We start from the raw sequence: 56,313 nt of genomic DNA, 5'->3' as shown, positions 1-56,313 counted from the left end.
CAAACAGGATCGCGGCATAGATCGACGCGCCATCGCCGCGCTGGATCTGCCCGGTCAGGATCAGCTCGCTCGTCCGCTCGCCGGTATAGACGGCGAGCACGTCCTTCGCCACGCGGGTCATGGCGATCCGGCAGCAGGCGAGCGCCAGCGCGGGCATGACGCCTTCGAAACCGGCAAGCTGGCTCTCCGTAAAGCCGCCCAGCTGATCGGTGGCGATCGAGAAGCTGGCGCCTGCCAGAGCGGTATCACCAGGAAAGGGCGTGATCTTGATGACGAAATCGGTGGCACCGAGATCGCTGAGATCTGTCAGAACCGGAAATGGCGGGGTCTCGGCATTGGCCGGAAGGCTCCAGCGCATGAATTCCAGCTGGTTCTGCAGCAGATAGGAAATCGGCGAGCGCCGGAACAGCGCCTCACCCTCTTCGCCATGCTCCTGCGCCTCCTTGGAGATCCCCGTGTCCCGGTACCAGGCAACCGAGAGGCCGCGATGCTTCGGATCGATGGACGGCATGGCGATCGAGGCGCGCAGCAGCGGAAATCCCTGTTCAGTCAGGCGCAGCGAAAGGCCTTCGAGCAAGGCATCGATATCATCGGCGGCAAGTCCCTGCGCGATAATCCAGGCAATCAGGTCGGCCAAACCGTTCATCGAATCCCTCCGTCGTCACGCGATGATATCGCATAATTGCCATCCGCCCGAAACCAGACGCCGCCGCCCTGCCTTGCATAAGCAGGGTGCCTGCATTAGCTCAACGGGAAAGGGAGAACGGCCGATGATCTTGCTGATAGTCGCGATAGCGATTTTTGTGGTGTTCTTCTTCCTCTTCCCCCGGCCCGCGCTCGTGGCACTCGCCATCATCATCGCCACCGTGGCCTGCATCGGAGCCTATCTCTACTACCAGCAGTCCGGCCGCAACACCTCTGCGAGCCTGGTGACCGCCACCAGCACCGGAACCCAAGGCTGCACCGATCCCGCCAAGCCGGTCTACGTCGAAATCGCCAACGGCTCCGACCGCCAGGTGGACGCCGTCCGCTTCCGCCTCATCGCCAAACGCCCCGGCTACAGCGTCGAGGCCTATGCCGACTACCTGACGAGCTACAAGATCATCGAGCCCAAGGCCGTCTACGGCGCCTGCTTCGCGCTCAACCACTATCGCGGCCTCGACACACTCAACCTGTCGCCTGCCGACCTCGACTGGTCGGTGGAGATCTCATCGGTGGATTTTGCCGGGGATAACAGGTGACGGCGATCTTGCCTCGCCTCATTTTCCGGTAGCGCCACGCTTCGACCGTGAGTGCCGCGGCACCATGCGCCGCAAGAGCGATTTCGACTTCCGCTTTCGCGGGATGAGATCGATATCGCTGACGAGCTTTGCTCCGCCGTCGCGGCGTTCCAGGGTGATTTTGCGGCTGTGGAACGCTTCGAGCTCGGCCCGGTGGGCGACGCTGACGATGGTGACCTTCGGCAGTTCGCGGATGATCGTCTGCATCATCTGGTCCTGGCTTTTCTCATCGAGCGCCGAGGTTGCCTCGTCGAGCACGATGATATCGGGATCGTGGAGAAGCAGGCGGGCGAAGGCGAGGCGCTGTTTCTCGCCGCCGGAGAGGGTCTGATCCCAGGGCGCCTCCTCCTCGATCCTGGCGCTCAGATAATCCAGCCCGACGGCTTTCAGCGCGCCCTTGATCTCCTCTTCGCTCCAGTCGTCCGCGGCACGCGGATAGGCCGTTGCCCGGCGCAGCGTGCCCGAGGGGATGTAGGGGCGCTGCGGCAGCATGAAGAGCCGGCTGCCGGCCCGGAAGTTGACACTGCCCTGGCCCCAGGGCCAGAGACCGGCAATGGCGCGCACCAGTGTGCTCTTGCCCGTGCCGGATTCGCCGGAGACGAGGACGCGCTCGCCGGGTTCGATATCGACCTGCGTTTCCTTGACGACCGAAGTGCCGTCATCGAGCGACACCGAGAGATCGTTGAGGCTGAGCATCGCCTCGCCTTCCGTCTCGCCGTGCTGGATACGGCCGAGGGAATCATTGTGTTCGGCGCGCTCGAGCCCGTCGAGCGACATCATCAGCGAAGCGATACGGCGCGCGCTGGCGTTCCAGTCGGCAAGGCGCGGATAATTGTCGACCAGCCAGCCGAAGGCGGCCTGGACAATGGTGAAGGCCGATGCCGCCTGCATGACCTCGCCCAGCGTCATGGCGCCTTCGAGGAATTTCGGGGCGCAGAGCAGGATCGGCACGACGGGCGCGATCAGGCTCGATCCCTGCGAGACCAGCGTCGTGCGCATATGCTGGCCGGCCAGCAGCGCCCATTGCCGGATAACCTTGCCAAATGTCCGGTCGACGTCGTTGCGCTCCTCCTCCTCGCCGCCGAGCAGCGCAATGCTCTCGCCGTTTTCGCGCACATGCGTCAGCGTATAGCGGAACTCGGCCTCGGTCTGGTTCTTGACCTCGGAGACCGCGACGAAGTTGCGGCCGATGAAAGCGATCGAGGTCGAGGTAATCCCGGCATAGAGAACGGCGGCAACCACCAGAAAACCCGGAATTGTGATCATCGAGCCGCCGACCGGCAAGGTCAGAGCGCCGCCGATCGTCCAGAGGACAACGATGAAGGTGGAGGCAGACAGGAAGGCGACGATGACACCGGCGATGAAATCGACCGGCGATTCCGTGGCGATCCGGAGGTCTTCGGAGATACGGGCCTCGGGGTTGGCGTGGTCGCCGCCGATCAGGTTCAGCTGATAATAGCGGCCATTCGCCAGCCAGCGCTGGATGACCGCCTTCGTCAGCCACGAGCGCCAGCGCCGCTGGATCATCATCCTGACCAGCACCTGTGCGGTGACGAGCGCCACGCTTCCGAGCACCAGCGGCAAGAACACTGCGCTCAGATAATAGACGGTGCCGGCATCATGGCGCTCGATCGCGTCGAAGATCTTCCGGTTCCAGAGATTGATGCCGTATTGGAAGCCGACATTGAGGACGATCATCGCCAGCAGCCCGAGCGTGCAGGGCCAGGCGAAGCTGTCGCCATGACGGCTCCAATAGCCGCGCGCGCTGATCCAGAAGCGCCGCAGCAGATATCGCTTGCGCGCATGCTCGGCTTCTTCCGGCGTCAGGCCCGGATCGGGTTCGGCAATATCCGGCGGCGGAGGGGCCTCAACAGTCGATCCCTCCCCTTGGTGCGACTTCGCGGCACCTTCCGGTTTGGTGCCATCGACCGATTTCGGTTTCAATTGAGCTTCGGCCATGAGCCGACAACGGCGCAAAAATCAAAAGGTTTCATGGACGCCTTGCGGCGCGTTGCGGCAAGACGTCCAATGCGCGTGGCGATCCCCTCAACCGAAGGTGAAGGCGTAGGCCTGCACGCCGGGATCGAGGAAATGGATCTCGAACGTGTGGTCGCCGACCGGGCCGGCCTCGCGCACCAGCTGGTAGAGCCTTTGGCCGGTCACCGTGCCGTTGCCGTCGGCATCGGTATCGACGCCGTGGCTATCCCCCGGAGGCTTGCCATCGACCCTGACCTTGAAGCGGATCGGCTTTCCGTCCGCATTCGGACCGAGAACGAGATGCAGGTCGCGGGCATGGAAGCGGTAATAGATGCTGCCATCCTTGTCGTTGAGCCCGGCATTTTCAGGCCCGACCGTCCAGTTGCCCGTCAGCCCCCATTCGTTGAGCTTCGGCTCCGCCGCGCTATAGACATGCGGCGCGTCGTTGACGGTACCCTTGGTATCGACGAAATTCTCCGAGCGCTGCCAGCCGACATAGGTTTCCGGCGACTGCACGTCGTTCTGGTTCGATGCCGCTTCCGCGCCAGTCGCCTTCACATCGACGATGCCGCCCGCGACATTCTGCTTTCCGGCCTCGGCGAGCAGCTCTTGGATCACCCGCTCGGACTGATCATATTCACCCTCGCCGAAATGGTGATGGCGAATGCGGCCTTCGGCATCGATGAAGTAATGCGCCGGCCAGTATTGATTGTCGAAGGCGCGCCAGATGGCATAGTCGTTATCGATGGCAACGGGGTAGGTAATGCCGAGGTCGCCGATCGCCTTCTTGACGTTATCGACGTTCTTCTCGAAGGCGAATTCCGGCGCATGGACGCCGATCACGACAAGCCCCTGCTCCTTGTATTTCTCCGCCCAGGCTTTGACATAGGGAATGGCCCGGATGCAGTTGATGCAGGAATAGGTCCAGAAATCGACGAGCACCACCTTGCCCTTCAGCGCTTCGGCTGAAAGCGGCGGCGAGTTCAGCCATTGGATGGCACCGTCGAGCGGCGGCATCTTGCCTTCGACCGGCAATGTGTCCGCGGCTGCTTGCGGCTTTGCCTGCATCATCGTGTTGGCGCCGCTCATCATCTGGTTGCTGCCCCCACTCATCATCATCGCGCCGCCATCATTGCCGTTCATCACGACGGAAGACGGTTTCTGCGGCTGCAACTTGTCGATCAGTCCCTGCTCCAGCGATGCGGTGCTGGCGACCGACGCCTGTGTCAGGAAGCCGGTATCGAGGCCGAGGCCGATTGCGGCGACGGCAACGAGAACCGCCACACCGACCCCGCGGCGCAGCCATTCGCCGACGCCGAGCGACCGCTTCATCGTCTGATAGACCTTGCCGCCGACAAGGAGCGCCAGCGCAAGCGAGGTCGCCGCGCCGAGCGCATAGGCAAGCAGCAGAAGCGTGGTGCCGACGCTGGCACCCTGAAGTGCCGCCCCGGTCAGGATGAGGCCGAGAACCGGTCCCGCACAGGGCGCCCAGAGCAGGCCTGTGGCAACGCCGAGAAGCAGCGAGGCGACGACGCTGGAGCCGCCGGCGCGGGCTCCCTTGTCGGCAGACTGCGACAGACGCGCGCCGAGCGAAACCAGCGGCCGCGTCAGATGATCCGACAAAGCGGGAAACAACAGGATGATGCCGAAGACGGCAAGCAGGGCCAGCGCCGCATAGCGGCCATACTCGTTCGCCTGCACCGCCCAGCCGCCTCCGAGGGCGGCAAGTGTGGCGACCGCCGCGAAGGTAGCCGCCATGCCGATGAGCATCGGCAGGGTGCTGCGCATGAAGGGCTGCCCGGCGCGGGCGAAGACGAAGGGGAGCACGGGCAGAATGCAGGGGCTGACGATCGTCAGCACGCCGCCGAGATAGGCAAGGACGAAAAGGATCATGGAACTGTCTCTGGTCGATCAGGCCGAAGCCCTATGGAATGTCATGGCGACGCCATTCATGCAGTAGCGCAGCCCGGTCGGCTTCGGTCCGTCTTCGAAGACATGGCCGAGATGGCCGCCGCAACGGCTGCAGTGAACCTCGGTGCGGATCATGCCCATCGAGCTGTCTCTCGTCGTGCCGACCGCGCCGTCGAGCGGCGCCCAGAAGCTCGGCCAGCCGGTTCCGCTCTCGAATTTCGTATCCGACGAGAACGCATCCTGATCACAGCCGGCACAGGCGAACTTGCCTTTCCCATGCTCGTTGAGAAGCGGGCTGGTGAACGGATATTCCGTCCCCTCCTTGCGGAGGACCTGATACTGGTCGGCAGTGAGCAGCTTCCGCCACTCGGCATCCGTATGGGTCAGCGGAAAATCTTGGGCGGCTTCGGCCGGCCGGGCCGAAAAGCCGAAGCGGAGCGCAAGGGCACCAAGCCCGGCGCCAAAAAGAACATGACGTCTTCTGACCATGGTTTCAGTCTCCTCACCTGGTCTGCCAAACGAGACATAAGACACGCTGGAGGGCGTCCTTATTCCATCACGCTATATTTTTCTGAATATAGCGCCGCCTGCATCTACGTGAGAAGCCTGCCGTTTGTTACACACGTCGCGGTGATCACACCAAAATGTGAACCAACGGCGCCTGCGCATGTTTTTCGAAGCGCGAGCAGTCGCGCGGCCGCGCCCTTTTGTCCCTTGCGAGACGGAAAAGCGCGTCGTAGGGGAAATCACCAGACCCCGTGTTGGACCCGATCCGCCGATGATTGTTCGTGACAAGCCAAGTTTCCTCGTCCTGTTCTTCATCTTCCGGGGATCGGTGATCGAGCGCATCTATCCGCAGGTCCTGGCAGTCATGCTGCTGTCGGCGGTGATCGTCTGGGGACACAACAACGACCCGGGCATCATTCCCTCCGTGATCGGCGCCCCCTTCGCGCTGATCGGCATTTCGCTGTCGGTGTTTCTCGGCTTTCGCAACAGCGCCTGCTACGACCGCTGGTGGGAGGCCCGCAAGCTCTGGGGCCACCTCCTTGCCGTCAGCCGCGATTTCGCCAGGCAGAGTCTGCTGCTCGCCGGGAGCAAGGGCGGCAGCAAGCTGCGCCAGCATCTTCTCAATCTGAATATCGAATTCGCCGCAGAGCTCGTGCGCCACCTGCGTACCAGCGCGGAACCGGCCGGCTCGACAAGGCTGACCACCGACGAGGCCGCAGAACTTAGCAAGCAGCGAAACAAGCCGGATTATCTGCTGCGGCTGATGGGCGGCCTGCTCGCCGCCGAGCACCATGCCGGGCGGATCAGCGATATCGAATTCACGCTGCTCGACCGCACCGTCAGCGAAATGAACGGCGTGCTGACCGCCTGCGAGCGGCTGCGCAACACGCCGGTGCCCTTCGGCTACATGCTGCTGCTCCACCGCACAGCCTATCTCTTCTGCTTCATGCTGCCCTTCGGCTTCGCCGACGTGCTCGGTTACGTCACACCCCTCGCCGCCGGCGTCGTCGCCTACACGTTCTTTGGCTTGGATGCGCTGAGCGAAGAGCTCGAAGAACCCTTCGGCACCCTGCCGAACGACCTGCCGATCGCCGCAATCGCCAAGGCCATCGAGCTTTCGCTGCGCGAAGCACTCGGCGAAAAGGACCTGCCAGAACTGCCGAAGCCGGTAAACTCGATCCTGCTTTGAAGGCTGGGGCCCCGCGCAATCTGCCGCCGGTTGCCGGCAGGCAGCCCGCAGAGCCGATCACAGGTGAGTTTGGTCCCAGCCGTCCTTGACGGTTTCCATGGCCGGGTTGGTCGATGTGCTCGCGACATGCGGCAGCGTCGAGATCTTTTCGCCGAGGACACGGCGGTATTTGGCGATGTCGCGGGTGCGGACCTTCAGCAGATAGTCGAAGCGGCCTGCGATCATGTGGCACTGCTCGACCTCCTTGATCTTCTTGACCGCATCGTTGAAGCTCTTCAGCGCGCCTTCGGTGGTATTCGAGAGTTTGACCTCGACAAAGGCAACGTGATCGAGTTCCATCTTGGCAGGATTGAGCACCGCCCTGAAACCTTCGATATAGCCTTCCGCCAGCAAGCGCTTGAAGCGAATCTGGCAGGGTGTATTCGACAGGCCGACGCGGGCAGCAAGGTCCGTGATGGACATTCGGCCGTCTTCCGAGAGGGCCTCCAGTATCTTCTTGTCGAACTGGTCAAGTTCACTAAAATTTGCCGCTTCTCTAGTCATGACGCCTTCTCGAATGGAACTAGAATAGACGATTGCCACTGGATGATGCCGAAAGCAAGTTAGATCGACCGGAAGCGGTCATGTTATGCTGCGCTTGCTGGTGACAGAGGGCTTTGGAGAAGCCCGAAGGCGCCGGCTTTTGGACGTTCAACAACCTTCGCCGCTAGGACCTTCCATGCTCAAAGACGTCGCCGACAACGCCTCCGGATCGAACCCGAATTCGCCCTTTGCCCAGTTTGCCCCGCCGATCCGCGAGCAGTCGGAGCTTCGCGAGGCGATCACCGCGGCCTACCGGCGACCGGAGACCGAATGCCTGCCGCCGCTGGTCGCGGCCGCCAAGGTTCCCGACGATCTGAAGACGACGATCCGCGGCACGGCACGCAAGCTGATCGAGGCGCTGCGCGCCAAGCATAAGGGCACGGGCGTCGAAGGACTGGTTCAGGAATATTCGCTGTCGAGCCAGGAGGGCGTCGCCCTCATGTGCCTTGCGGAAGCGCTGCTGCGCATTCCCGATACCGCGACCCGCGATGCGCTGATCCGCGACAAGATTTCCGAAGGCGACTGGAAGTCCCACGTCGGCGGCGGTCGCTCGCTGTTCGTCAATGCCGCGACCTGGGGCCTCGTCGTCACCGGCAAGCTGACTTCCACGGTCAACGACCGCAGCCTGGCGGCGGCGCTCACCCGTCTGATCGCCCGCTGCGGCGAACCGGTAATCCGCCGCGGCGTCGATATGGCAATGCGCATGATGGGTGAGCAGTTCGTCACCGGCGAGACCATCGACGAGGCGCTGAAGCGCGCCCGCCCGCTGGAGGCCCGCGGCTTCCGCTATTCCTACGACATGCTGGGCGAAGCCGCGACCACGGCGAAGGATGCCGAGCGCTACTATCGCGACTATGAGAACGCCATCAACGCCATCGGCAAGGCCGCCGCCGGCCGCGGCATCTATGAAGGCCCCGGCATCTCCATCAAGCTCTCGGCGCTGCATCCGCGCTATGTGCGCGCACAGTCGAAGCGTGTCATGGAAGAACTGCTTCCCCGCGTCCAGAAGCTGGCGCTGCTCGCCCGCACATATGATATCGGCCTCAACATCGACGCCGAGGAAGCGGACCGCCTGGAGCTCTCGCTCGACCTCCTGGAAGAGCTCAGCTTCGATCCGGCGCTGAAGGGCTGGAACGGCCTTGGCTTCGTCGTCCAGGGATATGGCAAGCGCTGCCCCTTCGTGATCGACTATATCATCGACCTGTCGCGCCGCTCCGGCCGCCGGATGATGGTGCGTCTGGTGAAGGGCGCCTATTGGGATGCCGAGATCAAGCGCTCACAGCTCGATGGCCTCTCGGATTTCCCGGTCTATACGCGCAAGATCCACACCGACGTCGCCTATGTCGCCTGCGCCCGCAAGCTGCTTGCGGCCACCGATGCGGTCTTCCCGCAATTTGCGACGCATAACGCCCAGACGCTGGCAACGATCTATCATCTGGCCGGCAATGACTTCCAGGTCGGCAAATACGAGTTCCAGTGCCTGCATGGCATGGGCGAACCGCTGTATGACGAAGTCGTCGGCAAGGACAAGCTCGACCGCCCCTGCCGCATCTATGCACCTGTCGGCACGCATGAAACGCTGCTCGCCTATCTGGTCCGCCGCCTTCTCGAAAACGGCGCAAACTCCTCCTTCGTCAACCGCATTTCCGACCCGAAGGTCTCGGTCGACGACCTGACGGCGGATCCGGTCGACCTCGTCGAGGCGATGACGCCGCCCGGCAAGCCGCATGATCTGATCTCCCTGCCCGACGATCTCTACGGCGCGGAACGTCGTAATTCCGCCGGTATCGATCTGGCGAATGAGGCGGAACTGGCGCGCCTGGGCGGCAACCTGTCGAAGACCGTCGGGATGACCTGGCATGCCTTGCCGCTTCTGGCGGACGGCGACACGCAGGGTGTGACGCGCCCGATCCTGAACCCTGCCGATCACGGCGATGCCGTCGGCGAGGTGACCGAGGTCGAACCGGCGGCCGTTGCGAAGATCGCCAAGCTTGCGGCGATCGGCGCCACCGAATGGGCCCAGGTCTCTCCGGCCGATCGCGCAGCCTGCCTCGATCGCGCAGCCGATATCATGCAGTCGCGCATCGAAACGCTGATGGGCGTGATCATGCGGGAAGCCGGCAAGTCGGCGGCGAATTCGATCGGCGAAGTGCGTGAAGCGATCGACTTCCTTCGCTATTACGCCGAGCAGGCCCGTCGCACGCTCGGCCCCTCGCACGCCCCGCTCGGCCCGATCGTCTGCATCAGCCCGTGGAACTTCCCGCTGGCGATCTTCACCGGGCAGGTCGCCGCGGCCCTCGTCGCGGGTAACTCGGTCATCGCAAAGCCGGCCGGCGTCACGCCGATCGTCGCTTTCGAAAGCGTCAAGATCCTGCACGAAGCAGGTATCCCCCGTCATGCCCTGCAGTTCACGCCCGGCGACGGCCCGCTCGGTGCCGCACTGATCGACGCACCGGAAACGGCTGGTGTCATGTTCACAGGCTCTACCGGCGTTGCCCGCCTCATCCAGGCGCAGCTCGCAAACCGGCTTTCGAACTCGGGCAAGCCGATCCCGCTGATTGCCGAAACCGGTGGCCAGAACGGCATGATCGTCGATTCCTCGGCTCTCGCCGAGCAGGTCGTCGGCGACGTTATCGCCTCGGCCTTCGACAGCGCCGGACAGCGCTGCTCGGCGCTTCGCGTCCTCTGCCTGCAGGACGATATTGCCGACCGCACGCTGACCATGCTGAAGGGCGCATTGCAGGAGCTGTCGATCGGCCGCACCGACCGGTTGAGCGTCGATGTTGGCCCAGTCATCACAGCGACGGCGAAGGCCGGTATCGACGGCCATATCGAGAAGATGAAGGCGCTCGGCTGCAAGGTCGAGCAGCTGCCGCTTCCCGAGACGGCCAACCTCGGCACCTTCGTGCCGCCGACGATCATCGAACTGAAGAAGCTCTCCGATCTCGAGAAGGAAGTGTTCGGACCGGTGCTTCACATCATCCGCTATCGCCGCGCCGATCTCGACCGTCTCATCGACGATATCAACGGCTCCGGCTATGGCCTGACCTTCGGCCTGCACACGCGCCTCGACGAGACGATCGCGCATGTGACGAGCCGGGTGCAGGCAGGCAATCTCTATGTGAACCGCAACATCATCGGCGCCGTCGTCGGCGTCCAGCCCTTCGGCGGGCGCGGCCTTTCAGGCACAGGTCCGAAGGCGGGCGGTCCGCTTTATATCGGCCGCCTCGTGCAGAAGGCACCGGTGCCGCCGCAGCACAGCTCGGTCCACACCGATCCGGCGCTTGCCGATTTCGCCGTCTGGCTTTCGGGCAAGGGCAAGGCGGACGATGCCGAAGCTGCGCGCGAGCTCGGCAGCCTCTCGGCCGTCGGCCTGCAGAAGGAGCTCGTCGGCCCGGTCGGCGAGCGCAATCTCTACGCCCTCCATCCGCGCGGCCGCGTGCTTCTCGCCCCGTCCAGCGAACGCGGGCTTTACCGGCAGATCGCCGCGGGTCTCGCGACCGGCAACCAACTCGTCATCGACGAAGTTTCGGGCCTTCGCCAAACGCTGAAAGACCTGCCGGCCAGCGTCGCGCATCGTATCAGCTGGACCTCGGACTGGAACAAGGATGGCCCCTTCGCCTCGGCTCTCGTCGAAGGCGATGCCGAGCGGATTCTCACGGTCAACAAAGCGATCGCCGCGCTCGACGGCCCTCTGGTTCTGGTGCAGTCGGCAACGACGGCGGAGATCGAGAGCGATATCGAGGCCTATTGCCTGAACTGGCTGGTCGAGGAAGTCTCGACATCGATCAACACGGCTGCGGCCGGCGGCAATGCCAGCCTGATGACGATCGGCTGATCGTCAGCACAATGGCGCCGGGGCGGCTAGCCGCCCCGGCGCAATCCATATTGAAAGCTACCCGGCAACCGCCCAGGAAGCGGCGATCTGCGCCCGGTCCATCGAGCGGGCAATACGCCCGGCATCCATGACGACGGCGCGGTCGCACATATGCGCGACAACGCCGGGATCGTGGCTGACGAGGACGAATGTCATGCCCTCGGATGCCTTGAGATCGTTCAGCAGATTGAGAATTCCGGCCTGTACGGAAACGTCGAGCGCCGAAGTTGGCTCGTCGAGCAGCAGCAGCTTCGGCTTCAGGAGCAGCGCCCGGGCGATTGCCACGCGCTGGCGCTGACCGCCGGAAAGCTGATGCGGATAGCGGCCTGCGACGGCTGCCGGAAGACCGACCCGCTCAAGCGCGATCCGCACCTGACCCTCCACATCGCGTTCGCCACGCAGCGACAGCGGCTCACCGAGAATGCGGGCGATGCGATGGCGCGGATGGAGCGAGGAATAGGGATCCTGAAACACCATCTGGATGCTGGCGCGTAGCGCTCCGGTGATCTTCCGTCCTGGCTGTAGCGGCTCACCGGAAACGGCAATCGAGCCCTGCCAGTTGGTGTTGAGACCGGCGATGGCGCGAAGCACTGTCGTCTTGCCGCAACCCGATGGCCCGATCAGCCCGAAGGTCTCGCCCGCGCCGACATCGAAGCTGACATCCCGCACCGCGGTGAAGCCCTTGTCGCGCCCCTGAAAGGTTACGGAGAGATTGGTGACGGACAGCGCGCTCATGGCTGCTCTCCATAGACCGGCAATCTCGTTCCGTAAGTCGCGGCCGACGGACGGGCAGCCCAGAGGGCACGCGTATAGTCCGACTTGGCATTTGCGAGATCGGCCGACACCATCTGTTCGTCGATCTTCCCGCGGCGCATCACCATCACACGATCGGCGTAGCGCGACACCTGCTGCAGGTCGTGGCTGATCAGCAGCAGGCCCATGCCAAGCTCCTCGCTCAGCGAGCGCAGCAGCGTGAGAATCTGATCCTGCAGCCCGCGATCGAGCGCGGAGGTCGGCTCGTCGGCGATCAGGAGCTTCGGGCGGTTGATCAGCATCGCGGCAATCATCACGCGCTGCCCCATGCCACCGGACAGCGCCGCCGGATAGCTGGAATAGATGCGGCTGACATCCGGCAGGCCGACCTTGTCGAGCATGTCGAGCGCCCGCTCCCGGCGCTCGGCGGCCGAGAGCTTGGTGTGAAGAAGCAGGGCTTCCTCCACCTGGCGGCCGATCCTGTGTGCCGGGTTCAGCGAGTATTTCGGGTCCTGCAGGATCAGCCCCATGCCGCTGCCGCGCAGGCTGTCCCATCCCTTTTCGGGGAGGGCCGTCAGATCCTGCCTGTCGAAGGAGAGGCGCACGGCCGCGACCTTTGCCCGTGAGGGCAGCAGGCCCATGATGGCGCGGCCGGTCATCGATTTGCCGGAGCCGGATTCTCCGACGAGCGCCACGACCTCGCGGCCTACCGAGAAGGATACGCCGTCGACGATCCGCACCGGTCCGTTTGCCGATGGAAAGGAGATCGACAGATCCTCGACCTGAAGCAAGGGATCAGTCATGGCGGGGATCCAGAATGTCGCGCAGGCCGTCGGCCAGCAGATTGAAGGCGAAGGACGTGATCAGGATGGCAATGCCGGGAACGGCGGCCACCCACCACTGGTCGAAGATCACCTGCGTGCCCTCCGAAACCATCGAGCCCCATTCCGCCGTCGGCGGACGCACGCCGAGGCCAAGGAAGCCGAGGCCCGCGGCGGCAAGGATGATGCCCGAAAGATCGAGCGCCAGGCGGATGATCGCCGAAGGCAACACGAGCGGCAGGATATGCCCCCAGAGCAGCCTGATGCCGCGAATGCCGACCATTTCGGCGGCGGCCAGATAGTCGCTGCGTCTCAGCGCTGCCGTCTCGACCCGAGCCTGCCGCGCATAGGCGGGCCAGCTCGTCAGCGCCAGAGCCAGCGCCCCGTTGATCAGCCCGGGCCCCATGATCGCGACGAAGGCAAAGGCAAGCAGCAGGCGCGGGAAGGACATGACGATATCGGTCAGCCGCATCAGCACGCGCTCGGTGATGCCGCCGAAGAAGCCCGCGAGAATGCCGACGAGTATCCCAAGCGGCGCCATCAGCAGCACGACGACGAGGACGAGCAGCAGCGTCGGGCGCGCGCCGTAGATGATGCGTGAGAGAATATCCCGGCCGAAACCGTCGGTGCCCAGCCAATGGGCCGCATCCGGCGGCATCAGCCGATTGGCCGTTTCCTGCAAGTTCGGATCGTAGGGCGCGATCCAGGGCGCGAAGAGCGCCAGCGCGAGGATGACGGTAACGACCACGCATCCCACGGCAGCGGCAGGCGAGCGCAGGAGAAGTTGCAGAAAGACGGATCCGCCGAGCGGCGGCTGAACGGCCTCGCTCATCGTCTCTTCCCTGCTTCCAGCCGTGCGACGCCGAGATCGGTCAGCGCGTTGAGCAGCACGAAGGAGGCGCCGACGATCAGCGTGGCGCCGAGAATAGCCGGCATGTCGCCGGAAAACATCGCCGTCGTCAGATAGCGGCCGATACCGGGCCAGGCAAAGACGGTTTCGGTCAGCACCGCGCCTTCGAGAAGGCTGGCATAGGAAAGCGCGATCACCGTCAGCAGCGTCCCTGAAATATTGGGAAGGATATGGACGAAGACGATGCGGCGCAGGCTCGCGCCCTTGGCACGCGCCGTCGTCGCATATTCCTGCCCGAGTTCGGTGAGCACGGCCGCGCGCGTCAGGCGCGAAATGGCGGCAAGCGCATGGAAGGCAAGCACGGTCGCAGGCAGCACGAGATGCGCCAGCGCATCGCGGAAGGCGCCCGCCTTGCCCGACATCCAGCTATCGACCAGCGCAAAGCCGGTAACCGGCTTGACCGTGAATTGAAAGACGACGTCGGCCCGGCCGGGTCCCGGCGCCCAATGCAGCCGGGCATAGAACAGGAGCAGCATCAGCAGCCCGAGCCAGAAAATCGGCACGGAATAGCCGAAGAGCGAAACGAAGCGCGCCAGACTGTCCACCCATGTCCTCTGCCGCATCGCGGCGGCGATGCCGAGCGACAGACCGACGATCGCGCCGATAACGATCGCTGCGGTGGCGAGCTCGATGGTTGCGGGAAAAGTGCGGGCGATATCCTTGGCGACGGGTTGGCCCGTGGAGATCGACTGCCCGAAATTGCCCGATAGCGCCGTCTCGACATAGCGCAGGAACTGCAACGGCAATGGCTGATCGAGCCCGAGCTCGACGCGCGCCTGCTCGTAGGTGGACTTGCTTGCGTGATCGCCGACGAGCTGCAGCGCCGGGTCGATCGGCGAAAGCCGCGTCATCGCGAACGTCACCAGCGCCAGGCCGAACAGGGTCAGCGCGAATGACCAGAACCACTTGAAAAGAGGCCAGATGAAAGACAACTCCCGCCAGCTGTTTCGCTGACGGGAGTCGGTCATGCCGGCATTATTGTTCGTTGCCGTTTGCGGCACTTATTTTTCTACCTTGTCGTAATAGACCTGGTCTGCGTTCAGACCCTGCGCATAGTTCTTCACCTTGTCGCTTAGCACGACCGGATCGTTGCCTTGAAGCGTAAAGATGAAGGGCGAGCTCGCCTGGATCTTCTTCTGCAGATCCTGATAGAGCGCGATGCGCTTGGCCGGATCCTGTTCCTTGACGGCAGAGAGCGTCTCGTCCGTCAGGTCCGGGATAACCCAGCCGGCATATTTCGCCGCCGTGTTGGTCGAGTTGTCCTTGTTGATCGCGAAGGCGCTGGCGTTGGAATGCGGATCGAAATAATCCGGGATCCAGTAGCGCAACGTCATCTCGAACTTGCCGGAGCGGCCACGGGCATAGATGTCGCTCGCCACGCCCGGCTGGATGTCGAGCGTGATACCGGCTTGCGCAAAGGTCGACTGAAGCGACTGCGCGATCGAGAGATAGGGCTGATCGTTGAAGACGATGAATTCGATCTTGAACGGCGTCTTGATGCCGGCGTCGGCCAGGATCTTCTTCGCCTTCTCAGGGTCGAGCTTGAACGGCGTATCCGTCAGGGCGCCCGGAAAGCCGACCGGAAGGAAGGACTGGTGGACGCTGCTCTGGCCGCGCAGGAGGTTCTTGGCGATACCGTCATAATCGACGAGATAGCGTGCCGCCTCCCAGAAGGCCGGATTGCCGAGCGTCGGGTTCGCCTTGGTGTTGAGCAGGATATAATCGGTGCGGGCCGAAGGAACCGAGAGAACCTTGATGCCGCTCTTGTCCTTCAGCGCTTCGATCTGGTCCGCAGAGAGACCACGGGCGATATCGGCATCACCCTGCTCGACGAGCAGACGGCGGGCGCCGACGTCAGGCACGTTGCGGATGATGACGTTTTCGAGCTTCGGCTTGTCCGACGAATTGGCATTCGCCTGCAGCACGAGGGCTTCATGCGGCGTGTAGGCAGCGATCGAGAAGGCGCCGCTGCCGGCCGAGTTGGTCTTCAGCCAGCCATTACCGAAGTCGTTGTCCTTGGCATTGGCCGAAACCGTCTGCTCGTCGACGACGGAGGCGATCGGGGCGGTCAGCAGCGAGAGCGCAAAACCGGCACCGACATCGGCGCTCCAGGTTAGCTTCACATGCTTGTCGTCCACCTTGGTCACGGCGCTGTCGACGGTCTCGGGCTTCCAGCCGAGTTCGTTGAGGATGAAGGCCGGAGACTTGTTGAGCTTGACGGCGCGCGTCAGCGAGAAGACCACATCTTCAGGACGAACCGGATTGCCGGAGGCGAATTTTGCATCGGCGAGCGCAAAGGTCAGGCTCTTGCCATCGCTGCCGGCTTCCCAGGAGGCGGCGAGCGCCGGCTCGATCTTCGTGCCATCGTCGCGGTTGGACTGCACGAGGCGCTGGTAGAGGTTGTTGAAGGACTGCACCGTCGTCAGCTCGAAACCTTCGGCCGGATCGAAGCTCGTCGCGTCATCGATCGACTGGGCAACGACGAGCGTGTCGTTCGGGGTTTCGGCGTGGGCGGCAAGCGGGCCGAGCGCAAGGCTGAATGCGGCGCCAAGAAGCGCTCCCCGCCAAGATTGCAGCAACATTTTCGTCTCCTGATTATATTTATATGCGCGTTGGACCCGGCAGAGCGCCGCACGCTAACAAGTGCAACTTACTGCGCAGCCTCACCTTTCATCAGGCCCGATCGTTGCGATTATCACGGTGAAGTGAGAAAAAAATTCCCTGAGAAAGCCGAAATCCGGCGCTCCACAGAAACAGCCGAACGGGTTCTGCAACTGAAAGCTGGTTGAAAGCTTCGACCGGATACCTACAAGGCCGCATCGTGGAGGAGGCACAATGTTCGTGGCGAAATGCGATGCGCCCATTTTATCCCGGAGGAGACCTTCATGCGTTTCACACGCAATCTATTCAATGGAATCGCCCTTTCTGCCGTCGTCACCGCCGCATCGCTTGGCGCATCCGCCGCACATGCTGCCGATAAGATCACCATCATGGTCGGTGGCTACGAAAAGCAGATCTATCTGCCCGCCAAGCTTGCCGAGAGCCTCGGCTACTTCAAGGATGAAGGCCTCGATGTCGAGCTTCTGAACGAAGCCGCAGGCGTCGATGCCGAAAACCAGCTGCTGGCCGGCGCCGTTCAGGGCGTCGTCGGCTTCTACGATCACTGTGTCGACCTGCAGGCCAAGGGCAAGTTCGTCGAATCCATCGTGCAGTTCAGCCAGGCGCCGGGCGAAGTGGAACTCGTTTCCACCAAGCATCCCGAGATCAAGTCGCCGGCCGACTTCAAGGGCAAGAGCCTCGGCGTCACCGGCCTCGGCTCCTCGACCAATTTCCTCACCCTCTTCATGGCATCCAAGGCCGGCCTGCAGCCGGGCGACGTCGTGACGGTTCCGGTCGGTGCCGGCGGCACCTTCATCGCCGCCATGCAGCAGGATCAGATCCAGGCCGGCATGACCACCGAGCCCACCATCTCGCGCATGCTGAAGACCGGCGAAGCCAAGGTTCTCGTCGACATGCGTACGGTCGATGCGACCCGCCAGGCGCTCGGCGGCACCTATCCGGCAGCCTCGCTCTATCTCGAAAGCTCCTGGGTGGACGAGCACAAGGAAGAAACCCAGAAGCTCGCCAACGCCTTCGTGAAGACGCTGAAATTCATCAACACGCATTCTGCGGCCGAAATCGCCGACAAGATGCCGAAGGATTTCTACGTCGGCGACAAGGATGGGTACATCAAGGCGCTTGAAGAAGGCAAAGGCATGTTCACGCCGGATGGCGTGATGCCGGAAGATGGTCCGAAGACGGTTCTGGCCGTGCTGTCCGAGTTCTCGAAGAACGTAAAGGGCAAGCAGATCGACCTCTCCAAGACCTACACGACCGAGTTCGTCAAGAACGCGAAGTAACTTCTGTCGCGACGGCTCCCGCCGGATGGCGGGAGCGCAGCGCGCTATGGGCACTGCGTGCACGCCCGCAGAGGCACGCATAGGTATCGCCATGCAGCAGGAAAACATGAAGACGCCTGCGGTGGAGCTGATCAATGTCAGCCGCCGCTTTGTCTCGCCGACCGGCAAGTCCCTCACCGCTCTCCGCGACTTCAACATGACCGTCGAACGCGGCGAGTTCGTTGCCGTCGTCGGCCCGACGGGATGCGGCAAGTCGACGACGCTCAACCTCGTGACCGGGCTTGCCCGGCCGAGCGCCGGCGAGGTTCGCCTGATGGGCGGCCCGATCACCGGCATCGACCGCCGCGTCGGCTTTGCATTCCAGACCGATGCGCTCTTCCCCTGGAAGAACGTCATCGACAACGTGATGGCCGGGCCGCTGTTTCGCGGCAAGTCGAAGGCGGAAGCCGAAAAGAGCGCCAAGGACTGGCTGGCCCGCGTCGGCCTGTCGAAATTCCTGCATCACTATCCGCACCAGCTTTCGGGCGGCATGCGCAAGCGCGTCTCGCTGGCGCAGACCTTCATCAACGAACCGGAAATCCTGCTGATGGACGAGCCCTTCTCGGCGCTCGACGTCCAGACCCGCACCGTCATGCATGAAGAGCTGCTGAAGCTCTGGGCCGAGCGCAAGGCTTCGGTGATCTTCGTCACCCACGACCTCGAGGAAGCCGTGGCTCTCGCCGACAAGGTCTATGTGCTGACGGCGGGCCCGGCGACGGTGAAGTCGGTCTACACGATCGATCTGCCGCGGCCGCGCGTGGTGTCCGAGATCCGCTACGAGCAGAACTTCATCGACTATTGCAAGACCATCTGGGACGACCTGCGCGAAGAGGTGGAAACCAGCTACCGCCGCGCAAGCGAAGCGGCCTGAGGGAGGGGACAATGACTGATACGACAATGGGCGCGGGCTCCGCTGCGCTGTTTCGCCCGGGAACTTCGGATGCGGAAATCGAGGCATCCGCGATGAAGGCGATGAAGCGGCGCACCGCGCTTGTCCGCTTCTGGCAGATCGCCATCCTCGTCTTCGTCATCGGCATGTGGGAGCTGTCCTCCAACATGCAGTGGATCGATCCGTTCTTCTACTCGAGCCCGAGCGGCGTCATCGAGCGCCTCTACGAATGGGCGACCGAGGGCACGACCGAAGGCTCGCTCTGGTACAATCTGTGGGTCACCATGGAAGAGGCGCTGATCGGCTTCTTCGCCGGCTCGATCACCGGCGTCTTCGTCGGCATCGGCCTTGGCCGCAATCGTTTCCTCTCGGATATCTTCTCGGTCTATATCAAGGCGATCAACTCGATCCCGCGCGTCGTTCTCGCGCCGATCTTCATCATGATCATGGGTCTCGGCCTTCCCTCCAAGGTAGCGCTCGCCTTCATCATGGTGTTCTTCGTGGTCTTCGCCAACGCCTTCCAGGGTGTGCGCGAAGCCGACCGCAACATGATCGCCAATGCCCGCATTCTCGGCGCCTCCGACTGGCAGGTGACCCGCACCGTCGTCATTCCCTCGGCGATGAGCTGGATCTTCGCCAGCCTTCACGTGTCGTTCGGCTTTGCGATCATCGGCGCCATCGTCGGCGAGTTCGTCGGCGCCCGCTTCGGCATCGGTCAGCTGATCTCGATTGCCAAGGGCACCTTCGATGCTGCCGGCATGTTCGCAGCGATCCTGCTGGTCATGGTGGTGACGCTCGTTGCCGAATACATCATGACAATCATCGAGAACCGCCTCGCCAAGTGGCGGCCGCAGCAGCAGATGGACGTACAATAAAAGAGGCCATCCTCCCAAGGCTTCGGAAGGCCGGATCGCAAGATCCGGCCTTTTTTTCATGCCGATCCCGCAGCCACGATCGGAAGCCGGACGCTGACGACGAGACCGCCGCCATCGGCCTGAGAAAGGTCAACCGTGCCGCCGGCACCGTCGACAACCTCGCGGACGATTGCCAGTCCCAGGCCGCTGCCTTCGCCTTCGGTGCCGAGCACCCGGTAGAAGCGCTCGAACACCTGTTCGCGCTCATCGGCCGGAATGCCGGGACCGTTGTCCTCGACATCGAGAACGGCAAGATCCCCTGCCCTGCTCACCGAAACCGTCACCCGGCCGCCGCGGCGGGTATAGCGGATCGCATTGTCGACGAGATTGACGAGCATTTCCCGCAGCATCGTGCCGTCGCCTTCCACCGGCACGGGGCCTGAAACCTCCAGGCCGAGATCGATATCGCGCTGCAGGGCCTGCTCCGCATGGGCTGCGACGATATCGCGGGCAGCAGTGGAAAGATCGATCGTATCGCTGCGCGGCCTCCGGCTTCCGGGCTCGGCACGCGACAGCGTCAGAAGCTGACTTGCCAGGCGGGACATATGACGCGTGCTGCTGCGCAACGCCTGCAGCGCCTCGTCGCGCTTCATCTCATCCGTCTCGCGCGCTGCCACGCTCGCCTGCGTCGACATCAGCGCCAGCGGCGTCCTGAGCTGATGCGCAGCATTCGACACGAAGCGCCGCTGCGCCGCCATCTGGTTCTGGACGCGCTCCATGTGATCGTTCAGCGCCCGCACGAGCGGCTGGAACTCTGTCTGGACCATGGCCGGCGACAACGGATCGAGCCGCTCGCGCCCGCGGGCGCGCACGGCATCGCGCAGGCGCAGTGCCGGTGCCAGTCCCCGCTGAAGGCCAATGATGGTGACCGCGCCTGCGAGCAGCACGAGAATGAACTGCTTGCTAAAATCGTCGAGCCACAGCCGCCGGCGCAGCGCATATTGGCTGTTGTGGGTGATCGCCACGGTGACCGAGATATCGCCATCGTCAGGCAGGCCGACGACCGGGTGATTGAGCGTCAGCGCCCGAACCGTCGAGTTGCGGAACGTCACGTCCTGGCCGGTGCGATCGACGGTCGGCAGCGGCAGATCGGGAAAGCCGCTGACCAGGTTTCCCCAGGCGGTGATCACCTGATAGAAGACCTGATCGCCATAGCCGGTATCGAACATCTCGAGCGCCGCAGGCGGAATATCCGCTTCGATATTGCCGCCCTCATCGACCCGCACCGCTTCGGCGATCACCCGCGCCGAACTCAGCAGCGTACGGTCGGAGACCAGCTTCGCGGTCTGGTCGGCCGTCCGGTAGCTGTCATAGAGATTGAAGCAGATTGCCCCGACGAGCGTCAGCACCACCCAGGCCAGAAGCTGGGCGCGCAGGCTTTGCCGCAAGCTCCACACACCCGTCAGCGCATTCCGCAGACGGCTCATCCTAGGACGCGTCCCGCAGCAGATATCCAAGCCCGCGCAGCGTCGCGATCTGGGCAGAGCTCGTCTCAAGTTTCTTCCGCAGCCGGTGGACGTAGATCTCGATGGCGCTCGGGTCCGCCTCGTCATCGAAACCGAAGACGCTTTCCGACAGCGCCGCCTTCGACACCGTCGTTCCTACCCGGGTGATCAGATGCTCGAGAACAGCATGTTCCCTGGGCGTCAGGGCGAGCGGCTCGCCATTGATAGAAAATTGCCGCGTCGCGCCTGCAAAGGTGAGATCGCCGACCACCACCTCGGGCGCCGCACGATCCTGCCCGCGCCGGACGATCGCCCTGATGCGCGCCTCCAGCTCGGCAATCTCGAAGGGCTTGGCGAGATAATCGTCGGCACCGCCATCCAGGCCGGCGACGCGGCCGTCGAGGCTGGCATTGGCCGTCAGGATGATAACTGGAACCCGCTCGCCGCTCTGCCGGAGCCGCTTCAGAAGCGTCATACCATCGACTTTCGGGATCGAGAGATCGAGGATCACCGCCGAATAGCTCGCCACCTTGAGCATCAATTCGGCATCCTCGCCATCGAAGGCTATGTCGACTGCATATTGCGCCTGGCGGAGAGCCTTTGCGAGCCAGTCGGCCAGCTCTCTGTTGTCTTCGACGATGAGGATTTTCATGCGCTAGCTATATCATTTCCGGGAGCCGGAAAGAAAGCGTCCGGCCTTGCTGCGCGGGAGAAAAGCTCGCGTTTTCGCAGGGGACGCGGGCTCCCGGAAGGAGCCCGCTGACCTCGCTACCCGCTCAGGACTTTGTGGTGCTCGCGGTATAGATCTCGTCGATCGTCTTGCCGAGGCTGGTGTCGAATTCAGCATCCGCCATCGTCACCCGCAGGTCTTCGGTCAGCGCGCGTGAGAAGCTGGCGATCATGCCGTGGTTATGGCTGAGCTTGTCGCAGGCATCGGCGCGCGTGTAGCCGCCGGAGAGCGCCACAACGCGGATGACCGACTTGTGGTCGCTGAGCGGCTTGTAGAAATCGGCGACACTCGGAAGCGTAAGCTTCAGCATCACCTTCTTGCCTGCCGGCAGCGCATCGAGCTCGCGCAGGATTTCCTCGCGCAGGATTACCTCCGCCTCGCGCTTGGTCGGGCTCTTGATGGAGACTTCAGGCTCGATGATCGGCACGAGACCGTGCTCGAGGATGCGCTGACCGACCGTGAACTGCTGATGCACGACGGCGGCAATGCCCGCCCGGTTCGCCTCGGCGATGACCGAGCGCATCTTGGTGCCGAAGATGCCCTTCTTGACCGCCCGCTCCAGCAGCCCGTCGAGCTCCGGCATCGGCTTCAGCACCTGGACGCCATTGACCTCGGCCGCCAGCCCCTTGTCGACCTTGAGGAACGGCACGACACCGCGCTCTTCCCAGAGGAATGTCGGCACCGGCTTACCTTTAGCCTCGCCATCCATAGTCTTTTCGAAGAGGATCGCGCCGATCACCTTGTCGCCGGAAAATGCCGGCGCCGTCATGATGCGCACGCGCATCTCGTGCATCAGCCGGAACATTTCGTCTTCGCCGCTGTAATCGCTATCGGCGATGCCATAGAGGCGCAAAGCCCCCGGCGTCGAGCCGCCGCTCTGGTCGAGCGCTGCGATGAAACCCGCTTTGTCAGCCATCTGAGACATCATTTTTGCATCAGCCATTATTTTCCCCATTGCGCTGCAACTCGCGCGTTTCAGAAGACGGCATCGAACCGGGCAGCCGCCCGGCGCAAAAGCAACGTCTCACATTCCTGCACAAACGGCCACCTTCTTGCGAAGGCGGCCGGAGCTAAAAATGGAGCAGGCTGAGCCCGGCTCAAGACGGGCGTATGGAGCAAATTATTGTGTCAGGCGCGGCAGACCTGTTGCGGCCACCTGGCCGATGGTTTTGAAGGCCGCCGTTAGGTCGGTAGCGTTCTCGGCGTAGAAGAAAGTCGCCGCAGATGTCGCGCATTTCGACAGCAGGTTCTTACCCTGGTCGGAGGCGCTGAAGGCAACCGTATAGACGGTGATCCCCTTGCTCTTTGCCGTGGCGCAGTGGGTCAGCGTCGTCGTGTCGTCGGACGACGAGGAGTTTTCGCCGTCGGTCATGAAGACGATCGCCTTGTTCGGCGTCAGGCCGTTCTTGTTCTTGTGGATCGTGTCTTCACTGGTCGAGTTCAGCGCATCGAGCGCCACCTTGAAGGCACCAGTCGAGCTCGTGCCTCCGGTCGGGGTCAGCGCGTCGATATAATTGTCGGTTGCCGACCAGCCCCAGGCGAGCGGCGTCTCGGTCTGCTTTGCGGAATTGTAGGACACGGCTCCGGTGCGGATCAGGCCGGCGCTCGGGTCGGCGGTCGCAAAGGTGCTGAACAGCGTGTCTGCCGCCAGCTTCAGCGCCTCGATGCGCTGATAGTAGCAGGGCGTCTTGCTGCCGCCGTCTTTGATCGTGCTGGCATTCGGCATGTAGTAATAGTGGCAGGGCTGCGTCGTCGACTTGATCGAGGTCGTGCTCGTCTGCATCGAGCCCGAGCGGTCGAGCACCAGATACATCGACAGCGAATTGCTTGCGCCGCGCGACGAGGTGGACCGGCTGCTGATGGAGATCTTCGCAGTCTGCTGGTTGAAGACACTCATCATCGGCGACAGCGCCATGGAAAGATCGAAGGCAAGATCGACGGTATAGGTTTTGCTGTTGTTGACGCCGGTGACCGTCGAGACGGTGATCTGCGGCGAGACAGCCAGGCCCTCGCCTGTCATCTGGCCCTTCAAATAGTCCGTCGCCAGCGATTTCGCCTGCGCCTCGGTGATGCCGTTCGAGGCCAGCGCCGAAGAGGCCGCGAGGGCCGCGCCATCGGCGTAGTTCTGCAGGTTTTGCTTCGTCAGCAGCATATTGGAGAAATCGACGGCGACGCCCGCCGATCCGATCAGAACCGGCATCAGCACCGCCGTCATGATCCCGAAATTACCGCCGATATCACTGACGAATGCACGAATTCTACGCTTGAACATCCTGGCCCCCGCCGCTTTTGTTTCGGCCAGCATCTCCCGCCGCTAATTAAGATCGGCCTTCAATTGACGGGAGACGGACGGAGATTTCGGAAATATCCTTAAGAATTACAATGCTTTCCAGTTGGTAAAGGCAGTGCGGACCGTCCAGAGGGCGCCACGCCGCCTAGACGAGAAACGCATCATCGATGGGAATCTGCATGGCCGTCAGCAGGTGGTTGTTCTGCCCCGCAAGCGCGATCACCGAGAGCAGTTCGGCATGCTGGGCCTCGGTCATCCCCCGCGCCTTTGCCGCTGCGGTATGCGAGTGGACGCAGTAGGAGCAGCTGTTTGCCGCCGAGACGGCGATGTAGATCATCTCACGCGTCAGCGGGTCGAGCGCGCCTTCGGCCGACATTACCGTCTTCACCCCTTCCCAGGTCCGCTTCAGAAGGGCGGGATCGTTGGCGAGGCCGCGCCAGAAGTTGTTGACGAAATCTGACTTGCGGGTGGCTCTGATGTCGTCGAACACCGCCTTGGCAGCGGGATTTGCTTCGACTTCGGCATCGGTGAGGAGCTTGACGGTGGCCATTGCGGTTCCTTTCGTGATCAAGAACCGTGAGCCTACATGATTTTCCGCGGCATGCAGCCGGGCGGCGCGAATTCTTCGCCTGCCCCGGGGCCCACCTGACGGACCGGCCATCCCGAAATCTTGCGATACCTCTATCGGTGTGCATATGACACTGAAAATCAGAACGAATCTAATTTAGAGAGCGCAAATGTCCCTCGCCCAAAGCGGATCAGCGGATATCGGTTCTGCCGCCGATTTGGCGGAGGCTGGCGTCTTCACCTGGGATCTCGGCACCGACACCGTCTATGCCGATACGACATTGGCAGCCCTGTTCGGTTTCGATGCCGAGGTCGCCCAGTCGGGACAGCCGATCATTCACTTCCTCGACCGCATCGATGCGGCCGACAAGCCGCGCATCGCGCAGGCAATCCACGAGGCGATCGTTACCGGCGCGGCCTATCAGCAGGACTACGACATCCTGCGCCCCGACGGCACGCGCGCAAGTGTCTCGGCCTTCGGCCGCTGCTTCCGTGACGCCGCCGGTACGCCGTCGCATTATGCCGGTATCGTCTGCCCGAAGGCGGATGAGCGCGCGCCGCAGGACAGCCTCTTCTGGCACTGCCTGCAGGCCTATCACCTCGCCCGCCAATGCGGCCAATGGGATATGGTGCGCCATCTGGAGCTGGCGCTGAGAGAATTCGGCCACCCGCTGCGGGCGACGGAAGCCATGCACTGAGGCGGCGCTGGAGCTGATCGCGCGACAGGCGAAAAATACCACTTCCCTTCGATGGCAATCGGATGCATCTCTTCGGCCCTGCGTCGGCGGGTGTCGCCGGCGGTTCGAATGAGAATGGATAAGCATCATGATGCAGCAGGGATGGAACCACCCGGTCGCCGCCATTACCGAAACCGAGCGCGCCGAGCGCCTTGAAAGCCTGCGCCGCCGCATGCGCGAACAGGGCATCGCCGCCACCCTGCTTGGCCCGACCGAGAGCCTGCGCTATTTCACCGGCCTTGTCTGGCACCTGAGCGAGCGCCTGCTCGGCGCCGTCGTCACGGACGACAAGCTCACCTATATCGTTCCAGGCTTCGAACTCAGCCGCGTCGAGACCCTGCCGCACCTGCCGGGCGAGATCGCCGTATGGCAGGAAGAGGAAAGCCCGTCGGCGCTGGTCGCATCGCTCGCCGGTGCCAAAGGCCTGCTTGCACTCGACGATGCGCTGCCGCTTGCCTTCTACCACGCCTGCTCGAAGGTCATGGATCCGGCGCGGCTGGTGGATGGCGGCCCGCTCATCAACGGCCTTCGGCTGATCAAGTCGGAGACCGAGATTGCGCTCATCAAATACGCAATGGGCCTCACGCTCGACATCCACGCCAAGGTGCGCGGCATGCTGCAGCCGGGCATCGCCGCTTCCGAAGTGATCCGCTATATCGACCAGCAGCATCGCGCCGCCGGAGCCGATAACGGCTCGAGCTTCTGCATCGTCTCCTTCGGCGGTGCCACGGCGCTGCCGCATGGCGCCGATGGCGAGCAGATCCTGCAGAAGGGCGATGTCATTCTGGTCGATACCGGCTGCCGTCTCGACGGCTATCACTCGGACCTGACCCGCACATATATGCTTGATGGCGGCAATGCCGAATTCGAGCGCGCCTGGACGATCGAGCGCGCCGGGCAGCAGGCCGTTTTCGATGGGGCCAAGCTCGGCGCCGCTTGCGAAACACTCGATGCCGCCGCCCGCGAAACCTTTGGCAGCCACGGCCTCGGCCCGGACTATCGCCTGCCCGGTCTGCCGCATCGCGCCGGCCACGGCCTTGGCCTGGAAATCCACGAGGGTCCGTTTATCGTGCGCGGCAACAAGACGCCGCTTGCAGCGGGCATGTGCTTCTCGAACGAACCGATGGTGGTCTTCCCCGGCCAGTTCGGCGTTCGCCTCGAAGACCATATCTACATGAGCGAAACCGGCGCCAACTGGTTCACGAAGCCGGCGAAGGACCCTGTCTCGGTCTGATCGCTGACGAAGCAGCAAATGCAAAATGGCCTGCACGGGATACCCGCGCAGGCCATTTCATTTTGGCAAAGCCTGTATCAGCCAGCCGGATGCGCTTCTCTTCGGGCAAGCTTGCCCTCTTCGGCCTTGTAGAAATACTGGCTGGCAACCAGCCACCCCTTCAGAGGCCTCAGCGGCGGAATGCAGGTGAGCGCCATGAACGGGCCGGTGACCAGGAACTGAACCCAGAGCGGCGCCGAGAAGGCGACTTCGAGCCAGACACCGAGCAGCACGCTCGGCACGCAGGCAAAGCAGATGACGAAGAAGGCCGGGCCATCCGCCGGGTCGGCGAAGGAGTAGTCCAGGCCGCAGGCCTCGCATTCGGTTTTCAGCGTCAGGAAGCCATTGAACATGTGCCCCTGCCCGCAACGCGGACAACGGCCGCGTACGCCGGTCTGCATGGGAGGAAGAGGAGGATAATCGGTATCCACGGCAGTCTCGCTTTTCGGGTTGCGAGGCATCCTTAAATGCATTCAATGCCTCTAAATGTATGCATACAATATAATTACATTGAACGCGGATTGCTAGTCTATTAGTCACAATGCCGCAGGATTGTGGGAAGAGGATTAATGGAGCCCTTCCGCGCGTCCCCGGCGCTTAACGATAGCGCCGGCAAACGCAAAAAGCGGGCACAACGGCCCGCCTTCATCAAAGTCGATCAAATGAAGCGTCAGAAGAAGGACGCGGTCATCTCAGGCGGCCCCTCGAGCGCATGCGCCATGAAATCCAGCGCACCCCGCAGCCGCTCGCGGCTGATCGGGCCGCCAACGCAGACGCGAACGGCTTCGGCGGCTGCACCATCGACGGTGAAGACATCGCTGGCGACGACGCCGATGCCGGAACTGCGCATATGGCTGCCGAAGGTCGAGCGGGTCCAGCCATTGGTCAGCGGCAGCCAGATATTGAAGCTGATCGGATCGGCCCTGTAGCTTCCCTCCGGCAAAATGCCGGCCACCATCTGCTGGCGGGCGGCCGCCTCGGCGCGGATGAAGCGGAGGATGGTGTCGGCCGTGCCGTCCTCGATCCAGCGCGTTGCCAGCGCCAGATTGAGTGGCGAAGCCATGACATTATTGGTGCGCATGGCGCTGACGAAGGGCCAGATCGCCTTGGTATCGGGCGCCACGACGAAGGCAAGCCGCAGCCCGGCGCCAATGCATTTCGCCAGGCCGCCGATATGCCAGGTCAGGTCGGGCGCGATGGCAGCGAGCGGCGGCGGGCCATGCAGCGGAATGAAACCATAGGCGTCATCCTCGACGATCGGCACATGATACTTGCGGGCAACGGCCGCGATTTCCTCGCGCCGGCGCTCCGGAATGGTCAGCGTCAGCGGGTTCTGCAGCGTCGGATTGAGATAGAGCGCCTTCGGCTTCAGCCGCTCGCAGGCATCGGCCAGCGCATCCGGCAGAATGCCCTCGTCGTCCATCGGCAGACCGGAAAGATTGAGCCGCAGCTGTGCCGCGATCGAGCGCATACCGGGATAGGTGATGTTTTCGGAGAGAACCGTATCGCCCGGCCGCGCCAGCAAGCCGAAGATTGCCAGCAGCGCCGGGTGAGCGCCGGGGGTGACGAAGATACGCTCCTGCGACGGCACGAGGCCACGGCGGCTGAGCCAGGCGGCGGCCGCCTCCTTGTCCATGCCGGAACCACCGAAGCCCTGATAGCGCAGCAGCGGAATGAGATTGGTGGCAACCGCCGACATGCCCTCGCGCATGCGGTCGAGCAGCTCGGGATCATCGGGCTCGGGCGGCAGGTTCATCGAGAAGTCGACGACGGAAGCGCGGCGCGGATCGGGCGCTGCGTCGGAAGCAAAGCCGCGGCGCTCCTTGTCCTGACCGCCGGTGATGAAGGTGCCGCGCCCGACATGCGAGCCGACCAGCCCGCGCTTCTGCGCCTCGACGTAGCCGCGGGCGACCGTGGTGAAATCGATATTGAGCCTGCGCGCAAGCTCACGCTGCGGCGGCAGCCGGTCGCCGACCGCAAGCACGCCGCTTCGCAGATCCATCTCGATCAAATCGGCGATCGCCATATAGCGAGGGCTGGAGGAACGGCTGAGGTCGGGATGCCAGTCTTTCATAGGGTCCATCAATGCGTGATTGAACGGAAAATCCGTTCGGCATTGACTGTATATTGTTGCGCCGCCCGATGTCACGCAGAAACATTGTCGCAACATCGGCCGCGCACAATTTCCCGATTACCGCCAGCCGAGCGCCGGGGCGACATGCTTCAGGATGCTCTCGATCACATGCGCGTTGTAGGCGACCCCGAGCTGGTTCGGCACGGTGAGCAGCAGCGTGTCGGCCTCGGCGATCGCCTCGTCCTTGCGCAGCTGTTCGATCAGCTTGTCGGGCTCTGCGGCATAGGAACGGCCGAAGATCGCCTGGGTCTGCGGGTCGATATAGCCGATCTGGTCCTGGCTCTGGCCGCTTGCGCCGAAATAGGCGCGGTCCATGTCGTTCATCAGCGCGAAGATGCTGCGGCTGACGGAGACGCGTGGTTCCCGCTTGTGACCGGCTTCCTTCCAGGCCTCGCGATAGATGCGGATCTGCTCGGCCTGCTGGACATGGAAGGGCTTGCCGCTCTCATCCGTCTTCAGCGTCGAGCTCTGCAGGTTCATGCCGAGCTTGGCTGCCCAGACCGAAGTGGCATTAGAGCTCGATCCCCACCAGATGCGCTCAAGCAGACCTTCCGAATGCGGCTCGAGGCGCAGCTTGCCGGGCGGGTTCGGAAACATCGGCCGCGGATTGGGCTCGGCAAAGCCTTCGCCCCTGAGCACATCGAGGAAAACTTCGGTATGGCGGCGGCCCATATCGGCGTCGCTCTCGCCCTCGGCGGGCGCGTAGCCGAAATAGCGATAACCATCGATCACCTGCTCCGGCGAACCGCGGCTGATGCCGAGCTGCAGGCGACCGCCGGCGATCAGATCGGCCGAACCGGCATCTTCCGCCATATAGAGCGGGTTCTCGTAGCGCATGTCGATAACGGCCGTGCCGATCTCGATGCTCTTCGTCCTGGCGCCGACGGCTGCGAGCAGCGGGAAAGGCGAAGCCAGCTGGCGTGCGAAGTGATGGACGCGGAAATAGGCACCATCGGCGCCGAGCTCTTCGGCGGCAACGGCGAGATCGATCGACTGCAGCAGCGTATCGCCGGCCGAGCGGGTCTGCGATTGCGGAGAGGGCGACCAGTGGCCGAAGGAGAGAAAGCCAATCTTTTTCATGGTGTCACCAATTGCAATGTTTCGTTGCCGGCTTATTCGCACGGGAGCGCCGCCCGGTATAGCCGCGGCGGATTGAACAGAGTGTCGCCACGGCACCGGAAAATGCGTGTTGCGAGCAGCGCAGTCCCGCTATGCGCCAAGCGGGACGCTCCCATGCGCCTAAAACAAAAACGCCGGCTCGCATGAACCGGCGTTTCGTATGGGATTTTATTCGGCTTTCGCCGGCCGTTTAGCGGCCGGAAGCAGCGCGTGCGACCGACTGGATTTCGCTGCGGCCGATGCCGAGGTCGCTGAGTTCGCGGTTCGACATGCGGCCGAGTTCAGCAACGGTCTGACGGTACTTGCGCCAGTTATTGAAAGAGCGTGCAATGTTCATCTTGGTCCCCTTCCTTGGGCTTTGCGAACCCTGCTGCCCCAATCGGCGCTCCGTTCGCTTCGATGAGATGTATATAATATGAGCCGCCTCGGATTTGCAGCGCAAAGACATCCAATCAGCAATGCGTAAATTGCATAGCTTGCCCATATGGCGGGCAATTAATGGACACTCGGCGTCTTCACCACGAGGGCAAAGTCCTCGGCAACGAGCTCGCTGATCGCGATCAGCACCTCTTCGGCGCTAAAGCCGGAGGCAATCGTCGAGCGGATCAAATCCTGGAGATCCGGCTCCACCACCTCGCGGCAGTCCTCGAGCCTCTCATCCGAGACATTCATGCTGAACAGTTCTTCCATCGCACAACCCTTTCATGTCCCGGCCGCCGGCGCATCTGCCGGCGGCCCCTGGATCGTTACCGTGCCGAAGCGCGGCGCTTCGTGGGCAACAGCCCTTCGCGCTGCAGCTTCTTCCTCGCCGCCTTGCGCACGCGGGCGACGGCCTGCGCCCGCTCGCGCACCCGCCGTTCGGACGGCTTTTCGTAGGCGCGGCGTTCCTTCATCTCGCGAAACAGGCCTTCTTTCTGCATCTTCTTCTTGAGGACGCGGATTGCCTGTTCCACATTGTTGTCTCTGACAATGACCTGCATGGTGTTCTCCTTATCGTTGGCGGTTGATGTCTCAGCCCAGCTGTTTGGCGATGATCGCCTTCAGCTCCCGGCGCGTCAGCAGGCAGGGATAGGGCTTCCAGTTCTTGTCGGGCCGCTTCACGGCCTCGTCGCGCTCGCGCGGCGCTGCCGCGGCAGGCGCAATCGCGGTATTCGTCTTGTTCAAATGTCATCCTTGGCCGCCTGAGGGCGGCATCCGGCACCAGCCGGCGCAAAACGCCAGGCGGCCGGCGCTGAGCGCCGGCGATGCCTTGGGTTAATATGTGAGTGATGACGAAAAGATAGGGAGACGGGCGCCAGTTTACAAGGCGCGCTCGATGAACCTCCGCCGCAGCCCGGGCCGCGGCGGAGGTCTGGACCGGATGCGATCAGCCCTTGATGAAGGCGAGCAGGTCGGCGTTCAGAACGTCAGCATGGGTAGTCAGCATGCCGTGCGGATAGCCCTTGTAGACCTTCAGCGTACCGTTCTTCAGAAGTTTGATCGATTCATGCGCGGAAGCGCCGATCGGCACGATCTGGTCGTCGTCACCATGCAGCACCAGCGTCGGTACCGAAATATTTTTCAGGTCTTCGGTCTGGTCGGTTTCCGAGAAGGCCTTGATGCCCTCGTAGTGGGCCTTGGCGCTGCCCATCATGCCCTGGCGCCACCAGTTGCGGATCACGCCTTCGGAGATCGCGGCACCCGGACGGTTATAGCCGTAGAACGGGCCGGTCGGGACATCGAGGAAGAACTGCGCGCGGTTATCGGCAAGCGCCTTGCGCAGGCCGTCGAAGACTTCGAGCGGCAGACCGCCCGGATTGGCCGCGGTCTTCAGCATCAGCGGCGGAACGGCGCTGACCAGCACGGCCTTGGCAACGCGGCCCTGCGGCTCGCCGAACTTGGCCACATAGCGCGCAACCTGTCCACCACCGGTGGAATGGCCGATATGGACGGAGTTCTTGAGATCGAGATGCTCGACGACGGCAGAGGCGTCAGCGGCGTAATGATCCATGTCATGACCTTCGCTCACCTGCGAAGAGCGGCCATGGCCGCGGCGGTCATGGGCGATGACGCGGTAGCCGCGCTGTACGAAGAACAGCATCTGGTTGTCCCAGTCATCGGCCGAAAGCGGCCAGCCGTGATGGAACATGATCGGCTGGGCATCCTTCGGGCCCCAGTCCTTGTAGAAGATCTGCACGCCATCTTTGGTGGTGACGAAATGCTCGGTCATATTGGTCGTCCTCTTATCGTTTGGGGTTGAATTGTTTAAAGGGCAAGCCAAGCGGATAGGCGGGCTGACCGGAAAAAGACGGCTCGTGTCGCCGGGTCAGCGCGCGGCATCTTTAGTGATCGACCTCAGGAGATCAAGATGCCCGCTGCAGCCATTGCTGGTACGGTCGCGGACCTGCACCATCCGGATTAGCCCATCTCGATTACTTGCCGTACAAGCGCCCCTCCTCTACCTTTCGCGCCACTGAATGTTCGTTGGGGGCGGCTTTCAGCCGAAGCTCACATGACCTACGATCTTATGGTCAACGGCAAGACATATGCTGTTGATGTCGATGGTGACATTCCGCTTTTATGGGTTCTGCGTGACACGATAGGCCTGACCGGCACGAAGTTCGGCTGCGGCATCGCCATGTGTGGCGCCTGCACCGTGCATGTCGATGGCGTGCCGATGCGCTCCTGCGTCATGCCGGTGGCGGAGGCTGCCAGCAAGCAGGTGACGACGATCGAGGCGATCGGCAACACCGAGGCTGGTGCCCGGATCCAGAAGGCCTGGCTCGACATCGATGTCGTGCAATGCGGCTACTGTCAGTCCGGGCAGATCATGTCGGCAACGGCGCTGCTCGCCGCCAATCCGAAGCCGACCGATGACGACATAGACGCCGTCATGGCCGGCAATATCTGTCGATGCGGCACCTATCCGCGCATCCGCGCGGCGATCAAGCTGGCGGCGGAGGCGTGATGCAATGTCTCTCCTCGACAAGATCAATCCCGCCCTCTCGCGCCGCCATTTCCTGATCGGCGCCTCGCTGACGGCATCGGGCCTGCTGATCGGCGTCAGGCCTTCGCTGGCAGCCGACGCGCCGCCGCTGCCGCTGCAGCCGAACGCCTTCATCCGTATCCCCGCGGAAGGCAAGATCGCGCTGATCATACCTTCGGTCGAGATGGGCCAGGGCATCTACACGGCGGTCGCCATGCTGCTCGCCGAAGAGCTCGAAGTGAGCCTCGACCAAACCGTTCTCGAGCATGCACCGGCGGATCCCGAGAAATACGCGAACCCGCTTCTCGGCGACCAGATCACCGGCGGCTCGCTGGCGGTCCGCGCGGTCTACGACCAGATGCGCAAGGCGGGTGCTGCGGCCCGCATCATGCTGGTCAATGCCGCTGCCAGCGGCTGGGGTGTCGATCCGGAAAGCTGCGAAGCCAGAAACGGGCAAGTCCTGCACACAGCGACCGGCCGTAGCGCCAGCTATGGCGACCTGATTGGCGATGCCGCCTCGCAACCGGTGCCGCAGGATGTGCCGCTCAAACCGGCCTCGAGCTTCGCCGTCATCGGCAAGGCGGTGCGCCGCCTCGACAGCCCTGAGAAGGTCAACGGCACCGCGAAATTCGGCATCGATGCGCGGCCGGACGGCGTCTCCTATGCGGCAATCGCCATCTGTCCGCACTTCAACGGCAAGCTCAAGAGCGTAGACGATGCGCCGGCACTTGCCGTCAAAGGCGTGAAGCAGGTCGTGCGCACCGAAGAGGCCGTCGCCGTCGTCGCCGACAATACCGGCGCGGCGCGCAAGGGCCTTGCCGCCCTGTCGATCGAGTGGGATGCGGGACCAAGCGCCAGCGTGTCTCTCGCCGATCTGGAAAAGCGGATGGATGCCGCGATCTCCGGCGAAGCGCTTGCACATATCAAGGAAGGCGATGTCGACAAGGCGGAAGCCGAACATGGTCCGGTTCACGAATTCATCTACCGGCTGCCGATCCTGACCCATACGGCGATGGAACCGATGAACTGCACGCTCGATGTCCGCAAGGATGGCTGCGAGGTCTGGGTCGGGACGCAGGTGATGGGGCGTACGCGACAGGCGGTTGCCGAGGTCACCGGCCTGCCGGTGGAGAAGGTCGTCGTTCACAATCATCTGCTCGGCGGCGGCTTCGGCCGCCGGCTGGATGTCGATGGCGTCATCCTTGCCGCCAAGATCGCCAAGCAGGTCAATGGCCCGGTGAAAGTCACCTGGAGCCGGGAGGAAGATATCCGCCACGACTGCTACCGGTATCTGAACTACAGCAAGGTCACCGCAACGCTCGGGCCGGACGGCATGCCGGTCTCCTGGCGCCATCGCGTCATCGGCCCCTCCGTCATGGCCCGCTGGCTTCCGGCCTTCACCCGCGACGGGATCGACCTCGACCAGATGGGCGGCGCGGAAACGCCCTATGCCATTCCGAACAAATATACCGACTTCGCGCGCCACGAGGCGCCGGATGGCATGCTGACCGGCAATTGGCGCGGCGTCGGCGCGACGCGCAACATCCCGCCGATCGAAGGCGGCATCGATGAACTCGCCCATATTGCCGGGATCGACCCGCTAGAATACCGCCGGCGCCTGCTCGGGCATAAGCCGCGCCTGCTTGCAGCGCTCAATCTCGCTGCCGAAAAGGCGGGCTGGACCAACGCACCACCCAAGGGAAAAGGCCGCGGCATCGCGCTCTCGGAAGATTTCGGCAGCTTCTCGGCGATGATCTCGGAAGTCAGCGTCGACGACGACGGCGCGTTCAAGACCGAGCGCATCATCTGCGCCGTCGATTGCGGCCAAGTGATCAACCCGGATACCGTCGAAGCGCAGATCCAGAGCGGCATCGTCTATGGGCTGAGCGCGGCACTCTACGGCCGCATCACGGTTCTGAACGGTGCCGTGGTCGAGGGCAATTTCGACGACTCTCCGGTGCTGCGCATCCACGAGACGCCGAAGATCGAAGTGCACATCGTCCCGAGCTCGGAGACACCTGGTGGCATCGGCGAAGTCGGCACGCCGGGGGTCGCGCCTTCGCTCTTCAACGCGATCTTTGCCGCCACCGGGAAACGGCTGCGCTCGCTGCCGATCGACCAGGGCGGATTGAGGAGGGTGTGAGATGAGACCGCTGGCCACCTTGTCATTCGCCGCCCTCATCGCCTTCGGCACCACGCTGGCAGGAACCGGCGCCATTAAAACCTATGCCGAGACGGCAACGAACGGAGCGCTGAAGACCGTCGCCGATTTCGAAACGATCCCCGACAAGGCCGCGCGATCCAAGGCGATCTTCGAGGAGGCGAGCCGGGTGATGACCCATCCGCGCTGCATCAACTGCCACCCGGCAACCCGCAGCCCGACGCAGGGTGAGGACATGCATCCGCATGTGCCGCTGATGATCGCCGCAAAGACCTCGCATGGCCCGGCAGGGCTTGCCTGCGCCACCTGCCATGGCGCGGAGAACCGCCCGATCGTCGGCAGCAAGCTGAAATCGATCCCCGGCAATGCTCATTGGCAGCTGGCGCCCGCCAGCATGGCCTGGCAGGGCCTGACGGTCGGCCAGATCTGTGAGCAGGTGAAGGACACCAGCCGTAACGGCAACCGCTCGCATGCTGACCTGATCCGGCACATGGGCGAGGATCATCTGGTCGGCTGGGCCTGGCATCCCGGCGACGGCCGTACCGCCCCTCCGGGATCGCAGGAAGCCTTTGCCGCGCTGATCGCCGCCTGGGTGGATACCGGCGCCGAATGCCCGTCTTGACTTAGGCTTCCGAGCGGAAATCCAGGCCGATATCGAGGATCGGAGCGCTGTGGGTGATCCAGCCGACGGAGATGAGATCGACGCCCGATGCGGCGATGGGGGCGGCCGTATCCGGCGTTATGCGGCCGGAGGCTTCCGTGATCGCCCGCCCGGCCACGATGCCGACGGCTTCGCGCAGCTGTTCCGGCCCCATATTGTCGAGGAGCACGGCATCGACACCCTCCTCCATCACCTCGCGCAGCTGGCTGAGCGTATCGACCTCGATCTCAATCTTGACCATGTGACCAGCCGCCGCCTTGGCCCGGCGCAGCGCTTCGCGCGTGCCACCGGCAATGGCGATGTGGTTATCCTTGATCAGGATCGCGTCGTGCAGGGCGAAGCGATGGTTCATGCCGCCGCCGGCGCGAACGGCGTATTTCTCCAGTGCCCGAAGCCCCGGCGTGGTCTTGCGCGTGCAGGCGACCGACGCCCTGGTTCCGGCAATCGCGCGCGCAATCGATGCGGTGACGGTGGCAATGCCCGAGAGATGGCTGAGAAAGTTGAGGGCGGTGCGCTCGCCGGTCAGCAGCGCCCGCGATGGGCCGTTGATCGTCGCGATCACCTCTCCGGCCTCGACAGCGGCGCCATCGCGGACATGCCGGGTCATGGCAATGACGGGATCCACGAGCTGGAAGGCAAGCTCGGCGGCATCGAGACCGGCAATCACACCGGGCTGCCGCGCGGCCATGACGACGGTCGAGCGATGATCGCCCGGGATGACGGCGGCCGAGGTAATGTCTCCGGCAAGCCCGAGATCCTCGGCAAGCGCATTGCGCACGATCGGCTCGACGATGACGCGCGGCAGGGAAATGAGGGTCATGTCAGGCACTCCTTGCAAAATCCTGGGATGTGGCGGCGTAGGCGCTTTCCAGCACCTGCGCCAACGTCATCGTCCGCCGTCTGGCGACCGGATGTTTGAGCGGGAAATCAGTCCGCGCATGCGCGCCGCGCGACTCGTTGCGAAGGCTTGCGAAGACCGCGATCGCCAGCGCGACGACGGCCGGGTCCGAAGCCGGCCCCTCCTCTTCCGCCAGAGGCAGAAGGGCGGCGATCGCCCCATGCATCGCTCCGGCATTGCGGAGCACGCCGAGATGGCGCGAGACGATAGGCCGGACGAGCGCCGTGTTCGACGGTCCTGGCATGGCGGGGATCGCCGCGAGGGTGCTGCCGGGATCGGATCCCTCAATGCTGCGGGCCGCCCGCATGCCCATGACGGCGGCTTCGAGCAGCGAGTTACTTGCTAGGCGATTGGCGCCGTGAAGGCCGGTCGATGCCGCCTCGCCCGCGACCCACAGGCCAGGAACGCTGCTGCGGCCGTCGAGATCGGTGGCAACGCCGCCCATATGATAGTGCACTGCCGGGCGCACGGGGATCGGTTGCAGGCCGGGATCGACGCCCGCCTCCTGGCAGAGCTCGGCAATCACCGGGAAACGCGAAGCAAAGCCGGTGCCGAGAGCGCGGCGGGCATCAAGGAAGACGCGGCCGCCGCGGGCGATCTCGGCGCTGATGGCACGAGCGACGATATCGCGCGGCGCAAGCTCGGCGCCTGCGACATCGGCCATGAACCGCTCGCCCCGTTCGTTGATCAGCTCGGCGCCCTCGCCGCGCACGGCTTCGCTGACCAGCGCCAGCGGGCGGCGGCGGCTGTCGAGCGCGGTCGGGTGAAACTGCACGAATTCCATATCGGCAAGCGCGGCACCGGCGCGGGCCGCGAGCGCAATGCCCTGACCGAAATTGCCCGCCGGATTGGTCGTCGCCTCATAGAGACCGCCGATGCCGCCGGTCGCCAGCAGCACCCGCGAAGTCGGCAGCATCAAATCGCCGCCCGCACCGGCGCAAAGCAGGCCGCGGACCGCGCCATCCGCCATGATCAACTGCCGGGCCTCGGCGCCCTCGATGACCGTGATCGCGGGATCGGCGAGCACCGCAGCCGCAAGTGCCCGGATGATCGCAGCACCCGATCCATCGCCTTCCGCATGAGCGATACGGCGGCGCGAATGCGCTGCTTCCAGCCCGAGCGCCAGGGCGCCTGCTCCATCATGATCGAACCGGACGCCGAAGCGCTGCAGCGCTCCGATCGTCTCGGCGGCATCTGCGACAATGCTTTCGGCCGCTCCGGCATCACAGAGACCGTCGCCCGCGGCGAGCGTATCGGCAAGATGCAGACCGGCGTCGTCATCGGCGCCGAGGGCCACGGCAATGCCGCCCTGCGCCCAAGCGCTCGAGGTCTCGGCGCCGAGCGCGCTGCGGGTGACGATGACGGAGGGCGCGGGCGACAGCGTCAGCGCCGCGATCAGGCCGGCGAGCCCGCTGCCGACGATGACCGGGCGTCCAGCCAGATGGGTGAGGATCTCGCTCATATCGCCAACATCCTCTCGACGGCCAGCCGCGCGGCGCCGGCGATGCCCTCATCAACGGTGACTTCGTGGCGGTTTTCTTCCAGCGCCGTGCGGATATTGGAAAGAGTGATCCGCTTCATATGCGGGCAGAGATTGCAGGGGCGGATGAACTCGACATCCGGGTGATGGACGGCGACGTTATCGCTCATCGAGCATTCGGTGAGCAGCACAACACGCGCCGGCTTCTTCGCGCCGACATAGTCCGACATGACCGCCGTCGACCCGGCGAAATCCGCTTCCGCGACGACATCCGGCGGGCATTCGGGATGGGCGAGAACGGTGACGCCGGGGTGATTTTCGCGCAGCTGCCTGACGTCATCCGCCGAAAACAGCTCGTGGACCTCGCAATGGCCGTGCCAGGCGATGATCTCGACATTGGTCTCGCGCGCAACGTTGCGGGCCAGATATTCGTCCGGGATCATCAGCACCCTCGGCACGCCAAGAGATTCCACCACCTGCTTGGCATTGCCCGAGGTGCAGCAGATATCGGAAGCGGCCTTCACCGCCGCCGAAGTGTTCACATAGGTAATGACGGGGACGCCCGGATGCGCCTGGCGCAGAAGCGCGACATCCTCAGGCGTGATCGAGTCCGCCAGCGAACAGCCGGCACCCATATCGGGGATCAGCACCGTCTTTGCCGGATTGAGCAGCTTCGCCGTCTCGGCCATGAAATGCACCCCGGCGAGCACGATCACGTCGGCATCGACATCGATCGCCTTGCGCGCCAGCGCCAGGCTGTCGCCGACGATATCGGCGACTCCGTGGAAGATTTCCGGCGTCTGGTAATTATGCGCCAGGATGACGGCGTTGCGCTTGCGCTTCAGTTCGAGGATCGCCTCGACATCGTCTTCGAACGACATCCATTCGGCTTTGGGGATGACGCGGCTGACGCGATCATAGAGGGACGCAGCTGATACGGGGCGGTTCATGGCGATCTCCTTTATGCTCAATTTGAGCATTTACGGAGCAAATAGATATTCTCACATTGAGTATATGTCAATTGCGGGAGAGAGGCAGTTTGGATCCGGAGAGAGCGCGCTCTTCGACGACGGTTTCACGGAAGCGGAAGAGCTTGGCGGGCCGCCCGCCGGTCTCGCTGGTCACGCCGCCGGTTTCCTCGACCAGCTCCTGCTGCTCGATGAGGCGACGGAAATTCTGCTTGTGAAGGCCGAGCCCTGCCAGCGCCTCCACGGCGCGCTGCAGCTGCAGCAGCGTGAAGCTCTCCGGCATCAGCTCGAAAACGACAGGGCGATATTTGATCTTGGCGCGCAGGCGGGCAACGCCGGTCGCCAGGATGCGCCGGTGATCAGCAAACATCGGGCGGCCGAAATTGTCAGCGCCACCAGCCTCGGCCACCAGTCTTGCCTCGTAGAGCATCTCATAGCGCTGCAGCGTCAGATCCTCGTTCCAGCCGCCGCCATCGAGACCGAAGGTGAAGTCGGCGCGCCTGTGGCGCTCGTGACGCCTCGCCGGCTCGGCATCGGCCCAGAGCCGCAGCTTCTCGATGACCTCGCCGAGCACGTCGGGAGCGCCCTGACGATGATCCTCCCAGGGCAGGTACTCGTACCATCCATGCCAGGCAGGCCGCCCGGCGCCCGGCGCCTCCTGTTCGCGCACCAGACCGAGATAGCTGATCGAGATGGTCCGGCCGCCCAGGATGTCGTTGTTCCGGTCGCGGTCGGCGAATGTATAGAGCTGCTCGAGATAGCCGATCGGATGGCCCGTCTGCTCCTGGATCCATTCGCGCAGCCCGCTCTGCAGCGTACGATGCCCGAGCTCGAAGGGGCCGGAGGGCAGCGCTTCGCCGGAGCGGACGGTCATGACGCGCGGCTCGTCACCGGTCACGGCCGTCACGACAGCCATGAGTTCGGCATGGGCAAGCCCGATCGTCACGTTGATTCCCCTCAGCTATCCGGCACTTCGATCCTTTTGGCACAGCCGCGCCACTTCGCCAACAGGCGCTGGAGGCAGCCGCGGCTTTGCGCTATGAGGCATGACGCCAACCAGCCGGGTCCGCCGCCGCAGATGTTCGTCCTGAAAAACCAGATCAGCCTTGAGCAGACGGTCAAGAAGAGCCGGTTTCTGGCGATCGCCATCCCTGTCGACAGCGAAGCCGCGGCAAAAACGGCACTCGCGCAGCACTCCGACCCTTCCGCCAATCACAATTGCTACGCCTGGCGCGTCGGCAACATCTATCGCTTCAGCGATGACGGTGAACCTTCGGGCACGGCGGGCAAACCGATCTTCCAGGCCATGGAAGGTCGCCAGCTCGACAAGACCCTCGTCATCGTCACCCGCTGGTTCGGCGGCGTGCTGCTCGGCGCGGGCGGCCTGGTTCGCGCTTATGGCGGCACGGCGGCCGCCTGTCTGCGCGAGGCCGAGCTTGAGGAAACCGTCGCCTCCATCGGCGGGACCGTTCACCTGAGCTTTCAGGATCTGGAGATCGTCCGCGCCAAGCTAACATCGGCAGGCATGGCCCGCGTCATGGCCGAGCAGTTCGACCACGAAGGCTGCTGGCTGACGCTCGACATCATCGAGAGACAGGCCGAAGACGCCGCTCTGCTGATCACCAATATGACCCGCGGACGCTCCGCGCTGAAGCTCGACGACAACGCCGCCGAATAGCGGCGAGCGCGGCTCTGCCGCACCCTCATTTTCACCCCTTCTCTCTGACTGTACCGCCACTGCCCATCCACAGGCCGCCGATTTGATCGACATTAAATTGTTGACAATTTACATTCTGCATGTGAAGTCTTGCCTCAAGAGGAGAGTTGAATGGTTCTGAGCGCTGTCGAGATCTTGCGGTCGCAGTCCCTGCCCATGGTGCTGGAGCAGGAGATCGAGCGCGTCATCCTGAGCGGTGAGTTCGGCCCCGGCGACCGGATCAACGAGAAGGAACTGGCGCTGCGCTTCGGCATCAGCCGCGGCCCGATCCGCGAGGCCCTGCGCTCGATGGATTCCTCCGGCCTCGTCGAGCAGGTGCCGAACCGCGGCTTCTTCGTCCGCGAGCTAAGCGCCGAGCAGGCCTGCGACGTCTACGAAGTTCGCGCTGCACTCTTCGGCCTTGCCGGAAAGCTGCTAGCCGAGCGCATCAGCGACGAAGGCATCGGCCGGGTCAGGACCTTCATCACCGACATGGACAAGGCGGTCGCGGCCGATGATTTCGAAGCCTATGTGAAGCTCAATTTCGCCTTCCACGAATTCATCGTCCGCAACGCCGGAAACCCGACGCTTGCCCAGCAATATCTCGGCCTCGTCAAGCAGCTGCGGCTCTACCGCGCCCGCAACCTGATGCTCGGCGATTCCTTGCATGCCTCGCATCTCGAACACCACGAGATGGCCGCCGCGATCATTGCCCGCGACCCGCAAAGGGCGCTGGCAGCGCATACTGGACATGTCGACTCCGCCCGGCTCCGGCTGATGGCGACGGTCGCGACACATAAATAAAACAGGGAGATACCACTGGTGACCAGCATATCCGACATCACGGCTCAGGCCATCCGTTTCATCGAGCAGACGACCTATGCCGACCTGCCCGAAGAAGCCCTTGCCATCGGCCGCCGCTGCATGGTCGATACGGTTGGCCTCTATCTCGCAGGCAGCCAGGAATCTTCCGTCCGCATCCTGATCGAGGATGCGCTGGCCCAGGGCGGCCGCGGCGATGCTCCGCTGCCGGGCGCAGGCACGAAGAAGGTTCCGGCCGCGATCGCCGGCCGCGTCTGGGGCACCTCGGGTCACGCGCATGACTGGGACGACACGCAGGTCTCGCACGATCCGGCCCACGTTTACGGCCTGCTCACCCATCCTTCCGTGCCGCCGCTGACGGCTGCGCTGATCGTTGCCAGCGAGCTTGGCAATGTCGACGGCCGCGACATCATGCTGGCCTTCCAGGTCGGTTTCGAGGTCGAGTGCAAGATTTCCGAATGGATGAAGCCGCGCCACTACCGCCGCGGCCACCACACGAGCGGCACCGTCGGCACTTTCGGCGCCGCTGCTGCTGCCGCCAAGCTGCTCGGCCTCAAGGGTGCGCAGCTTGCCCACACGCTCGGCCTCGCCGCCAGCTTCGCCGCCGGCATCCGCGTCAATTTCGGCACGATGACCAAGCCGCTGCATGTTGGCCGCGCCTGCGAAAACGGCATCACTGCCGCCCTTCTGGCCGCCCGCGGCTTCGAAGCCGATCCGGCAGCGCTCGACGGCACCTGGGGCTTCTTCTCGGTCATGGGTGAAGGCTTCGATGAAGAGAAGGCCAAGCAGGGCTTTGCCTCGCCGCTGACGATCGTCAGCCCCGGCGTCAGCATCAAGCCCTATCCGTCGGGCATCCTCACCCATCAGTCGATGGACGCGATGCTGAAGCTGGTGCTCGATCACGACCTGAAGCCGGGAGAGATCGACCGCATCCGCTTCTTCGCCGGCAAGAACATCATCGAGCCGATCCGCTATCCGATCGCCAGGAACCATCTGCAGGCGAAGTTCTCGATGCCGGCGCTGCTCGCCATGATCGCGCTTTGCCGCCGCGCCAGCCATCATGAGTTCGAGGATGCCTTCGTTGCCGGAGAGGCGATGCAGGACCTGCAGGCGCGCACCGAAGTCATCAACGATCTCGAGATCGACGCGCAGGGCTACGACAAGATCCGCTCGCGCATCGAGGTCACCACCAAGGATGGCCGCACCCTCGTGCAGTGGGCAGACGAGCGCTATCGCGGCGGCCCGTCCAACCCGATCAACGATACCGATCTGGACGCCAAGTTCCTGATGTGCGCCGAGGGCGTCATCAGCGATAGCGACCAGGCCGAACTGCTCCGCCTGGTCCGCAGCATCGACAAGGGCGCCGACATCAAGCGCCTGATGACGCTGATCAGCGGTGACGGCGCAGCCGCCGGGGGCCTTGCTGCGGAATGATCTGATTTTTTGAGGCAACACCGCCCTGGGAGAGGCGGTGAACTAGTGGGAGAGAGAAATGAGCATGATCAAGATGATTGGAACAGCAGTTTCCGGGCTTGCCGCTCTGGCACTGCTGTCCGCAACGCCGGCTCTCGCGGAGCCGGCGGCCTATCCGGTCAAGGTCGTCACCCTGGTGACGCATTCGAGCCCGGGCGGCGGCAGCGACGTCTTTCTTCGCGAGATGTCGAAATATCTCGGCAAGTACATCAACGCCACCTTCGTCGTCGAAAACGTCCAGGGCGGCAGCGGTGCGAAGGCCATGGCGCGCGTCGCCGCGGCTCCTGCCGACGGTAGCGTCTTCTACGCGACGACGCCGACCTATATCTACACCTCGCTGATGAGCAAGCCGCAGTCGACCTACAAGGACATGCAGCCGCTCGTGAACTTCTTCCTCGACAGCGAAGTGATCTTCACCCGCGCCGACGGCCCCTACAAGTCGCTGAAGGACGTCATCGATCACGCCAAGAAGGAGCGTGGCCGCTGGGGTGCTGCAAACCCGGCCTCGCTGGAGCGCCAGGCTGCCGAACAGCTGAAGCGCGCCGCTGGCGTCACGCCCGCGATCGTCACCCATGAAGGCGGCGGCGACATGATGCTCAACGTGCTGAACGGCACGCTCGACATCGGCATCGGCGAAATCCAGGAACTGCGCTCGCAGCTCGACGCCGGCAAGATCGTGCTTCTCGCCACCTTCAATCCGGAGCGCATCGCCGACAAGCCTGATGTCCCGACAGTCAAGGAACTCGGCTACGACGTCTCGCTCGTGAAGTTCCGCGGCCTCGCGGGCCCGAAGGGCATTCCGGATGAAACTGCTGCGATCTGGGACGAAGCCGTCAAGAAGCTACTCGAAGACCCGGATTACAGGAAGGCCTATTCCGAAGAAGTGCTCGTCGCCAAGCCGATCGGCCACAAGGAATATCCCGATTTCGTCAACACCTTCGCGACCACCACCGAAGACTTCCTGAAATCGACCGGCGCGATCAAGTAACCGGCCGCGACATGCCGGGACCGCGCGGCCCGCGGTTCCGGAGCCCCCTGCTTCTCCATGAGGACAGTCTCATGAACAAAGATCTTCTCAGCGGCGTCGTGCTTCTGGCCGTCGCCGGCACCTATTACACCTGGACCACGCAGATCGCCGACAGCACGCTCTCCGACGAGATCGGTGCCGGCGGCCTGCCGAAGGTTCTGGCCGCCATCCTCGCCATTCTCGCTGTCTGCCTGATCGTCCGCACGCTGCTTTCCGCCCGCATGAAGCCGGCAACGGCCGCGGCTGCGCCGGGCAATGCCGACGACGAAGAGGCGGATGAAAACGCCAAGCTTCCGCGCGCGATCGGCTTCCTGCTCTTCGGCGCCGCTTACGTCGCCCTGCTGCCCTTCGTCGGCTATCCGATTGCGACAGCCCTGCTGATCGCCGGCATCGCCCTTTACGAGGGATCGCCGCGCACCTGGGTCATCCCGGCGGCCGCGATCGGCGGCGGCATTCTCTATTGGGCCATCTTCGTGAAGCTACTCGGCGTCAACCAGCCGATGGGCTCGCTCTTCCAAGGACTATTCTGATGGCGACCTTCTGGGACATCATCCATCTCTTGACTGAAACGCCGATCTTCTTCGTCGCCATCGCCGGCCTCACCTGGGGCATTCTCGGCGGCGCCCTTCCCGGCATTTCCGCCTCGATCACCATGGCGCTCGTTCTGCCGTTTACCTATACGATGGACCCGGCACAGGCGATCGCGCTGCTGGCCTGCGTCTATATCGGCGCCGAATACGGCGGCTCGATCCCGGCGATCCTGATCCGCACCCCCGGCACCAACTCGTCCGCCGCGACCGTCATCGACGGCTACGAGATGAACCGCCAGGGCCGCGCCGGCGAAGCGCTCGGCATCTCGCTGATGTCTGGCGTCGTCGGCTCGCTGTTCGGCCTTGCAATGCTGGTTCTTCTGACCGAGCCGCTTTCCTGGCTGGCACTCGCCTTCACGCCCGCATCCTATTTCGGCCTCGGCATCCTCGGCCTCAGCGTCATCGCCTCGATGAGCGGCGGCTCGCTGATCAAGGGACTGGCGGCCGCAACGATCGGCCTGATGCTTTCCACCGTCGGCACCGACCCGATCTCCGGCGTCACCCGCTTCACCTTCGATATCCCGGATCTTCTCGGCGGTATCGAGCCGGTTCTCGTCATGGTCGGCCTCTTCGCGCTGACCGAGCTGATGAGCCAGTCGGGTTCGGCAGGCATGAGCCGGCTCAATGCCAGCATCCGCATCAAGCTGCCGAGCCTGTCGATGATGAACAAGCTGAAGCGTTCGCAGTTCATCGGCTGCATCCTCGGCCTGTTCGAGGGCCTGACGCCCGGCGGCGGCGGCTCGATCGCAGCCTTCATGTCCTATAACGAAGCCCGCCGCTGGTCGAAGACCCCGCAGCTCTTCGGCAAGGGTTCAGAAGAAGGCGTCGCCGCTCCTGAAGCCGCCAACAACACCGTGGCAAGCACGGCGATGATCCCGCTGCTCAGCTTCGGCATTCCGAGCTCGAACTCCACAGCGGTCCTGCTCGGCGGCCTGCTGATGCACGGCCTGATCCCGGGACCGCGCCTGTTCGAACAGAGCGCCCAGGTCATCGACAGCATCTATGTCGGCTCGTTCATCGCCATCATCGCCCAGATCGGCATCGGCATCATCATCCTGCCCGCCTGCATCTGGCTGGTGAACCGTCCGCGGCAGTACCGCTCCGGCTTCATCTTCGCGCTGATCCTGTCCGGCATCTACACGCTGAATAACAGCCTCTTCGACCTCGGCATCGCGCTCGGGCTCGGTCTGGTCGGCTACCTGATGCGCCTGACGCGCTTCCCGGTTCTACCGATGATCCTCGGCGTCGTCCTCGGCCACATGGTCGAATCCAGCTACCGGCGCTCGCTGGTTCTGTCCGGCGGCGACCTGATGATCTTCCTGCAGGATCCGATCGCGCTGGGCCTGCTGACGCTCGCCCTCATCTTTATCGTCTTCTCCCTTGCCCGCGAAGTTCGCGAGGCGCGCAAGGCCAAGCTGAAGGAAGCTCATTCATGAATGTTGCCGTCTCGAAACCGGCACCGGTCGCAACCACGCTCGCGGCATTTGCCGCGAGTGCAGTGCCCCCGGCAGCAGCGCGCACCACCTGCCGCCAGCTGATCTTCGATATCGTTGCGCTCGCAGTCGCCGCCCGTGATACCGATTACGTCAAGGCGGCCCTCGGCAGCGCTGCGGACGAAGGCGATTGCACCGCCTTCGGCCATGTCCGAAAGCTCGGCCTCTACGATGCGGCCTTGGTCAACGGAACCGCCGCCCATGGCGAGGACTACGACGATACCTTCGAAGGCGGGCCGATCCATGCGGGTGCGGTCATCGTCTCTGCCGTGCTGGCGATCGCCGAGCAGCGCAAGCTCGATGGCGAAGCGGTGATGCGCGGCATTGCCGTCGGCACCGAACTGATGTGCCGCATGAGCCTCGTGGCACCGCAGGCGACCCACAAGGCAAGCTTCCACCCGACCGCGATCTTCGGCGCACCGGCAGCGGCGGCAGCCGTCGGCGCCGCGCTTGGACAGGATGCGGAAACCATTGCCCGGGCGCTCGGCATCTCCGGCAGCCTCGCCTCGGGCATCATCGAATATCTCGCCGACGGCAGCTCGACCAAGCGCCTCCATGCGGGTGCCGCCGCCCAGGCGGGTCTGCGCGCCGCGCTGCTCGCCGAAGGCGGCTTTACCGGCCCGATCACGGTCTTCGACGGCACAAACGGCATGTACAAGGCCTTCGCTCCGTCGAAGACGCCCGATTTCGCACGGCTGGTCGATGGTCTCGGCGAGAGCTGGGTGCTGGAGACACTGGCCTTCAAGCCCTATGCCTGCGGAACGATGACCCAGCCCTTCATCGACTGCGCCATCAAGCTCGCCAAGTCGGGCGTTGCCGCCGACGATATCGTCTCGATCATCTGCAATGTCGGCGAAGGCACCGTCCATCGCCTCTGGGAGCCGCTTGCGAGAAAGCATCAGCCGCCGAACGGCTATGCCGGCAAGTTCTCAACGCCCTATTGCATCGCCGTCGGCTTTACCGATGGCCAGGCCGGGCTCGGCCAGTTCACCGACGAGCGCGTCAAGGATCCCGCCCTGCGCGCGCTTGCCGCCAAGGTCTCCTACGAGATCGATCCCAACGATCCCTATCCGCGCGGCTATACCGGCCACGTCAAGGCCGTCCTGAAGGACGGCAGCATCCGCGAGTTCCGCCAGCCGCATATGCGCGGCGGCGCGCACGAGCCGTTGCCGGATGCCGAACTGCAAGCCAAGTTCGAGGCGAACCTCGCCTTCGGCGGCTTGACCGGCGAGCGGATCGATGCGCTTCGTTCGGCACTCGGCCGGATCGCCGACGGCGGCGCCGTCGACCTGTCGGCAGCGCGGCTGTGAACGGAGGGCATCATGACTGATCTCGGTCTCAAGGGCCGCGCCGCACTGGTGACCGGCGCATCCCGCAATATCGGCCGCGCCATCGCACTGGCGCTCGCCGAGGCCGGCGCCTCGATCGCCATCGTCGCCCGTTCCGACAGGGAGGCCGCGGAAGCGGTCGCGAGCGAGGTCGAGGCTTTCGGCGTCAAGGCCAAGGTGCTGATCGGCGATGTCGCGAGCGAGGCGGATGCCGCAAGGCTGGTTTCCGAAGCAGCTTCGGCGCTCGGCCGTCTCGACATTCTCGTTAACAATGCCGCGATCCGGCGCGAAGCGCCTGTCGAAGAGCTCTCCTACAAGGACTGGCGGGACGTGATCAGCGTCACGCTCGACGGCGCCTTCCTGATGAGCCGCGCGGCAATCCCGCATCTGCGGGCGGGCGGCAGCGGCGCGATCATCAATATCGGCGGCCTGACGGCCTATACCGGTGCGGTCAACCGCGTCCACGTCGTCTCGGCCAAGGCCGGTCTCGATGGCATGACCAAGGCCTTGGCCCAGGAACTCAGCCCTGACGGCATCACGGTCAACCTCGTCTCGCCGGGGATGATCGAGACCAATCGCGAGCACACCAAGGCGGGCGATCCGGCCCATCACAAGACGACGCGCACGCTGGTCGGGCGGCGCGGCACGCCGGAAGAGGTGGCGGCAGCCGTTGCCTATCTCGCCAGCATGCAGGCGCGCTTCACCACCGGCCAGACGCTGCATATCAACGGCGGCGCCTTCCTGCCTTGACCGATCGCCCGCGACTCGCGGAAACAGTCTGAACAACGTTCCCCGGCGCATCGCCGCCGGGGCTCAAGCGCATGATGGACCCGTAGGATGTCTGTACCGGAATCCCTGCGGCCGGCGGACCGGCCGAGCCTTGCCGCCCTTTTCCTTCTCTGCTTCAAGGTCGGGATACTGAGCTTCGGCGGCGGTCTTTCCGGATGGCTCTACCAGGAATTCGTCCTGCGCAAGGAGCTCGTCAGCGACGAGGATTTTTCGACCAGCCTGGCGATCTCGCAGATGCTGCCCGGCGCCAATGTCGTCAATCTCGTCATCTGCCTTGGTGAACAACTGCGCGGCCCGCTCGGCTCCATCGCCTGTTTCACCGGCTTTCTCGTCGGCCCGTTCTTCGCGGTGATCGGCCTCTACAAACTCTTCGATCTGCTGGCCGGATACGAACTGCTACCCGTCGTCTTCAACGGCATCGCCTTCGCCGCGATCGGCCTTCTGCTGTTGACCTGCATCCAGGGAAGCCGCCGGGCGATCCGCTTTCCGCCGGCCGCCATCGTCATCGCGCTAACGGCCTTTCTCGTCGGCGTGCTCGAATGGCCACTGATCCCCGTCGTTTTCGCCATCGCGCCCTTCAGCATCGCGCTCGCCTGGAAGAGACCGTAGATGCGCGATAATCCCCTCATCGGCCTCGCCCTCGTCTTCATCCCGTTCTCACTGACCTCGATCGGCGGCGGCGCGGCGATCATCGCCGGGCTGCAGAACGAGACGGTCAATGTGCATGGCTGGCTGACGCAGGCGGAGTTCCTGCATCTCTTCGGCGTGTCGCGGGCAGCCCCCGGCCCGGGCACGATGCTCGCCACCGTCATCGGCTGGAAAGTCTCCGGCTGGCTCGGCGCGCTGATCGCTTCGCTGGCGCTGTTCCTGCCCTCGTCGCTGCTCTGCTACGCCGTCTTCCGGCTCACCAATACCCACCGTGACAAGGAATGGCACCGCGCCATGCGCGAGGGGCTGGCGCCGATCGGTACCGGCCTGATCATCGCCGGTGTCATCTCGCTGTTTAGGGTGGCCGAGGGCGGCGTGCTGGCGCTGGTCATCGCCGCGCTCTCCTGCGCCCTGCTCTACTGGAAACCGAAAATGCCGGTGGTCGCCGTTCTCGCGCTTGGCGGAGCGGCTGCGGCCCTTGCCCACTACTGGCCGCAGCTGACTGATCTCTGACCGTTAGCCGAGTGCAGCGATGATGCCGCGCGTCATGCCGTCCGTGCCGGCAGTACCGCGGATGTCGCGCGTGCGCGTCTCGGGATTGGCAAGCGCCCTGGCGATCGCCTTTTCCATGATCGCCCCTGCCTCGACCGCCTGCGGGATGCCGCGATTATGCCCCAGCCACTCGATCATCATGCGGGCGGACTCTATCATCGCGAAGGGGTTGGCGATGCCCTTGCCGGCGATGTCGGGCGCCGAGCCATGCGTTGCCTGCGCCATCGCGAGATTGCCCTCGCCGATGCAAAGGCCGGGCGCCATGCCGAGACCGCCGACGAGACCCGCCGCCTCGTCGGTCAGGATATCGCCGAACATGTTGGTGGTGACGATGACGTCGAAGCTCTGCGGATCGCGGATCAGCCGCATCGCCATCGTATCGACGATGACCTCATCGACCGTCACGTCAGGAAATTCCTTGGCAACCCTATGGCACTCCTCGACGAACATGCCGCAGCCAAGCTTGAAGACGGTGTTCTTGTGTACGACCGTCAACCGCTTCTTGCGCTGCCGGGCGATTTCGAAGGCGGCTCGCGCCACGCGCGATGAGCCGAGCCGTGTGATGACGCGCACCGAGATCGTCATCTCCTCCGTCGGGCGGAATTCGCCGGAACCGGCCACGACATTCCGGTCCGGCTGGAAGCCCTCGTTATTCTCGCGGACGATCACCAGATCGATATCGTCATAGATGGCGCCGAGCCCGGGAAATGACTTGGTGGGGCGGACATTGGCGAAGAGATTGAAACCCTTGCGCATGATCGGATGCGGATTGATGGCGCCCGGCGCCTTCGGATAGGCCTGATGGCCGATCGGCCCCAGGATGAAGCCATCCATCCTGGCGAGCGTCTCCATCGTCCCCTCGGGGAAGGTCGAGCCATGCGTATCGAGCGCCGTCCGCCCGATTGGCATCGGCCGCCAGTCGATCTTCAGCCCGGTCTTTTCTGCCGCGGCCTTCACGACATCCACCGCCGCCGGCACGATCTCGTGGCCGATATCGTCTCCACTGAGAATACCGATGACCAGATGACTTTCCATGCAATGTCTCCCTCGTTGCCGGGGCGACCTTGCGTTTCAAATTGTAGATTGTCAACAATTTTCAGGACGAATACTCGCCCTACGAAAGACGGAGCTATTCAGCCCTTGCGCGCTTCGCCGGCGTTCCTGGCGCGGACGATACCGTTGAGGATATGAGTGCGGGCCGTCATCAGCGCCCGAACCGGATCGCGGGCGGCCAGCGCATCGACGATCGCCCGATGCTCTTCGTTCGAGACATGCAGCATGTCGGGGCCTGAGAGCGCGCGGTAGCGCTGTATATGCAGCTCGCGCACGAAGCTCTGATAGGTGGCGGTCAGCCGCAGGTTCCCTGCCATGCTGGCGATCTGCTTGTGGAACTCGAGGTTGACGGGATAATAGATATGCAGGTCGCCGAGCGCGACGATCTCTTCCATCTTGTCGATCAGGCCGCGCAGCACCGCAAGCTCCGCATCGGTGATCCGCTCGGCAAGCATCATCGCCATGCAGCCGAAGACGCCGGCGCGGGCCTCCGACAGGTCCAGCGCCTCGTCGGTGCTGAGCGCCCGGATGAAGAAGCCGCGGTTCGGGATGATCTCGATCAGCCCCATGGCGGCGAGCGCGCTGCAGGCCTCCCGAATCGGCCCGCGGCTGACGCCGAGGCGCTGCGACAGGCCGTTTTCGTTGACCCGCTCGTTCGGCTTCAGCTCGCCGTCGATGATCATCCGCTCGATCTCGGCCTGCACGACATTGGCAAGCGAACGGGTCCGCAGGATGTCGATGGCAGAGAGGTTCTGGGTGGAATCTGACATTGGCAAACGGTCCGCCTGGTTCCGGGATCAAAGCAACATATTAGCGTGCAGTCATTTCCACACTCGCGGCAAAGTGCAACCCCAAATCGGCATTTGAGCCTCAAAGGTTCCGCGCAATCACCATCTTCTGTACGTCGCTGGTGCCCTCATAGATCTGGCAGATGCGGACATCGCGGTAGATGCGCTCCACCGGATAATCGGCCATGTAGCCGTAGCCGCCATGGATCTGCAGCGCCGCGGAACAGACCGCTTCGGCCATCTCCGATGCAAAGAGCTTCGCCATCGACGCTTCGGAGAGGCACGGTTCGCCGGCCTCTTTCAAAGCCGCCGCATGCAGGACGAGCTGGCGCGCCGCCTCGATCTTCGTTGCCATTTCGGCGAGCCGGAAGGAAATCGCCTGATGCTCGGCGATCGCCTTGCCGAAGGCGGTTCGCTCACGGGCATAGTCGCGGGCCGCCTCAAATGCCGCCCGCGCCATACCGACCGCCTGCGCGGCAATGCCGATACGGCCACCTTCGAGGTTGGCGAGCGCAATCCTGTAGCCGTCGCCCTCTTCACCCAACCGCTGCGATGCCGGTATGCGCATGCCGTTGAAGGCGATCTGGCAGGTGTCGGATGCGTGCAGCCCGAGCTTGTCCTCGACGCGAACCACTTCGTAACCCGGCGTATCCGTGGGCACGATGAAGGCGGTGATGCCCTTCTTTCCGGCTGCCGGATCGGTCACTGCAAAGACGATGATTACGTCGCCGTTCTTGCCTGAGGTGATGAACTGCTTGGCGCCGGTGATGATATAATCACTGCCGTCCCGCTCCGCTCTCGTCTTCAGGTTCGAGGCATCCGAGCCCGCCTGCGGTTCGGTCAGGGCAAAGCCGCCGATCCACTCGCCCGATGCGAGCTTCGGCAGAAAGCGCTGCTTCTGCTCGTCGCTGCCGAAGCGCAGGATCGGAACGCAGCCGACCGAACTGTGTACGCTCATGATCGTCGAGCAGGCGCCGTCGCCTGCAGCAATCTCCTCGATCGCCAGCGCATAAGCGATCGCGCCGGTCTCCGAGCCGCCATATGCCTCCGGGACCAGCATGCCGAGCAGGCCGAGCTCGCCCATCTCCCGCAATTCCTCGCGCGGAAAACTGTGCTCCTCGTCACGGCGGGCAGCCCCCGGCGCAAGGCGCTCCTGCGCAAAGGCGCGCGCCATGTCGCGGATCTGGATCTGGGTTTCGTCGAGCCGCATATGCCTCCCCCTCAAATCCGCTCGAAAGCCATGGCCGTCGCCTCGCCGCCGCCGAGACAGAGCGAAGCCATGCCGCGCTTCAAACCATAGCGCTGCATAGCCGAGAGCAGCGTCACGATGATGCGGGCGCCGGAAGCGCCGATCGGATGGCCGAGCGCGCAGGCGCCGCCGTGGATATTGATCTTCTCGGCCGGCAGACCGAGATCGTGCATCGCCGCCATCGGCACGACGGCGAAGGCCTCGTTGATCTCGAAGAGGTCGACATCGCCAAGCGCCCAGCCGGTCTTTTCCGAGAGCTTGCGCAACGCACCGACAGGCGCCGTCGTGAACAGATTGGGTGCCTGCGAATGGGTCGCATGGCCGGCGATGACGGCAATCGGCGTCAAACCGCGCCGCTCCGCCTCCGAGCGCCTGATCATGACGAGCGCCGCCGCACCATCAGAAATAGAGGCCGAACTTGCCGCCGTCACCGTGCCGCCATCGCGAAACGCGGGTTTCAGCGAGGGAATGCGGGCCGGATCCGCCTTGCCGGGCTGCTCGTCCCGGCTGATGTCGCGGCTGGTCTTTCCGAATTGCACCTGGACCGTCAACGTCTCGGCATCGAAAAGCCCACCGTCGACGGCGCGTTTTGCCTTGTCGAGCGAAGCGATGGCATAATGATCCTGCGCGTCACGGGTGAACTGGTAGGCCTCTGCACATTCTTCCGCAAACGTGCCCATGGAGCGGCCCTTGTCATAGGCATCTTCCAGGCCATCAAGAAACATGTGGTCGTGGATGGCGCCATGGCCCATGCGGTAACCGCTTCTGGCGCGCTTCAGGAGGTAGGGCGCATTGGTCATGCTCTCCATGCCCCCGGCAACGACCACCGACTGGCTGCCGGAGAGAATCTCGTCGTGACCGATCATCGCCGCCTTCATGCCGGAGCCGCAGACCTTGTTGATGGTCGCAGCACCGCAGTCATAGGGCAATCCGGCGCCGAGTGCGGCCTGGCGGGCCGGGGCCTGCCCCTGCCCTGCCGGCAGCACGCATCCCATCAGCACTTCGCCGATCGCCTCCGCCGAAAGTCCGCTGCGCTCGATCGCAGCCCGGATTGCCGCCGACCCGAGATCGGTCGCCGCCACGTCCTTGAAGTCGCCCTGAAAGCCGCCCATCGGCGTGCGCGCCATGCCGGCGATCACCACCGGATCGTCTGATGTCATGAGATTGGCTCCTCCCTGCCTGGCTCATGGATGGATGCGCGATGCCTCCCGCGATCCTGTTACAAACATACCGCTGTTCGTCTCAAATGCCATGGCTGCATGCGGATGTCGCAAAAGAGCCAGCGGCTTCGCGTCTCGAATAGACAAGCCCCTTGGCGGATCGCTACATCTTATTGTCGTGGATCGACTGTAGTGCCGTTTCGGCCTGTATTAGATTCGGCGCACCAAGGTTCAAGGGTTCAAGTGATGGCGGAATTTCCAAGCAAGGCTAAAGTCGTAATCATCGGTCTCGGCGGCATCGTCGGCGCCTCGATCGCTCATCACCTGATCGAGCGTGGCTGGGACGACATTGTCGGCATCGACAAATCGGGCATCCCGACAGATATCGGATCGACGGCACATGCCTCCGACTTCTGTTACACCACCAGCCACGACTATCTCAGCGTCTGGACCACCCAGTACTCGATCGATTTTTACGAGAAGATGGGCCACTACGCCCGTATCGGCGGTCTGGAAGTTGCCCGCACCGGCGACGACACCTGGATGGAAGAGATCAAGCGCAAGCTCAGCTCCGCCAAGGCCTTCGGAACCAATGCCCGCTACGTATCTCCGGCCGAGATCAAGGAAATGTTCCCGCTGATCGAGGAAGACCAGGTTCAGGGCGGCATGTTCGACCCCGACGCCGGTCTCGTCATCCCGCGCTCGCAGACTGTCGCCGGCAAGCTCGTCGATGCTGCCGAAAAGTCCGGCAAGCTCAAGATGTTCGGCAATACGCCGGCGAAGTCGCTGATCGTTGAAGGCGGCCGCATCAAGGGCGTCGTCACCCATCGCGGCACGATCATGGCCGATCACGTCATCGTCTGTGCCGGCCTCTGGGGCCGCCTGATCGCCGAAATGGTCGGCGAAGACCTGCCGGTCATGCCGGTCGATCACCCGCTGACATTCTTCGGCCCCTACAACGAATTCGAAGGCACCGGCAAGGAAATCGGCTTCCCGCTGCTGCGCGACCAGGGCAACTCCGCCTATATGCGCGACACCGGCGATCCGGCCACGACCGAAGGCGGCCAGATCGAGTGGGGTTATTACGAGACCACCAATCCGCGCATGTGCCATCCGCGCGATTTGCTCGAAAAGCACGAAGCACGCCTTTCGCCGTCGCAGCGCGACCTCGAAATGGAACAGATCATCGAGCCACTCGAGCGCGCCATGGAACTGACGCCGATCCTTGGCGAACTCGGCTATAACGAAGGCCACTCCTTCAACGGCCTGCTGCAGGTCTCGGCCGGCGGCGGCGCCTCCTGCGGCGAAAGCCAGAAGGTTCGCGGCCTCTGGTACTGCGTCGCCATCTGGGTCAAGGACGGCCCGGGATACGGCAAGCTGATCGCCGACTGGATGACCGACGGCCGCACCGAGATCGACCACAACTCGATCGATTACGCCCGCTTCTACCCGCACCAGCTGACCGAAAAATTCATCGAGGGCCGCTGCTACGAAGCCGCCCAGAAGATCTATTTCCCGGCCGTTCACACCCGCGAACCCTATGCTTCCGGCCGAAATGCCAAGCGCTCGCCCTTCTACGAACGCGAGAAGGAGCTTGGCGGCTACTTCATGGAACTCGGCGGCTGGGAGCGTGCGCATGGCTACGCCGCCAACGAGCACCTGCTGGAAAAATATGCCGACCGCGTGCCGGTTCGCGAGAACGAATGGGACAACCGCCACTTCTGGCGCGTCTCGAATGCCGAACATCTGGCGATGAGCGAGGATTGCGGCATCGTCAATCTCAGCCACTTCCACATGGTCGATATCGAAGGTCCTGACCATGTCGACCTGCTCGAATGGCTCTGCGCCGCAAAGATCGGCGGCGACGGCAACATCGGCAAGGGGATCTACACCCACTTCCTCGACGACGAGGGCATGGTGCGTGCGGACTTCACCGTCATCCGCATGGCCGACCGCTGCCGCCTGATCAACGGCGCCGATGCCGGCCCGCGCGACTTCCACTACATGAAGCGCGTGGCTGAGGATCGTGGCCTCGACGTCACGATCACCGACGTCTCCGAGAAGTACATCACCATCGGCATCTGGGGACCGAACGCCCGCGATACGCTGAAGAAGGTGGTTGCCGATCCCTCGGGCCTCGATGCCGAGAACTTCGCCTTCGCGGCGATCAAGCCGATCGAGATCGGTGGCAAGCCGGTCACCGCCTTCCGCATCTCCTATGTCGGCGAGCAGGGCTGGGAACTGCACATGAAATACGAAGACGGCCTCGCCGTCTGGGATGCCTTGCGCTCGACCGGCGTCATGCCGTTCGGCGTCGAGACCTACGCGAACTCGCGCCGCATGGAAAAGAGCCTGCGCCTGCAGAATGGCGATCTGCTCACCCAGTACAATCTGCTGGAAGCCGATCTGGCCCGTCCGAAGGTCAAGGAATCCGACTTCCGCGGCAAGGCCAAGCACCTGGAATACAAGGCGCGCGAGCACCAGCCGGCAATGCTCTGCACCCTCGTCATGACCGAGAATACCGACAAGTCGGGCGTCAAGCGCTACCCCGTCGGCTCCATGCCGGTCATGGATCCGGAAACCGGCAAGGTGCTGATCGACGAGCTCGGCCGCCGCTCCTACACGACCTCTGTCGCCTTCGGCCCGACGCTCGGCAAGAACATCGCGCT

General features: G+C 63.7%; 53 protein-coding genes (2 of these 53 only partly in view). 22 read left to right on the top strand and 31 right to left on the bottom strand.

Going from position 1 to position 56,313, the window contains the following annotated elements:
* Positions 1 to 646 carry the 5' portion of an adenylate/guanylate cyclase domain-containing protein gene (locus ACEN84_RS26975; RefSeq protein WP_413712326.1) on the bottom strand. 536 nt of this gene lie to the left of the window's left edge, so only the first 646 of its 1,182 coding nucleotides appear in the window; the start codon lies at positions 644 to 646; its stop codon lies off the left edge, out of view.
* 124 nt (positions 647 to 770) lie between these two features.
* On the opposite strand from ACEN84_RS26975, the gene ACEN84_RS26970 reads away from it, so the two are divergent.
* The gene (locus ACEN84_RS26970) at positions 771 to 1,241 is read left to right on the top strand and encodes a hypothetical protein (RefSeq protein ID WP_413712325.1); all 471 of its coding nucleotides are present in this window, start codon (positions 771 to 773) and stop codon (positions 1,239 to 1,241) included.
* A gap of 18 nt (positions 1,242 to 1,259) precedes the next feature.
* Here ACEN84_RS26970 and ACEN84_RS26965 read toward each other — a convergent pair whose 3' ends face one another.
* From ACEN84_RS26965 to msrB, 3 genes are all read right to left on the bottom strand, one after another.
* Complete coding sequence (locus ACEN84_RS26965) at positions 1,260 to 3,239, bottom strand: ABC transporter ATP-binding protein/permease (RefSeq protein ID WP_413712324.1); 1,980 nt, start codon at positions 3,237 to 3,239, stop codon at positions 1,260 to 1,262.
* 87 nt (positions 3,240 to 3,326) lie between these two features.
* Complete coding sequence (locus ACEN84_RS26960; protein ID WP_413712323.1) at positions 3,327 to 5,150, bottom strand: cytochrome c biogenesis protein DipZ; 1,824 nt, start codon at positions 5,148 to 5,150, stop codon at positions 3,327 to 3,329.
* 18 nt (positions 5,151 to 5,168) lie between these two features.
* Positions 5,169 to 5,657, bottom strand: coding sequence for a peptide-methionine (R)-S-oxide reductase MsrB (msrB, locus tag ACEN84_RS26955; protein WP_413712322.1), 489 nt, complete (start codon positions 5,655 to 5,657; stop codon positions 5,169 to 5,171).
* Between the two features lie 289 nt (positions 5,658 to 5,946).
* On the opposite strand from msrB, the gene ACEN84_RS26950 reads away from it, so the two are divergent.
* On the top strand, positions 5,947 to 6,864 hold the full coding sequence (locus ACEN84_RS26950; RefSeq protein ID WP_413712321.1) for a bestrophin family protein: 918 nt from the start codon (positions 5,947 to 5,949) through the stop codon (positions 6,862 to 6,864).
* A gap of 57 nt (positions 6,865 to 6,921) precedes the next feature.
* Here the strand turns inward: ACEN84_RS26950 and ACEN84_RS26945 are convergent, their stop codons facing one another.
* Positions 6,922 to 7,407 (bottom strand): Lrp/AsnC family transcriptional regulator, encoded by a 486-nt coding sequence (locus ACEN84_RS26945; RefSeq protein ID WP_112711213.1) that lies wholly within the window; start codon positions 7,405 to 7,407, stop codon positions 6,922 to 6,924.
* Positions 7,408 to 7,582: 175 nt separating this feature from the next.
* Here ACEN84_RS26945 and putA point away from each other — a divergent pair, with 175 nt between their 5' ends.
* Positions 7,583 to 11,284, top strand: coding sequence for a trifunctional transcriptional regulator/proline dehydrogenase/L-glutamate gamma-semialdehyde dehydrogenase (putA, locus tag ACEN84_RS26940; protein ID WP_413712320.1), 3,702 nt, complete (start codon positions 7,583 to 7,585; stop codon positions 11,282 to 11,284).
* A 57-nt stretch (positions 11,285 to 11,341) separates the two neighbouring features.
* Here putA and ACEN84_RS26935 read toward each other — a convergent pair whose 3' ends face one another.
* Genes ACEN84_RS26935 through ACEN84_RS26915 form a run of 5 tightly spaced genes read right to left on the bottom strand, consistent with a single transcriptional unit; the run spans position 11,342 to position 16,389 of the window.
* Positions 11,342 to 12,058, bottom strand: coding sequence for an ABC transporter ATP-binding protein (locus tag ACEN84_RS26935; protein WP_413712319.1), 717 nt, complete (start codon positions 12,056 to 12,058; stop codon positions 11,342 to 11,344).
* The gene (locus ACEN84_RS26930) at positions 12,055 to 12,879 is read right to left on the bottom strand and encodes an ATP-binding cassette domain-containing protein (RefSeq protein WP_413712318.1); all 825 of its coding nucleotides are present in this window, start codon (positions 12,877 to 12,879) and stop codon (positions 12,055 to 12,057) included. Before ACEN84_RS26930 ends, ACEN84_RS26935 begins: the two co-directional genes overlap by 4 nt.
* Positions 12,872 to 13,729, bottom strand: a complete 858-nt coding sequence (locus ACEN84_RS26925) for an ABC transporter permease (protein WP_413712317.1) — start codon at positions 13,727 to 13,729, stop codon at positions 12,872 to 12,874. The genes ACEN84_RS26930 and ACEN84_RS26925 overlap by 8 nt, the downstream gene beginning before the upstream one ends.
* Positions 13,726 to 14,808, bottom strand: coding sequence for an ABC transporter permease (locus ACEN84_RS26920; protein WP_413712316.1), 1,083 nt, complete (start codon positions 14,806 to 14,808; stop codon positions 13,726 to 13,728). The genes ACEN84_RS26925 and ACEN84_RS26920 overlap by 4 nt, the downstream gene beginning before the upstream one ends.
* On the bottom strand, positions 14,809 to 16,389 hold the full coding sequence (locus ACEN84_RS26915) for an ABC transporter substrate-binding protein (protein ID WP_413712315.1): 1,581 nt from the start codon (positions 16,387 to 16,389) through the stop codon (positions 14,809 to 14,811). It abuts the gene before it with no gap.
* Positions 16,390 to 16,692: 303 nt separating this feature from the next.
* Between ACEN84_RS26915 and ACEN84_RS26910 the strand changes: the two genes are divergently transcribed.
* From ACEN84_RS26910 to ACEN84_RS26900, 3 genes are all read left to right on the top strand, one after another.
* Positions 16,693 to 17,706, top strand: a complete 1,014-nt coding sequence (locus ACEN84_RS26910) for an ABC transporter substrate-binding protein (RefSeq protein WP_112711220.1) — start codon at positions 16,693 to 16,695, stop codon at positions 17,704 to 17,706.
* A gap of 91 nt (positions 17,707 to 17,797) precedes the next feature.
* Complete coding sequence (locus tag ACEN84_RS26905) at positions 17,798 to 18,616, top strand: ABC transporter ATP-binding protein (protein ID WP_112711221.1); 819 nt, start codon at positions 17,798 to 17,800, stop codon at positions 18,614 to 18,616.
* 11 nt (positions 18,617 to 18,627) lie between these two features.
* On the top strand, positions 18,628 to 19,509 hold the full coding sequence (locus tag ACEN84_RS26900; RefSeq protein ID WP_112711222.1) for an ABC transporter permease: 882 nt from the start codon (positions 18,628 to 18,630) through the stop codon (positions 19,507 to 19,509).
* Positions 19,510 to 19,565: 56 nt separating this feature from the next.
* Here ACEN84_RS26900 and ACEN84_RS26895 read toward each other — a convergent pair whose 3' ends face one another.
* The 5 genes from ACEN84_RS26895 to ACEN84_RS26875 all read right to left on the bottom strand — a co-directional run bounded on the left by ACEN84_RS26895 (position 19,566) and on the right by ACEN84_RS26875 (position 24,563).
* Positions 19,566 to 20,975, bottom strand: coding sequence for a sensor histidine kinase (locus tag ACEN84_RS26895; RefSeq protein WP_413712314.1), 1,410 nt, complete (start codon positions 20,973 to 20,975; stop codon positions 19,566 to 19,568).
* 1 nt (position 20,976) lies between these two features.
* The gene (locus tag ACEN84_RS26890; protein ID WP_413712313.1) at positions 20,977 to 21,645 is read right to left on the bottom strand and encodes a response regulator; all 669 of its coding nucleotides are present in this window, start codon (positions 21,643 to 21,645) and stop codon (positions 20,977 to 20,979) included.
* A 124-nt stretch (positions 21,646 to 21,769) separates the two neighbouring features.
* Positions 21,770 to 22,666 carry a fructose bisphosphate aldolase gene (locus ACEN84_RS26885; protein WP_130281643.1) on the bottom strand — a complete coding sequence of 299 codons (897 nt, stop codon included), beginning with the start codon at positions 22,664 to 22,666 and terminating at the stop codon, positions 21,770 to 21,772.
* 177 nt (positions 22,667 to 22,843) lie between these two features.
* Positions 22,844 to 23,995, bottom strand: coding sequence for a VWA domain-containing protein (locus ACEN84_RS26880; RefSeq protein WP_413712312.1), 1,152 nt, complete (start codon positions 23,993 to 23,995; stop codon positions 22,844 to 22,846).
* A gap of 163 nt (positions 23,996 to 24,158) precedes the next feature.
* Positions 24,159 to 24,563: a carboxymuconolactone decarboxylase family protein gene (locus ACEN84_RS26875; RefSeq protein ID WP_413712311.1), complete on the bottom strand. Its 405-nt coding sequence runs from the start codon at positions 24,561 to 24,563 to the stop codon at positions 24,159 to 24,161.
* A gap of 187 nt (positions 24,564 to 24,750) precedes the next feature.
* Between ACEN84_RS26875 and ACEN84_RS26870 the strand changes: the two genes are divergently transcribed.
* Entirely contained in the window at positions 24,751 to 25,278 is a 528-nt protein-coding gene (locus ACEN84_RS26870; protein WP_413712310.1) for a PAS domain-containing protein, read from the top strand.
* Between the two features lie 127 nt (positions 25,279 to 25,405).
* Positions 25,406 to 26,551, top strand: a complete 1,146-nt coding sequence (locus ACEN84_RS26865; RefSeq protein ID WP_413712309.1) for a M24 family metallopeptidase — start codon at positions 25,406 to 25,408, stop codon at positions 26,549 to 26,551.
* A gap of 77 nt (positions 26,552 to 26,628) precedes the next feature.
* Here ACEN84_RS26865 and ACEN84_RS26860 read toward each other — a convergent pair whose 3' ends face one another.
* The 8 genes from ACEN84_RS26860 to ACEN84_RS26825 form a co-directional block, all read right to left on the bottom strand.
* On the bottom strand, positions 26,629 to 27,021 hold the full coding sequence (locus ACEN84_RS26860; protein ID WP_112711335.1) for a DUF983 domain-containing protein: 393 nt from the start codon (positions 27,019 to 27,021) through the stop codon (positions 26,629 to 26,631).
* 239 nt (positions 27,022 to 27,260) lie between these two features.
* Positions 27,261 to 28,664: a PLP-dependent aminotransferase family protein gene (locus ACEN84_RS26855; RefSeq protein WP_203430547.1), complete on the bottom strand. Its 1,404-nt coding sequence runs from the start codon at positions 28,662 to 28,664 to the stop codon at positions 27,261 to 27,263.
* 117 nt (positions 28,665 to 28,781) lie between these two features.
* A complete protein-coding gene (locus tag ACEN84_RS26850; RefSeq protein ID WP_413712308.1) occupies positions 28,782 to 29,804 on the bottom strand; it encodes an LLM class flavin-dependent oxidoreductase in 1,023 nt (340 codons plus the stop codon).
* 229 nt (positions 29,805 to 30,033) lie between these two features.
* The gene (locus tag ACEN84_RS26845; RefSeq protein ID WP_112711237.1) at positions 30,034 to 30,180 is read right to left on the bottom strand and encodes a DUF1127 domain-containing protein; all 147 of its coding nucleotides are present in this window, start codon (positions 30,178 to 30,180) and stop codon (positions 30,034 to 30,036) included.
* A 158-nt stretch (positions 30,181 to 30,338) separates the two neighbouring features.
* A complete protein-coding gene (locus tag ACEN84_RS26840) occupies positions 30,339 to 30,533 on the bottom strand; it encodes a hypothetical protein (RefSeq protein WP_112711238.1) in 195 nt (64 codons plus the stop codon).
* A gap of 56 nt (positions 30,534 to 30,589) precedes the next feature.
* Entirely contained in the window at positions 30,590 to 30,823 is a 234-nt protein-coding gene (gene rpsU, locus ACEN84_RS26835) for a 30S ribosomal protein S21 (protein ID WP_112711239.1), read from the bottom strand.
* Between the two features lie 31 nt (positions 30,824 to 30,854).
* Positions 30,855 to 31,007 (bottom strand): hypothetical protein, encoded by a 153-nt coding sequence (locus tag ACEN84_RS26830; protein WP_165402710.1) that lies wholly within the window; start codon positions 31,005 to 31,007, stop codon positions 30,855 to 30,857.
* 202 nt (positions 31,008 to 31,209) lie between these two features.
* A complete protein-coding gene (locus ACEN84_RS26825; RefSeq protein ID WP_112711240.1) occupies positions 31,210 to 32,052 on the bottom strand; it encodes an alpha/beta fold hydrolase in 843 nt (280 codons plus the stop codon).
* 282 nt (positions 32,053 to 32,334) lie between these two features.
* Here ACEN84_RS26825 and ACEN84_RS26820 point away from each other — a divergent pair, with 282 nt between their 5' ends.
* Genes ACEN84_RS26820 through ACEN84_RS26810 form a run of 3 tightly spaced genes read left to right on the top strand, consistent with a single transcriptional unit; the run spans position 32,335 to position 35,591 of the window.
* The gene (locus ACEN84_RS26820; protein WP_413712307.1) at positions 32,335 to 32,790 is read left to right on the top strand and encodes a (2Fe-2S)-binding protein; all 456 of its coding nucleotides are present in this window, start codon (positions 32,335 to 32,337) and stop codon (positions 32,788 to 32,790) included.
* 4 nt (positions 32,791 to 32,794) lie between these two features.
* Positions 32,795 to 34,951, top strand: coding sequence for a molybdopterin cofactor-binding domain-containing protein (locus ACEN84_RS26815; RefSeq protein WP_413712306.1), 2,157 nt, complete (start codon positions 32,795 to 32,797; stop codon positions 34,949 to 34,951).
* Position 34,952: 1 nt separating this feature from the next.
* Positions 34,953 to 35,591, top strand: coding sequence for an Isoquinoline 1-oxidoreductase subunit (locus tag ACEN84_RS26810; RefSeq protein WP_413712305.1), 639 nt, complete (start codon positions 34,953 to 34,955; stop codon positions 35,589 to 35,591).
* 1 nt (position 35,592) lies between these two features.
* Here ACEN84_RS26810 and nadC read toward each other — a convergent pair whose 3' ends face one another.
* The 4 genes from nadC to ACEN84_RS26790 form a co-directional block, all read right to left on the bottom strand.
* The gene (gene nadC, locus ACEN84_RS26805) at positions 35,593 to 36,450 is read right to left on the bottom strand and encodes a carboxylating nicotinate-nucleotide diphosphorylase (RefSeq protein WP_413712304.1); all 858 of its coding nucleotides are present in this window, start codon (positions 36,448 to 36,450) and stop codon (positions 35,593 to 35,595) included.
* Position 36,451: 1 nt separating this feature from the next.
* Positions 36,452 to 37,990: an L-aspartate oxidase gene (locus ACEN84_RS26800; RefSeq protein WP_413712303.1), complete on the bottom strand. Its 1,539-nt coding sequence runs from the start codon at positions 37,988 to 37,990 to the stop codon at positions 36,452 to 36,454.
* Positions 37,987 to 38,958, bottom strand: a complete 972-nt coding sequence (gene nadA, locus ACEN84_RS26795; RefSeq protein ID WP_413712302.1) for a quinolinate synthase NadA — start codon at positions 38,956 to 38,958, stop codon at positions 37,987 to 37,989. Before nadA ends, ACEN84_RS26800 begins: the two co-directional genes overlap by 4 nt.
* Before the next feature lie 67 nt (positions 38,959 to 39,025).
* Complete coding sequence (locus ACEN84_RS26790) at positions 39,026 to 39,922, bottom strand: NUDIX hydrolase (RefSeq protein WP_413712301.1); 897 nt, start codon at positions 39,920 to 39,922, stop codon at positions 39,026 to 39,028.
* Between the two features lie 93 nt (positions 39,923 to 40,015).
* Here ACEN84_RS26790 and ACEN84_RS26785 point away from each other — a divergent pair, with 93 nt between their 5' ends.
* The 10 genes from ACEN84_RS26785 (at position 40,016) to ACEN84_RS26740 (ending at position 49,355) form a co-directional block, all read left to right on the top strand.
* Positions 40,016 to 40,654, top strand: coding sequence for an IMPACT family protein (locus tag ACEN84_RS26785; RefSeq protein WP_413712300.1), 639 nt, complete (start codon positions 40,016 to 40,018; stop codon positions 40,652 to 40,654).
* Between the two features lie 150 nt (positions 40,655 to 40,804).
* Positions 40,805 to 41,476 (top strand): FCD domain-containing protein, encoded by a 672-nt coding sequence (locus ACEN84_RS26780; protein ID WP_413712299.1) that lies wholly within the window; start codon positions 40,805 to 40,807, stop codon positions 41,474 to 41,476.
* A gap of 18 nt (positions 41,477 to 41,494) precedes the next feature.
* Positions 41,495 to 42,928: an MmgE/PrpD family protein gene (locus ACEN84_RS26775; protein WP_413712298.1), complete on the top strand. Its 1,434-nt coding sequence runs from the start codon at positions 41,495 to 41,497 to the stop codon at positions 42,926 to 42,928.
* A gap of 58 nt (positions 42,929 to 42,986) precedes the next feature.
* A complete protein-coding gene (locus tag ACEN84_RS26770; protein WP_413712297.1) occupies positions 42,987 to 43,955 on the top strand; it encodes a tripartite tricarboxylate transporter substrate binding protein in 969 nt (322 codons plus the stop codon).
* Between the two features lie 71 nt (positions 43,956 to 44,026).
* Positions 44,027 to 44,524 (top strand): tripartite tricarboxylate transporter TctB family protein, encoded by a 498-nt coding sequence (locus ACEN84_RS26765; RefSeq protein WP_203430531.1) that lies wholly within the window; start codon positions 44,027 to 44,029, stop codon positions 44,522 to 44,524.
* Entirely contained in the window at positions 44,524 to 46,020 is a 1,497-nt protein-coding gene (locus ACEN84_RS26760; protein ID WP_413712296.1) for a tripartite tricarboxylate transporter permease, read from the top strand. The genes ACEN84_RS26765 and ACEN84_RS26760 overlap by 1 nt, the downstream gene beginning before the upstream one ends.
* On the top strand, positions 46,017 to 47,387 hold the full coding sequence (locus tag ACEN84_RS26755; RefSeq protein ID WP_413712295.1) for an MmgE/PrpD family protein: 1,371 nt from the start codon (positions 46,017 to 46,019) through the stop codon (positions 47,385 to 47,387). The genes ACEN84_RS26760 and ACEN84_RS26755 overlap by 4 nt, the downstream gene beginning before the upstream one ends.
* Before the next feature lie 12 nt (positions 47,388 to 47,399).
* Positions 47,400 to 48,155 carry an SDR family NAD(P)-dependent oxidoreductase gene (locus ACEN84_RS26750; RefSeq protein ID WP_413712294.1) on the top strand — a complete coding sequence of 252 codons (756 nt, stop codon included), beginning with the start codon at positions 47,400 to 47,402 and terminating at the stop codon, positions 48,153 to 48,155.
* An 87-nt stretch (positions 48,156 to 48,242) separates the two neighbouring features.
* On the top strand, positions 48,243 to 48,803 hold the full coding sequence (locus tag ACEN84_RS26745; protein ID WP_413712293.1) for a chromate transporter: 561 nt from the start codon (positions 48,243 to 48,245) through the stop codon (positions 48,801 to 48,803).
* On the top strand, positions 48,804 to 49,355 hold the full coding sequence (locus ACEN84_RS26740; RefSeq protein WP_413712292.1) for a chromate transporter: 552 nt from the start codon (positions 48,804 to 48,806) through the stop codon (positions 49,353 to 49,355). It abuts the gene before it with no gap.
* A gap of 3 nt (positions 49,356 to 49,358) precedes the next feature.
* Here the strand turns inward: ACEN84_RS26740 and ACEN84_RS26735 are convergent, their stop codons facing one another.
* The 4 genes from ACEN84_RS26735 to ACEN84_RS26720 all read right to left on the bottom strand — a co-directional run bounded on the left by ACEN84_RS26735 (position 49,359) and on the right by ACEN84_RS26720 (position 53,644).
* Positions 49,359 to 50,429 carry an isocitrate/isopropylmalate dehydrogenase family protein gene (locus ACEN84_RS26735; protein WP_413712291.1) on the bottom strand — a complete coding sequence of 357 codons (1,071 nt, stop codon included), beginning with the start codon at positions 50,427 to 50,429 and terminating at the stop codon, positions 49,359 to 49,361.
* A gap of 98 nt (positions 50,430 to 50,527) precedes the next feature.
* Positions 50,528 to 51,217 (bottom strand): FCD domain-containing protein, encoded by a 690-nt coding sequence (locus ACEN84_RS26730; protein ID WP_413712290.1) that lies wholly within the window; start codon positions 51,215 to 51,217, stop codon positions 50,528 to 50,530.
* Between the two features lie 100 nt (positions 51,218 to 51,317).
* A complete protein-coding gene (locus ACEN84_RS26725; RefSeq protein ID WP_413712289.1) occupies positions 51,318 to 52,445 on the bottom strand; it encodes an acyl-CoA dehydrogenase family protein in 1,128 nt (375 codons plus the stop codon).
* 11 nt (positions 52,446 to 52,456) lie between these two features.
* A complete protein-coding gene (locus ACEN84_RS26720) occupies positions 52,457 to 53,644 on the bottom strand; it encodes an acetyl-CoA C-acyltransferase (RefSeq protein ID WP_413712288.1) in 1,188 nt (395 codons plus the stop codon).
* A 246-nt stretch (positions 53,645 to 53,890) separates the two neighbouring features.
* On the opposite strand from ACEN84_RS26720, the gene ACEN84_RS26715 reads away from it, so the two are divergent.
* Positions 53,891 to 56,313, top strand: partial view of a GcvT family protein gene (locus ACEN84_RS26715; protein ID WP_413712287.1) — the 5' portion only. The gene runs 139 nt beyond the window's last position; the window shows 2,423 of its 2,562 coding nt (coding positions 1-2,423); the start codon lies at positions 53,891 to 53,893; the stop codon falls past the right edge of the window.

It is taken from the genome of Rhizobium sp. Rhizsp82 (genome assembly GCF_047325115.1).
In the GTDB taxonomy this organism is placed as follows: domain Bacteria; phylum Pseudomonadota; class Alphaproteobacteria; order Rhizobiales; family Rhizobiaceae; genus Rhizobium.
Note: the sequence above shows the minus strand (reverse complement) of the source record. Positions and strands in the feature narration are given on the sequence as shown.

Coding starts and splice junctions, on each gene's coding strand:
- ACEN84_RS26970 (WP_413712325.1), top strand. CDS start 771: ATGATCTTGCTGATAGTCGCGATAGCGATTTTTGTGGTGTTCTTCTTC.
- ACEN84_RS26965 (WP_413712324.1), bottom strand. CDS start 3,239: ATGGCCGAAGCTCAATTGAAACCGAAATCGGTCGATGGCACCAAACCG.
- ACEN84_RS26960 (WP_413712323.1), bottom strand. CDS start 5,150: ATGATCCTTTTCGTCCTTGCCTATCTCGGCGGCGTGCTGACGATCGTC.
- msrB (WP_413712322.1), bottom strand. CDS start 5,657: ATGGTCAGAAGACGTCATGTTCTTTTTGGCGCCGGGCTTGGTGCCCTT.
- ACEN84_RS26950 (WP_413712321.1), top strand. CDS start 5,947: ATGATTGTTCGTGACAAGCCAAGTTTCCTCGTCCTGTTCTTCATCTTC.
- ACEN84_RS26945 (WP_112711213.1), bottom strand. CDS start 7,407: ATGACTAGAGAAGCGGCAAATTTTAGTGAACTTGACCAGTTCGACAAG.
- putA (WP_413712320.1), top strand. CDS start 7,583: ATGCTCAAAGACGTCGCCGACAACGCCTCCGGATCGAACCCGAATTCG.
- ACEN84_RS26935 (WP_413712319.1), bottom strand. CDS start 12,058: ATGAGCGCGCTGTCCGTCACCAATCTCTCCGTAACCTTTCAGGGGCGC.
- ACEN84_RS26930 (WP_413712318.1), bottom strand. CDS start 12,879: ATGACTGATCCCTTGCTTCAGGTCGAGGATCTGTCGATCTCCTTTCCA.
- ACEN84_RS26925 (WP_413712317.1), bottom strand. CDS start 13,729: ATGAGCGAGGCCGTTCAGCCGCCGCTCGGCGGATCCGTCTTTCTGCAA.
- ACEN84_RS26915 (WP_413712315.1), bottom strand. CDS start 16,389: ATGTTGCTGCAATCTTGGCGGGGAGCGCTTCTTGGCGCCGCATTCAGC.
- ACEN84_RS26910 (WP_112711220.1), top strand. CDS start 16,693: ATGCGTTTCACACGCAATCTATTCAATGGAATCGCCCTTTCTGCCGTC.
- ACEN84_RS26905 (WP_112711221.1), top strand. CDS start 17,798: ATGCAGCAGGAAAACATGAAGACGCCTGCGGTGGAGCTGATCAATGTC.
- ACEN84_RS26900 (WP_112711222.1), top strand. CDS start 18,628: ATGACTGATACGACAATGGGCGCGGGCTCCGCTGCGCTGTTTCGCCCG.
- ACEN84_RS26895 (WP_413712314.1), bottom strand. CDS start 20,975: ATGAGCCGTCTGCGGAATGCGCTGACGGGTGTGTGGAGCTTGCGGCAA.
- ACEN84_RS26890 (WP_413712313.1), bottom strand. CDS start 21,645: ATGAAAATCCTCATCGTCGAAGACAACAGAGAGCTGGCCGACTGGCTC.
- ACEN84_RS26885 (WP_130281643.1), bottom strand. CDS start 22,666: ATGGCTGATGCAAAAATGATGTCTCAGATGGCTGACAAAGCGGGTTTC.
- ACEN84_RS26880 (WP_413712312.1), bottom strand. CDS start 23,995: ATGTTCAAGCGTAGAATTCGTGCATTCGTCAGTGATATCGGCGGTAAT.
- ACEN84_RS26875 (WP_413712311.1), bottom strand. CDS start 24,563: ATGGCCACCGTCAAGCTCCTCACCGATGCCGAAGTCGAAGCAAATCCC.
- ACEN84_RS26870 (WP_413712310.1), top strand. CDS start 24,751: ATGTCCCTCGCCCAAAGCGGATCAGCGGATATCGGTTCTGCCGCCGAT.
- ACEN84_RS26865 (WP_413712309.1), top strand. CDS start 25,406: ATGATGCAGCAGGGATGGAACCACCCGGTCGCCGCCATTACCGAAACC.
- ACEN84_RS26855 (WP_203430547.1), bottom strand. CDS start 28,664: ATGAAAGACTGGCATCCCGACCTCAGCCGTTCCTCCAGCCCTCGCTAT.
- ACEN84_RS26850 (WP_413712308.1), bottom strand. CDS start 29,804: ATGAAAAAGATTGGCTTTCTCTCCTTCGGCCACTGGTCGCCCTCTCCG.
- ACEN84_RS26845 (WP_112711237.1), bottom strand. CDS start 30,180: ATGAACATTGCACGCTCTTTCAATAACTGGCGCAAGTACCGTCAGACC.
- ACEN84_RS26840 (WP_112711238.1), bottom strand. CDS start 30,533: ATGGAAGAACTGTTCAGCATGAATGTCTCGGATGAGAGGCTCGAGGAC.
- rpsU (WP_112711239.1), bottom strand. CDS start 30,823: ATGCAGGTCATTGTCAGAGACAACAATGTGGAACAGGCAATCCGCGTC.
- ACEN84_RS26825 (WP_112711240.1), bottom strand. CDS start 32,052: ATGACCGAGCATTTCGTCACCACCAAAGATGGCGTGCAGATCTTCTAC.
- ACEN84_RS26820 (WP_413712307.1), top strand. CDS start 32,335: ATGACCTACGATCTTATGGTCAACGGCAAGACATATGCTGTTGATGTC.
- ACEN84_RS26815 (WP_413712306.1), top strand. CDS start 32,795: ATGTCTCTCCTCGACAAGATCAATCCCGCCCTCTCGCGCCGCCATTTC.
- ACEN84_RS26810 (WP_413712305.1), top strand. CDS start 34,953: ATGAGACCGCTGGCCACCTTGTCATTCGCCGCCCTCATCGCCTTCGGC.
- nadC (WP_413712304.1), bottom strand. CDS start 36,450: ATGACCCTCATTTCCCTGCCGCGCGTCATCGTCGAGCCGATCGTGCGC.
- ACEN84_RS26800 (WP_413712303.1), bottom strand. CDS start 37,990: ATGAGCGAGATCCTCACCCATCTGGCTGGACGCCCGGTCATCGTCGGC.
- nadA (WP_413712302.1), bottom strand. CDS start 38,958: ATGAACCGCCCCGTATCAGCTGCGTCCCTCTATGATCGCGTCAGCCGC.
- ACEN84_RS26785 (WP_413712300.1), top strand. CDS start 40,016: ATGAGGCATGACGCCAACCAGCCGGGTCCGCCGCCGCAGATGTTCGTC.
- ACEN84_RS26780 (WP_413712299.1), top strand. CDS start 40,805: ATGGTTCTGAGCGCTGTCGAGATCTTGCGGTCGCAGTCCCTGCCCATG.
- ACEN84_RS26770 (WP_413712297.1), top strand. CDS start 42,987: ATGAGCATGATCAAGATGATTGGAACAGCAGTTTCCGGGCTTGCCGCT.
- ACEN84_RS26765 (WP_203430531.1), top strand. CDS start 44,027: ATGAACAAAGATCTTCTCAGCGGCGTCGTGCTTCTGGCCGTCGCCGGC.
- ACEN84_RS26760 (WP_413712296.1), top strand. CDS start 44,524: ATGGCGACCTTCTGGGACATCATCCATCTCTTGACTGAAACGCCGATC.
- ACEN84_RS26755 (WP_413712295.1), top strand. CDS start 46,017: ATGAATGTTGCCGTCTCGAAACCGGCACCGGTCGCAACCACGCTCGCG.
- ACEN84_RS26750 (WP_413712294.1), top strand. CDS start 47,400: ATGACTGATCTCGGTCTCAAGGGCCGCGCCGCACTGGTGACCGGCGCA.
- ACEN84_RS26745 (WP_413712293.1), top strand. CDS start 48,243: ATGTCTGTACCGGAATCCCTGCGGCCGGCGGACCGGCCGAGCCTTGCC.
- ACEN84_RS26740 (WP_413712292.1), top strand. CDS start 48,804: ATGCGCGATAATCCCCTCATCGGCCTCGCCCTCGTCTTCATCCCGTTC.
- ACEN84_RS26735 (WP_413712291.1), bottom strand. CDS start 50,429: ATGGAAAGTCATCTGGTCATCGGTATTCTCAGTGGAGACGATATCGGC.
- ACEN84_RS26730 (WP_413712290.1), bottom strand. CDS start 51,217: ATGTCAGATTCCACCCAGAACCTCTCTGCCATCGACATCCTGCGGACC.
- ACEN84_RS26725 (WP_413712289.1), bottom strand. CDS start 52,445: ATGCGGCTCGACGAAACCCAGATCCAGATCCGCGACATGGCGCGCGCC.
- ACEN84_RS26720 (WP_413712288.1), bottom strand. CDS start 53,644: ATGACATCAGACGATCCGGTGGTGATCGCCGGCATGGCGCGCACGCCG.